Source organism: Bradyrhizobium sp. USDA3010 (assembly GCF_056429065.1).
This window is the reverse complement of sequence record NZ_JBWJZD010000040.1, coordinates 1-52019: the sequence shown is the minus strand read 5'-3', so window position 1 is coordinate 52019 and position 52019 is coordinate 1. Positions and strand designations below refer to the sequence as shown.

General features: G+C 65.0%; 53 protein-coding genes, 1 pseudogene and 2 riboswitches. Of the genes and pseudogenes, 25 read left to right on the top strand and 29 right to left on the bottom strand.

Features of this window, described 5'->3' with window-relative positions; translation table 11 throughout:
* Nucleotides 1–123: 123 nt before the first annotated feature.
* Nucleotides 124–483, bottom strand: coding sequence for a DUF427 domain-containing protein (locus AC066Y_RS36920; RefSeq protein ID WP_456722283.1), 360 nt, complete (start codon nucleotides 481–483; stop codon nucleotides 124–126).
* Between the two features lie 198 nt (nucleotides 484–681).
* On the opposite strand from AC066Y_RS36920, the gene AC066Y_RS36915 reads away from it, so the two are divergent.
* A complete protein-coding gene (locus AC066Y_RS36915; RefSeq protein WP_021077843.1) occupies nucleotides 682–918 on the top strand; it encodes a BolA family protein in 237 nt (78 codons plus the stop codon).
* 30 nt (nucleotides 919–948) lie between these two features.
* Nucleotides 949–2130: a low temperature requirement protein A gene (locus AC066Y_RS36910; protein WP_478278143.1), complete on the top strand. Its 1182-nt coding sequence runs from the start codon at nucleotides 949–951 to the stop codon at nucleotides 2128–2130.
* Between the two features lie 9 nt (nucleotides 2131–2139).
* Here the strand turns inward: AC066Y_RS36910 and AC066Y_RS36905 are convergent, their stop codons facing one another.
* The 3 genes from AC066Y_RS36905 to egtB are packed head-to-tail and all read right to left on the bottom strand — an operon-like array spanning nucleotide 2140 to nucleotide 4840.
* On the bottom strand, nucleotides 2140–2535 hold the full coding sequence (locus AC066Y_RS36905; RefSeq protein WP_478278142.1) for a DUF4345 domain-containing protein: 396 nt from the start codon (nucleotides 2533–2535) through the stop codon (nucleotides 2140–2142).
* 29 nt (nucleotides 2536–2564) lie between these two features.
* Nucleotides 2565–3533 carry an L-histidine N(alpha)-methyltransferase gene (gene egtD, locus AC066Y_RS36900; protein WP_478278141.1) on the bottom strand — a complete coding sequence of 323 codons (969 nt, stop codon included), beginning with the start codon at nucleotides 3531–3533 and terminating at the stop codon, nucleotides 2565–2567.
* Nucleotides 3534–3586: 53 nt separating this feature from the next.
* Complete coding sequence (egtB, locus tag AC066Y_RS36895) at nucleotides 3587–4840, bottom strand: ergothioneine biosynthesis protein EgtB (RefSeq protein WP_478278140.1); 1254 nt, start codon at nucleotides 4838–4840, stop codon at nucleotides 3587–3589.
* Between the two features lie 292 nt (nucleotides 4841–5132).
* Here egtB and grxD point away from each other — a divergent pair, with 292 nt between their 5' ends.
* From grxD to AC066Y_RS36875, 4 genes are read left to right on the top strand one after another with little or no spacing between them, the layout of a single operon-like run.
* Nucleotides 5133–5465: a Grx4 family monothiol glutaredoxin gene (grxD, locus tag AC066Y_RS36890; RefSeq protein ID WP_028336765.1), complete on the top strand. Its 333-nt coding sequence runs from the start codon at nucleotides 5133–5135 to the stop codon at nucleotides 5463–5465.
* Complete coding sequence (locus AC066Y_RS36885) at nucleotides 5462–6013, top strand: O-acetyl-ADP-ribose deacetylase (protein WP_478278147.1); 552 nt, start codon at nucleotides 5462–5464, stop codon at nucleotides 6011–6013. The genes grxD and AC066Y_RS36885 overlap by 4 nt, the downstream gene beginning before the upstream one ends.
* Before the next feature lie 49 nt (nucleotides 6014–6062).
* Nucleotides 6063–7349, top strand: a complete 1287-nt coding sequence (locus AC066Y_RS36880) for a serine hydrolase domain-containing protein (RefSeq protein ID WP_478278139.1) — start codon at nucleotides 6063–6065, stop codon at nucleotides 7347–7349.
* A gap of 1 nt (nucleotide 7350) precedes the next feature.
* Entirely contained in the window at nucleotides 7351–8613 is a 1263-nt protein-coding gene (locus tag AC066Y_RS36875) for a serine hydrolase domain-containing protein (RefSeq protein WP_478278138.1), read from the top strand.
* Between the two features lie 112 nt (nucleotides 8614–8725).
* On the opposite strand, the gene AC066Y_RS36870 is transcribed toward AC066Y_RS36875, so the two are convergent.
* The 8 genes and pseudogenes from AC066Y_RS36870 to murI all read right to left on the bottom strand — a co-directional run bounded on the left by AC066Y_RS36870 (nucleotide 8726) and on the right by murI (nucleotide 17208).
* On the bottom strand, nucleotides 8726–9793 hold the full coding sequence (locus tag AC066Y_RS36870) for a threonine aldolase family protein (RefSeq protein ID WP_478278137.1): 1068 nt from the start codon (nucleotides 9791–9793) through the stop codon (nucleotides 8726–8728).
* Between the two features lie 40 nt (nucleotides 9794–9833).
* Nucleotides 9834–10112 (bottom strand): type II toxin-antitoxin system RelE/ParE family toxin, encoded by a 279-nt coding sequence (locus AC066Y_RS36865; protein ID WP_478278136.1) that lies wholly within the window; start codon nucleotides 10110–10112, stop codon nucleotides 9834–9836.
* Complete coding sequence (locus AC066Y_RS36860; RefSeq protein ID WP_478278135.1) at nucleotides 10109–10336, bottom strand: hypothetical protein; 228 nt, start codon at nucleotides 10334–10336, stop codon at nucleotides 10109–10111. The genes AC066Y_RS36865 and AC066Y_RS36860 overlap by 4 nt, the downstream gene beginning before the upstream one ends.
* Before the next feature lie 133 nt (nucleotides 10337–10469).
* Nucleotides 10470–11087: a 30S ribosomal protein S4 gene (rpsD, locus tag AC066Y_RS36855; RefSeq protein ID WP_176530327.1), complete on the bottom strand. Its 618-nt coding sequence runs from the start codon at nucleotides 11085–11087 to the stop codon at nucleotides 10470–10472.
* 267 nt (nucleotides 11088–11354) lie between these two features.
* A pseudogene (locus AC066Y_RS36850) lies at nucleotides 11355–11516 on the bottom strand (acyltransferase); the annotation flags it as partial.
* 221 nt (nucleotides 11517–11737) lie between these two features.
* Entirely contained in the window at nucleotides 11738–15190 is a 3453-nt protein-coding gene (locus AC066Y_RS36845; protein ID WP_478278134.1) for an ATP-binding protein, read from the bottom strand.
* Between the two features lie 383 nt (nucleotides 15191–15573).
* Entirely contained in the window at nucleotides 15574–16350 is a 777-nt protein-coding gene (locus tag AC066Y_RS36840) for an HpcH/HpaI aldolase family protein (protein ID WP_478278133.1), read from the bottom strand.
* 60 nt (nucleotides 16351–16410) lie between these two features.
* The gene (gene murI / locus AC066Y_RS36835; protein ID WP_478278132.1) at nucleotides 16411–17208 is read right to left on the bottom strand and encodes a glutamate racemase; all 798 of its coding nucleotides are present in this window, start codon (nucleotides 17206–17208) and stop codon (nucleotides 16411–16413) included.
* A 171-nt stretch (nucleotides 17209–17379) separates the two neighbouring features.
* Here murI and AC066Y_RS36830 point away from each other — a divergent pair, with 171 nt between their 5' ends.
* Nucleotides 17380–17943: a cytochrome b gene (locus AC066Y_RS36830; RefSeq protein WP_478278146.1), complete on the top strand. Its 564-nt coding sequence runs from the start codon at nucleotides 17380–17382 to the stop codon at nucleotides 17941–17943.
* A 162-nt stretch (nucleotides 17944–18105) separates the two neighbouring features.
* On the opposite strand, the gene AC066Y_RS36825 is transcribed toward AC066Y_RS36830, so the two are convergent.
* The 3 genes from AC066Y_RS36825 to AC066Y_RS36815 form a co-directional block, all read right to left on the bottom strand.
* Nucleotides 18106–19278, bottom strand: coding sequence for a M20 aminoacylase family protein (locus AC066Y_RS36825; protein ID WP_478278131.1), 1173 nt, complete (start codon nucleotides 19276–19278; stop codon nucleotides 18106–18108).
* A 386-nt stretch (nucleotides 19279–19664) separates the two neighbouring features.
* Entirely contained in the window at nucleotides 19665–20333 is a 669-nt protein-coding gene (locus tag AC066Y_RS36820) for a response regulator (protein WP_478278130.1), read from the bottom strand.
* Between the two features lies 1 nt (nucleotide 20334).
* Nucleotides 20335–21708 carry a sensor histidine kinase gene (locus AC066Y_RS36815; RefSeq protein ID WP_478278129.1) on the bottom strand — a complete coding sequence of 458 codons (1374 nt, stop codon included), beginning with the start codon at nucleotides 21706–21708 and terminating at the stop codon, nucleotides 20335–20337.
* Nucleotides 21709–21929: 221 nt separating this feature from the next.
* Here AC066Y_RS36815 and AC066Y_RS36810 point away from each other — a divergent pair, with 221 nt between their 5' ends.
* The 7 genes from AC066Y_RS36810 to AC066Y_RS36780 all read left to right on the top strand — a co-directional run bounded on the left by AC066Y_RS36810 (nucleotide 21930) and on the right by AC066Y_RS36780 (nucleotide 27663).
* A complete protein-coding gene (locus AC066Y_RS36810; RefSeq protein ID WP_478278128.1) occupies nucleotides 21930–22706 on the top strand; it encodes a MotA/TolQ/ExbB proton channel family protein in 777 nt (258 codons plus the stop codon).
* Complete coding sequence (locus tag AC066Y_RS36805) at nucleotides 22703–23374, top strand: hypothetical protein (protein WP_478278127.1); 672 nt, start codon at nucleotides 22703–22705, stop codon at nucleotides 23372–23374. Before AC066Y_RS36810 ends, AC066Y_RS36805 begins: the two co-directional genes overlap by 4 nt.
* Nucleotides 23367–23975: a hypothetical protein gene (locus AC066Y_RS36800; protein WP_478278126.1), complete on the top strand. Its 609-nt coding sequence runs from the start codon at nucleotides 23367–23369 to the stop codon at nucleotides 23973–23975. The genes AC066Y_RS36805 and AC066Y_RS36800 overlap by 8 nt, the downstream gene beginning before the upstream one ends.
* Before the next feature lie 637 nt (nucleotides 23976–24612).
* Nucleotides 24613–24747, top strand: coding sequence for a hypothetical protein (locus AC066Y_RS36795; RefSeq protein WP_256375171.1), 135 nt, complete (start codon nucleotides 24613–24615; stop codon nucleotides 24745–24747).
* Nucleotides 24744–25337, top strand: a complete 594-nt coding sequence (locus tag AC066Y_RS36790; protein WP_478278125.1) for a TetR/AcrR family transcriptional regulator — start codon at nucleotides 24744–24746, stop codon at nucleotides 25335–25337. Before AC066Y_RS36795 ends, AC066Y_RS36790 begins: the two co-directional genes overlap by 4 nt.
* Before the next feature lie 107 nt (nucleotides 25338–25444).
* Nucleotides 25445–26185 carry a metallophosphoesterase family protein gene (locus tag AC066Y_RS36785; RefSeq protein ID WP_478278124.1) on the top strand — a complete coding sequence of 247 codons (741 nt, stop codon included), beginning with the start codon at nucleotides 25445–25447 and terminating at the stop codon, nucleotides 26183–26185.
* 5 nt (nucleotides 26186–26190) lie between these two features.
* Nucleotides 26191–27663 carry a serine/threonine protein kinase gene (locus AC066Y_RS36780; RefSeq protein WP_478278123.1) on the top strand — a complete coding sequence of 491 codons (1473 nt, stop codon included), beginning with the start codon at nucleotides 26191–26193 and terminating at the stop codon, nucleotides 27661–27663.
* Here AC066Y_RS36780 and rpe read toward each other — a convergent pair whose 3' ends face one another.
* Entirely contained in the window at nucleotides 27664–28365 is a 702-nt protein-coding gene (gene rpe, locus AC066Y_RS36775) for a ribulose-phosphate 3-epimerase (protein WP_456762169.1), read from the bottom strand.
* Between the two features lie 250 nt (nucleotides 28366–28615).
* Here rpe and AC066Y_RS36770 point away from each other — a divergent pair, with 250 nt between their 5' ends.
* The gene (locus tag AC066Y_RS36770) at nucleotides 28616–29443 is read left to right on the top strand and encodes an EF-hand domain-containing protein (protein WP_478278122.1); all 828 of its coding nucleotides are present in this window, start codon (nucleotides 28616–28618) and stop codon (nucleotides 29441–29443) included.
* A 195-nt stretch (nucleotides 29444–29638) separates the two neighbouring features.
* Here AC066Y_RS36770 and AC066Y_RS36765 read toward each other — a convergent pair whose 3' ends face one another.
* From AC066Y_RS36765 to AC066Y_RS36725, 9 genes are all read right to left on the bottom strand, one after another.
* A complete protein-coding gene (locus AC066Y_RS36765; RefSeq protein ID WP_092115277.1) occupies nucleotides 29639–30634 on the bottom strand; it encodes a P1 family peptidase in 996 nt (331 codons plus the stop codon).
* 197 nt (nucleotides 30635–30831) lie between these two features.
* Nucleotides 30832–32376 carry a GMC family oxidoreductase gene (locus AC066Y_RS36760; protein ID WP_478278145.1) on the bottom strand — a complete coding sequence of 515 codons (1545 nt, stop codon included), beginning with the start codon at nucleotides 32374–32376 and terminating at the stop codon, nucleotides 30832–30834.
* A 138-nt stretch (nucleotides 32377–32514) separates the two neighbouring features.
* Nucleotides 32515–34086, bottom strand: coding sequence for an ABC transporter substrate-binding protein (locus AC066Y_RS36755; protein WP_478278144.1), 1572 nt, complete (start codon nucleotides 34084–34086; stop codon nucleotides 32515–32517).
* A gap of 38 nt (nucleotides 34087–34124) precedes the next feature.
* On the bottom strand, nucleotides 34125–34322 hold the full coding sequence (locus AC066Y_RS36750) for a hypothetical protein (RefSeq protein ID WP_478278121.1): 198 nt from the start codon (nucleotides 34320–34322) through the stop codon (nucleotides 34125–34127).
* A gap of 65 nt (nucleotides 34323–34387) precedes the next feature.
* Nucleotides 34388–34505: riboswitch (glycine riboswitch) on the bottom strand.
* A 3-nt stretch (nucleotides 34506–34508) separates the two neighbouring features.
* A riboswitch (glycine riboswitch) is annotated at nucleotides 34509–34618 on the bottom strand.
* A gap of 271 nt (nucleotides 34619–34889) precedes the next feature.
* Nucleotides 34890–36008, bottom strand: a complete 1119-nt coding sequence (locus tag AC066Y_RS36745; protein WP_478278120.1) for a branched-chain amino acid ABC transporter substrate-binding protein — start codon at nucleotides 36006–36008, stop codon at nucleotides 34890–34892.
* Nucleotides 36009–36174: 166 nt separating this feature from the next.
* On the bottom strand, nucleotides 36175–36924 hold the full coding sequence (locus tag AC066Y_RS36740; protein ID WP_478278119.1) for an ABC transporter ATP-binding protein: 750 nt from the start codon (nucleotides 36922–36924) through the stop codon (nucleotides 36175–36177).
* Nucleotides 36921–37754, bottom strand: a complete 834-nt coding sequence (locus tag AC066Y_RS36735) for an ABC transporter ATP-binding protein (protein WP_478278118.1) — start codon at nucleotides 37752–37754, stop codon at nucleotides 36921–36923. Before AC066Y_RS36735 ends, AC066Y_RS36740 begins: the two co-directional genes overlap by 4 nt.
* On the bottom strand, nucleotides 37751–39076 hold the full coding sequence (gene livM / locus AC066Y_RS36730; RefSeq protein ID WP_478278117.1) for a high-affinity branched-chain amino acid ABC transporter permease LivM: 1326 nt from the start codon (nucleotides 39074–39076) through the stop codon (nucleotides 37751–37753). Before livM ends, AC066Y_RS36735 begins: the two co-directional genes overlap by 4 nt.
* 10 nt (nucleotides 39077–39086) lie before the next feature.
* A complete protein-coding gene (locus tag AC066Y_RS36725) occupies nucleotides 39087–40004 on the bottom strand; it encodes an ABC transporter permease subunit (protein WP_223976205.1) in 918 nt (305 codons plus the stop codon).
* Between the two features lie 278 nt (nucleotides 40005–40282).
* Here AC066Y_RS36725 and AC066Y_RS36720 point away from each other — a divergent pair, with 278 nt between their 5' ends.
* Nucleotides 40283–40423, top strand: coding sequence for a hypothetical protein (locus tag AC066Y_RS36720; RefSeq protein ID WP_478278116.1), 141 nt, complete (start codon nucleotides 40283–40285; stop codon nucleotides 40421–40423).
* 104 nt (nucleotides 40424–40527) lie between these two features.
* Here the strand turns inward: AC066Y_RS36720 and AC066Y_RS36715 are convergent, their stop codons facing one another.
* The gene (locus AC066Y_RS36715; protein ID WP_212309944.1) at nucleotides 40528–41286 is read right to left on the bottom strand and encodes a hypothetical protein; all 759 of its coding nucleotides are present in this window, start codon (nucleotides 41284–41286) and stop codon (nucleotides 40528–40530) included.
* Nucleotides 41287–41468: 182 nt separating this feature from the next.
* Here AC066Y_RS36715 and AC066Y_RS36710 point away from each other — a divergent pair, with 182 nt between their 5' ends.
* The gene (locus AC066Y_RS36710; RefSeq protein WP_092115270.1) at nucleotides 41469–41996 is read left to right on the top strand and encodes a hypothetical protein; all 528 of its coding nucleotides are present in this window, start codon (nucleotides 41469–41471) and stop codon (nucleotides 41994–41996) included.
* On the opposite strand, the gene AC066Y_RS36705 is transcribed toward AC066Y_RS36710, so the two are convergent.
* From AC066Y_RS36705 to AC066Y_RS36695, 3 genes are all read right to left on the bottom strand, one after another.
* Nucleotides 41976–42368 (bottom strand): carboxymuconolactone decarboxylase family protein, encoded by a 393-nt coding sequence (locus AC066Y_RS36705; RefSeq protein WP_478278115.1) that lies wholly within the window; start codon nucleotides 42366–42368, stop codon nucleotides 41976–41978. The two genes, AC066Y_RS36710 and AC066Y_RS36705, sit on opposite strands and share 21 nt — an antisense overlap.
* Nucleotides 42369–42476: 108 nt before the next feature.
* Nucleotides 42477–43259, bottom strand: coding sequence for a 3-oxoadipate enol-lactonase (pcaD, locus tag AC066Y_RS36700; protein WP_478278114.1), 783 nt, complete (start codon nucleotides 43257–43259; stop codon nucleotides 42477–42479).
* A gap of 56 nt (nucleotides 43260–43315) precedes the next feature.
* Complete coding sequence (locus AC066Y_RS36695) at nucleotides 43316–44671, bottom strand: 3-carboxy-cis,cis-muconate cycloisomerase (protein WP_478278113.1); 1356 nt, start codon at nucleotides 44669–44671, stop codon at nucleotides 43316–43318.
* Nucleotides 44672–44882: 211 nt separating this feature from the next.
* Between AC066Y_RS36695 and AC066Y_RS36690 the strand changes: the two genes are divergently transcribed.
* The 8 genes from AC066Y_RS36690 (at nucleotide 44883) to AC066Y_RS36655 (ending at nucleotide 51857) form a co-directional block, all read left to right on the top strand.
* Nucleotides 44883–45329 carry an SRPBCC family protein gene (locus tag AC066Y_RS36690; protein WP_016840413.1) on the top strand — a complete coding sequence of 149 codons (447 nt, stop codon included), beginning with the start codon at nucleotides 44883–44885 and terminating at the stop codon, nucleotides 45327–45329.
* A 168-nt stretch (nucleotides 45330–45497) separates the two neighbouring features.
* Complete coding sequence (locus AC066Y_RS36685) at nucleotides 45498–45983, top strand: (2Fe-2S)-binding protein (protein WP_021077804.1); 486 nt, start codon at nucleotides 45498–45500, stop codon at nucleotides 45981–45983.
* 37 nt (nucleotides 45984–46020) lie between these two features.
* Entirely contained in the window at nucleotides 46021–46827 is an 807-nt protein-coding gene (locus tag AC066Y_RS36680; protein ID WP_478278112.1) for an FAD binding domain-containing protein, read from the top strand.
* A gap of 113 nt (nucleotides 46828–46940) precedes the next feature.
* Complete coding sequence (locus AC066Y_RS36675) at nucleotides 46941–47849, top strand: AAA family ATPase (protein ID WP_478278111.1); 909 nt, start codon at nucleotides 46941–46943, stop codon at nucleotides 47847–47849.
* A gap of 147 nt (nucleotides 47850–47996) precedes the next feature.
* Nucleotides 47997–49199: a vWA domain-containing protein gene (locus AC066Y_RS36670; RefSeq protein WP_478278110.1), complete on the top strand. Its 1203-nt coding sequence runs from the start codon at nucleotides 47997–47999 to the stop codon at nucleotides 49197–49199.
* Nucleotides 49200–49228: 29 nt separating this feature from the next.
* The gene (locus tag AC066Y_RS36665; RefSeq protein WP_021077800.1) at nucleotides 49229–49552 is read left to right on the top strand and encodes an XdhC family protein; all 324 of its coding nucleotides are present in this window, start codon (nucleotides 49229–49231) and stop codon (nucleotides 49550–49552) included.
* A 2-nt stretch (nucleotides 49553–49554) separates the two neighbouring features.
* Entirely contained in the window at nucleotides 49555–50256 is a 702-nt protein-coding gene (locus AC066Y_RS36660; protein WP_173637428.1) for an XdhC family protein, read from the top strand.
* The gene (locus AC066Y_RS36655; RefSeq protein ID WP_478278109.1) at nucleotides 50253–51857 is read left to right on the top strand and encodes an NTP transferase domain-containing protein; all 1605 of its coding nucleotides are present in this window, start codon (nucleotides 50253–50255) and stop codon (nucleotides 51855–51857) included. The genes AC066Y_RS36660 and AC066Y_RS36655 overlap by 4 nt, the downstream gene beginning before the upstream one ends.
* Nucleotides 51858–52019: the final 162 nt, after the last annotated feature.

Genomic DNA, 52019 nt, shown 5'->3' with positions numbered 1-52019 from the left:
TCATGGCGAGTGTGGCGGCCCGGATGCGCGGAGGGTGGGTGTCAGCAACCGAATCCTACGCCACCTCAGCGGCTTACGCCACGCTCGCCAGCCTCTCAACAAGCCGCTGATGAATAAGACGGGCTAGGCGACTTCCTCGATCTTCACCTTGTCCGGATAGAAGGCGAGGTGGCCGGCGATCTCGGTCATGGCCGGAAAGGGCGCCTCATAGGTCCAGATCGCATTGTCCAGCGTCTTGCCGTTGGCCTTGATGCTGAAGTAGTTCGCATCCCCCTTATAGGGGCAATGCGTGGTCCGCTCGGTGCGGGTCAACAGCTCCATGTTGGCGTCCTGCCGGGGGACGTATTGCACGGCCGGATAGCTCGCTTCCTTCAAGGTCAGCGCATGGGTGGTCTCGGCGATGACGACGCCGTCGGCGGTGATGCGGACGCGCCTGGCATTGGGCGTGATCGTGATCGGATGGTCGGGGCCGGGGAGCTTCATGATTCTGCGCCTCTTCTGGTCATTTCGGCGTGATGGCTTGTGACCGATTGATGCAGGTTTAAATCGCTGGGAATGGGAATATAGTGTGCCCCGGAATGACCTAGAAGACCTCAAGCGCCGGGTTTTGTCTTGGGTTTTGTCTTGGTTTTCCTGGCCGAATCGGCCCTGATTCGAATGACCTGACGGAGGTGGACTGGGATGCCGATGGACGCCCGTGATATCGAATCGATGATCAAGGCAGCGATCCCTGATGCCGAGGTGACGATCCGTGATCTGGCCGGCGACGGCGACCATTACGCGGCCACTGTCGTTTCCGAGTCATTCCGCGGCAAGTCCCGCGTTCAGCAGCACCAGATCGTCTACCAGTCGCTGAAGGGCCAGATGGGCGGCGTGCTGCACGCGCTGGCCCTGCAGACCGGCGTGCCGGAAGGCTAGTCCCCGGCAACCGGGCGGGGGCCCCAAGCGATGGCAGATAATCCGCGCGGCGCGATGTTTCGCGTCATCGTGCCGAACCAACACAGCCGCGTCACCAATGCCGAGCTGTTCTTCGACCTCGTCTTCGTCTTCGCCGTCACGCAGCTGTCGCACACGCTGCTGCACCACTTCACCCCGCTGGGCGCGGTGCAGGTCACGGTGCTGTTCCTCGCGGTGTGGTGGGTGTGGGTCTACACCACCTGGGTCACCAACTGGCTCAATCCCGACCTGACGCCGGTCCGCCTGCTGTTGTTCGTGCTGATGCTGGGCGGGCTGCTGCTGTCGACCTCGATACCGTCCGCCTTCGAGGGCCGCGGGCTGTGGTTTGCGGGGACCTATGCTGCGATGCAGGTCGGCCGCACCGCGTTCTGGCTGCTGGCGACGCCGCGGCACCGGACCGCGGTGCGCCACAACGCAATCCGTATCCTGACCTGGCTGTCCTGCTCGGCCGTGCTCTGGGTTCTCGGCGGCTTTGCCGAGCACGAGACGCGGATGTGGTTCTGGATCGCGGCGCTGGCCATCGAGTACGTCGCGCCGGCTCTGCGGTTCTGGACCCCTGGGCTCGGCTTCTCCTCGATGGAGGCCTGGTCGGTCGAGGGCGGCCACATGGCCGAGCGTTGCGCCGGGTTCATCATCATTGCGCTCGGCGAGGCGATCGTGGTCGACGGCGCGACCTTTGCCGAGCTGACCTGGACGCCGGAGAATGTCGCCGCGTTCATCTCGGCGCTGGTCGGCAGCATCGCGATGTGGTGGATCTATTTCCACAAGGGCGCCGAGGCCGGCGCGGACATGATCTCCAAGTCGGAGGAATCCGGCCGCGTGGCGCGGATCGCCTACACCTATCTGCACATGCCGATCGTCGGCGGCATCATCCTCACCGCAGTCGCCGACGAACTGGTGCTGAAGCACCCGTCCGGCCATTCCGACCTGAAGACGATCGTGAGCTCGGTCGGCGGCCCCGCGCTGTTTTTGGTTGGGACCATCCTGTTCAAATACGTGATCCGCAACTTCCTGCAGCTCTCGCATGGCGTCGGCATCGTGGCACTTGCGATCACGGCCTATTTCGCCCGCGAGATGTCGCCGCTGGTGCTCTCGATCGTCACCACCGCGATCATGATCGTGGTTGCGGCGTGGGAATCGATCTCGCTGCGGTCGAGCGGGGAGGAAGAATAGCGCGGGTCGCTACCTGCGACCGGCCGTGGCCACGCGGTGCTGCCAGTAGACGAACAGCGGGGCGCCGATCACTTCGAGCGCGGTAAAGCCCACGAAGGGCAGCGGCGGCAGGCCAACCATCACCATCGACAGCAGCCGGCCGATGCCGCCGAGGAAGATGCCGCCCCAGACCACGCGGAACAGCACGCTCTCGCTTTCGATCCGCGGCACCAGCCAGAGCAAAGCGAGGCCGAGACCGAGCCAGACCCCGCCAAAGAAGCGCAGATTGCCGTCGAGCACCGGCAGCGCCGGAACACCCGACGAGGCGTAGAGCGGATCGCTCACGCCGAGCATGGTGATGATGCCGGTCAGGATAGGGACGAGGGCGAGCAGGGCCGTCGCGATCTGCAGCGCACGCCGGCCCATGATCGTTGCCCCATCCCGCGGTTTTGGTTCTAGTCCGCGACCAACGCGTGCACCGAGAACATCGTGTTGGCGTCGGTCCAGCTATCGCGCACCGTCCAGCCCGCGCTGCGGGCGAGCGCGGCGAAACGCTCGAGCGAGTATTTGTAGCTGTTCTCGGTGTGAATGCTCTCGCCCGGACGGAACGCAAAGGTGTTGCCGAGGATGCGCACGGTCTGCGCCTTACGGCTGATCAGGTGCATTTCGATGCGGTGGCGGTCGCGGTTGTAGATCGAGCGGTGGGTGAAGCCCGACAGGTCGAAATTGCCGCCGAGCTCGCGGTTGATCCGAACCAGCACATTGAGGTTGAAGCGCGCGGTGACGCCGGCCGCGTCGTTATAGGCGTCGTACAGCACGCGTTCGTCCTTCTCGAGATCGACGCCGATGATCATCTGCGCGCCGTGACCGAGGATCCTGCGCGCGCTGCGCAGGAAGGCCAAGGCCTCGCTTGGCTCGAAATTGCCGAGCGTCGAGCCCGGGAAGAAGCCGACCTTCGGCATGGCGGCGACGGCTTCGGGCAGCGCGAACGGCGTGGTGAAGTCGGCCGCGACCGGATAGATGTCAAGATCCGGGAAATCCCGGCGCAGGCCATCGGCCTGGGCCTTGAGGAAATCGCCGGAAATATCGACCGGCACATAAGCGGCGAATTCGCAGTGCTCGAGCAAGAGGCGCACCTTGGTGGTCGCGCCGGCGCCGAACTCGACCAGCGCCGCGCCGTCGGGGATGATCGCAGCGATCTCGTTGCCGCGGTCGCGCAGGATGCCAAGCTCGGTGCGCGTCGGATAATATTCCGGCTGCACCGTGATCTGCTCGAACAGCTCCGAGCCGGTGGCGTCGTAGAAATATTTCGGCGACAGCCGTTTCGGGTGACGGGCGAGATCGCCGATCACATCGCCGGCGAACGCCGAGGTCGCTTCGTCGAACGGATACGCTTTGGCCAAAGCGGCGGCATGCACATTCATGATACTCTCCCGAACGCGCTTACCGACGCGTCATCGATGTCGACAGGACTCAATCAGGCATAGTCGGCGAGGCGTAACCCCGTGAATTGCCAGCGATGGTGCGGATAGAAGAAGTTGCGGTAGGTGACACGGCTGTGACCGGCCGGCGTCGCCAGCGACGAGCCGCGCAGCACAAGCTGGTTGACCATGAACTTGCCGTTGTACTCGCCGAGCGCGCCTTCGATCGCGCGGTAGCCCGGGTAGGGCGAATAGGCGCTGCGGGTCCATTGCCAGACGATGCCGTAGGCGTCGTTGAGCAGGCCGGCGCGGGCTGCGACCTCCCATTCCATCTCGGTCGGCAGATGCTTGCCGGCCCAGCGGGCGAAGGCGTCGGCTTCGTAGTAGCTGACGTGGCAAACCGGAGCCTGTGGATCGATCGGCTGCAGACCGCCGAGCGTCATGATCTTCCATTCACCGTCGATCTCGCGCCAGTGGCCCGGCGCCTGCCAGCCTTCGTTGGTCACAGTGCCGAAGCCGTCCATCAGCCATAGCGTGGCGGTGGAATAGCCGCCGTCCTTGATGAAGGCGAGCCAGTCGGCATTGGTGACGAGGTTTTTCGCGAGCTTGACCGGGCCGACCAGCGCGCGATGCGCGGGCTTCTCATTGTCGAAATGGAAGCTGTCGTCGCCGTGGCCGACGGTGTGGATGCCCTCGTTGAGCGCCACCCATTCCTCGGGCCCGTGCTGCGATGCCGGGAAGCGCCACGCCGGATCGTAGGCCGGCGGGATCGGGTTCTGTGCGAAGGCATGCAGGATGTCGGTGTACATCAGCTCCTGATGCTGCTGCTCGTGATTGAGGCCGACCTCGACCAGCGGCACCAGCGCGTCGAGCCTGTCCGTGGTGGCGGTCTGGAAGAATTTCACCACCTCGGCGTCGACATGGCGGCGGTAGGCGGTGACTTCGTCGGCGGTCGGACGGGTCAGATGGCCGCGCTGGTGGCGGGCATGACGGGGGCCGGCGCTGACGTAATAGGAATTGAACAGATAGGCATAGTCCGGATGGAACGGCGTATAGCCCTTGACGTGCTCGCCGAGCAGAAACTGCTCGAAGAACCAGGTCGTGTGGGCGCGGTGCCACTTTGCGGGGCTCGCATCCGGCATCGACTGGATCAGCTGGTCTTCCGCCGACAGCGGCGCGGCTCGGCGCTCGGTCTCGTCGCGGACCGCGCGATAGGCGTCCACCAGCCGCTGCGCGAGCGATCCGGATTCGGAGGACAATGACGGGGGAGTGCCGGGAACGGCGGCCGCGGCAGAGGCTGGTTTCGTCAACGATAGTCTCCGATTCAAGGGGAGAACGTTGCTTCGGTAAACTGGTTCCAGACGGACAGTTCGTCCTAGATAGGGGCTCCGTTACGGGAAAAAAGCCTCCCCCATGATGATATTGGGGCCGTCAGATAATCCCGGCCCTTTTTGCGGTGCCGTCCGGCCCAGGCCGCATGCCAGATTTCCGCCATTTTGCTTTGGATGCACAATGGTTTGAGCTACATATATAGCCAGTCACGGGTTAGAAGGGTGGGCCGGCCCACAAGGCTTGAGAGCGCCGCCCCCGAAGGAAGCGAAAATGAGCATCGAGCAATTTATCGACAACGAAGTGAAGTCGAACGACGTCGTGCTGTTCATGAAGGGCACGCCGCAATTCCCGCAGTGCGGGTTTTCCGGTCAGGTCGTGCAGATCCTCGACCACATCGGTGTCGGCTACAAGGGCCTCAACGTTCTGGAATCGGCCGAACTTCGCGACGGCATCAAGGTCTATTCGAACTGGCCAACGATTCCGCAGCTCTATGTGAAGGGCGAGTTCGTCGGCGGTTGCGACATCATCCGCGAGATGTTCCAGGCCGGTGAATTGCAGCAGCTGTTTGCCGACAAGGGCATCCCGGTCGACGTGGCTGCCTGACCTTGACGGCGCGCCAGATCGGCAAGGCGCGGCTCGAAGTCATCGTTACCGACATCACGACCCTGCGCGTTGACGCTATCGTCAACGCGGCCAATTCGTCGCTGCTTGGGGGCGGCGGCGTCGACGGCGCGATCCACCGCGCGGCGGGGCCGGATCTGGTCGCCGAATGCCGTATGCTTCACGGCTGCAAGACTGGCCAGGCCAAGATCACCAAAGGGTATCGGCTGCCTGCCAGGCACGTCATCCATACGGTCGGCCCGGTGTGGAATGGCGGCAAGCTCGACGAGGACAGTCTGCTTGCATCCTGCTATCGCCGCTCAATGGAGCTCTGTGAAAAGCACGCGCTTGAGTCTGTCGCTTTCCCTGCGATCTCCACCGGCATCTACCGCTTCCCCGCGGATCGCGCCGCCGGCATTGCGGTCAAGGCCGTGGTCGACGCGCTGGCGGCCGCGCCCGGCGTCACACAGGTGATCTTCTGCTGCTTCTCGGCCCAGAGCGGCGAGCTGCATCAGGAGGCCCTGGACGCCTTCGGTAGCCCTTGTGCCTGATGATACCGCCGCTACACTTCCCCGTGATTTCCGGGGAGGGATCGATCAAATGCATTCACTTCGTTTGACGTGCGCCGCCGCAGCCGGCGCAGTGTTGCTGGCGGCATCGTTGGCGTACGCGCACACCGAGGGCACCTACGAGATTCCGGCGGGCGCGCATTTCAACCCCGACAAGCTCGCCAAGATCGGCGAGTTCTTCAAGAACGAGGTCGCGACCGGAAAGATTCCCGGCGCCATCGTCCTGATCCAGCAGCACGGCAAGCCGGTGTATCACGAGGCCTTCGGCGTGCAGGACGTGGTCAGCAAGGCGCCGATCACCGACAAGACCATCTTCCGCCTGGCTTCGATGTCCAAGTCGATCACCGCCGTGGTGTCGATGCAGTTGCTGGAGGAGGGCAAATACAAGCTCGATGATCCCGTCTCGAAATACATTCCTTCCTTTGCCGACGTGAAGGTCGGCGTCGAGAAGAAGGCCGAGGACGGCACCAAGACGCTCGAGCTGGTGCCACTGAGGCGGCCGATGACGATCCTCGATTTGATGACGCATACGTCGGGCATCACCTACGGCTTCTATGGCGACAGCCTGGTCCGCAAGGCCTACAAGGAAGCCAACATCTACGGCGGAGATTTCGACCTCGCCGAATTCGCCGAGCGGATCGCCAAGCTGCCGCTGCACAACCAGCCCGGCGAGCTTTGGCAATACGGCCATTCCACCGACATCCTGGCACGCGTGATGGAGCTGACCACCGGCGAGAAGCTCTCGACGATCGAGCGCGAAAGGCTGCTCGACCCGCTCGGGATGAAGGACACCGGCTTCTTCGTCACCGATCCCGAGAAGCAGAAGCTGATGGCGGAGCCGATGCCGAACGACAGCGACTTCCGGGTCGGCCGGATCAACGATCCGACCAAGGTCAAGAAATGGGAATCCGCCAGCGGCGGCATGGTCTCGACCATGGCGGATTATTCGCGCTTCGCCCAGATGCTGCTCAACGGCGGCACCCTTGATGGCAAGACCATCATGAAGCCCGAAACGTTCAAGGAATTGACGACGGATCGCGTCGGCCCGGCCTCCGGCGTCGCGCGCGACTTTTTCTACTTCCCTGGCGATGGCTTTGGCTTCGGGCTCGGGATTGCGGTGCGTACCGATCCGGGCACGGCGAAGCCGCCGCCGCCCGGCGATCTCGGCGAGCTCAAATGGGATGGCGCGAGCGGCTGCTATTATGTCATCGACCGCAAGCAGGACTTCTTCTTCGTGCTGCTGGAGCAGACGCCGACCGAGCGTCAGCGCATCCAGCGGACGCTGAAGCAGCTCGTCTATGAAGCCATGGAGAATTGACATGCGTGGGTGCCGCGCAGTCGTCGCGGCACTTGTGCTCGCGTTGGTCGCAACGGGTGCGCAGGCCGGCGCCGCGGGGCCGGCCGCGCACAGATTCTCTCCGGAGGGCCTCGCCAAGGTCTCCGACTATGTCAGGAACGAGGTCGCGACCGGGAAGATCCCCGGCGCGATCCTGCTGCTGCAGCAGCACGGCAAACCGGTCTACTACGAGAATTTCGGCGTTCGCGACGTCGCAACTGAATTCTCGATGAGCGCGGAGACCATCTTCCGCCTCTATTCGATGTCGAAGCCGATCACGTCAGTCATCGCGATGATGCTGGTGGAGGAGGGCAAGCTCGCGCTCAGCGATCCGGTGTCGAAATACATCCCGGCCTTTGCCGACATGAAGGTCGGCGTCGAAAAGCGCGGCGATGAGGGCAAGGCGACGATGACGCTGGAGCCGCTCAAGCGTCCGGTGACGATCGAAGACCTGATGCGCCACACGGCAGGACTGCCCTACGGCTATTATGGCGGCGGTGTCGTGAACAAGACCTACGCCGATGCCGGCCTGTTCGACAACAATCCCGACAATGCCGAATTCGTGGCGCGGCTCGCGGCGCTGCCGCTCGCCGAGCAACCCGGCACGCAATGGGACTACGGCCATTCCACCGACGTGCTTGGCCGTATCATCGAGGTGATCACAGGGAAATCCCTGTTTCAGGTCGAGAAGGAGCGGCTGCTCGGTCCGCTCGGGATGAACGAGACCGCATTCTATGTTGCCGATCGGGCGAAATGGCCGCTGATCGCCGAGCCGATGCCGAAGGATCGCATCATCAGCCCCGTCGCCGACGTCAGCGACCCGCGCCAGCCGCTGCGACGGGAATCCGGCGGCGGCGGCATGGTCGGCACCGTCGGCGACTATGCACGCTTCTCGCAGATGCTGTTGAACGGCGGCAGCTATGGGGGGAAGCGCTATCTGAAACCGGAAACCATCGCGCTGATGGCGTCAGATCACATCGGTCCCGAAACCGGTGTCGTGCGCGACAAGAACTATTATCCGGGGCCGAACTCCGGCTTCGGCCTCGGTTTCGCGGTCCGAACCTCGGTGCCGCCGAACACGTCCTGGCCGCTCGGCGAATATCGCTGGGACGGCGTCGGAGGCACGTTCTTCTTCATCGATCCCGCCGACGATCTGTTCGGGATCTTCATGGTGCAGACGCCGTCACAGCGCGGCCGGATTCAGCAGGAGCTGAAGACGCTGATCTACCAGGCGATGGGGCGGTAACCGGCTTCGTAGCCCGGATGCAGCGCAGCGCAATCCGGGGACGGTCTCGTCCGAGGCGCCAATCGCCCCGGATTACGCTTCGCTGCATCCGGGCTACAATCTGCGGCCGTAGCTACGCCCCGCGCACGATATCCCTGACGTGACCGATCGCTTCCTCGATCATCGCGGCCGTGACATCGAGATGCGTGCAGGCCCTGATCCGGCCGTCCATCATCGCGAGCGTCACCCCGCGCTTGCGCAGCTCGGCGACCATCTTGTCACCGGAGACGCCGGCGCCGTCGGGCTTGAAGAACACGAGGTTGGTCTCGGGCGCCTGCACCGCGATGCCGTTGATCTGCGACAGCCCGCGCGCCAGCGCCCGCGCATTGGCGTGGTCGTCGGCGAGGCGATCGACATGGTGATCGAGCGCGTAGATGCAGGCGGCAGCACAGATGCCGGACTGCCGCATCGAGCCGCCGAGCCGCTGCTTCCAGCGCCAGACGTCGTCGATGAAGGCGCGGGTGCCGGCGATCACGCCGCCGATCGGCGCGCCGAGGCCTTTGGAGAAATCGATCCAGGCCGAATCCCAGCCCGCCGTCATGTCGCGGGGCGAGATGCCGGAGGCGACCGTCGCGTTCAGGAGCCGCGCACCGTCCATGTGGGTCACAAGCCCATGATCCCTGGCGATGCGCACGACCTCGTCGAGCGCCGCCTTCTTCCAGATCGTGCCGCCGCCGATATTGGCGGTCTGCTCGACGCTGACCAGCACCTGCGTCGGCTGGTAGCGGGTGCGCGGATGCAGCGCGGCGCGGAAGGTCTCCGGCGTGAACTGGCCGTCATCGCCCGGCAGCTGCGTGATCTGGAAACCACCGAGCGCGGCATGCGCGCCGCCCTCGCGGGCGATGATATGCGCGGTCGCGTGCGCCAGGATCTCGTCGCCGGGGCGGCAATAGGCCAGCGTCGCCGCGACGTTGCACATCGTGCCCGACGGCATGAAGACGGCGGCTTCCTTGCCGAGCAGATCGGCGACGCGGGCATTGAGCTCATTGGTGGTCGGATCGTCGCCGACCTGCTCGTCGCCGACCTCCGCCCTCGCCATGGCCTCGCGCATCGCAGGCGTCGGCTTGGTTTGGGTGTCCGACAACAGGTTGATGCGGACGGCGGGCGCCTTGGGATCGGGCCGGGCAGGGGTGTAGTGCATGCTTTCCTCATCGCTCCGCGTTGGGTGAGCGGATTCGCTGCTAGCGTATTGGTCTCCGTGCAGCGTGACGAAACCGCATAATGATAATCTCGGTCGGCGTCACGCGATAGTCGATCAGGTAAGGATATGGCGTGGCGGGCAGCCGGCGGACGCCTGGACGGCTTGTCGCACGCCCCGCGCGGGGTTGTTCCTGCAGCAGCGCGACAAGATCCAGGATACGGTCGCGAATGTGGATTGCCCCTTGAGGCGATCGTGCCTCGACATAGGACAGCGCTTGATCGATCTGAACAAGCGCGCGTTGCGTGTAGCGGACGTTCACAGCCCGTGCTTTGTCCACATCGCACGAACTTCCTCGGCCGTTGCCAATTCGTCGCGCGCAATCTCGGCGTCGGCCTCGGCCAGATCGGCGTCCTCTTCCGGGGTCAGCTGGAGCGGCGGTTGGTCAACGCCGGCAAGCTGCAGCATGATACGCGCGAGCTCGTCCTGCTCCGTGTCAGGCAAATTTGAGACTGTGTCGAACGCCTGTTCGAGTAACCGGGTCATCGGCAAGAACCTCTGTGGGCGGCGACCTGCCAGGTCGTGCGCATGCAAGTCCTCGGCATAATAGTCGTCTCACGCTCAAACAAAAAGGCCCCGGCAAAACCGGGGCCTTTCGGATCTCGCAACGCTGCCGTGATCAGCGCGAATAGAATTCGACGATCAGATGCGGCTCCATCTGCACCGGGAACGGCACGTCGCCGAGCGCCGGGATGCGGACGAACTTCGCGGTCATCTTGCCATGATCGACTTCGAGGAAGTCGGGCAGGTCGCGCTCCGGCAGCTGGGCGGCTTCCAGCACCGGGGTGAGCTGCTTGGAGGATTCCTTGACCTCGATGGTGTCGCCGACCTTCAGCTTGTAGCTGCCGATGTTGACCTTGCGGCCGTTCACCTTGACGTGGCCGTGGTTGATGAACTGGCGCGCGGCGAACATCGTGGCGACAAACTTGGCGCGATAGACCACAGTGTCGAGACGGCGCTCGAGCAGGCCGATCAGGTTCTCGCCGGTGTCGCCCTTCAGGCGGCTAGCCTCGACATAGATGCCGTGGAACTGGCGCTCGGAAATGTTGGCGTAGTAGCCCTTGAGCTTCTGCTTGGCGCGGAGCTGCACGCCGAAGTCGGAGAGCTTGCCCTTGCGGCGCTGGCCGTGCTGGCCGGGGCCGTATTCGCGGCGGTTCACGGGGCTCTTCGGGCGGCCCCAGATATTCTGGCCCATGCGGCGATCGATCTTGTACTTCGCCTCACTGCGCTTTGTCATCGCGTCCTCTTTGATAGCCGTCGCACGAAGCGCCCGGCGTTTTGTCAGTTTCAGGTTTGAGGAGACGCGCCCTCCTGTGTACCGGCCAAAAGGCCCGTACCGACAGGTCCGCCTCGAAAGCTCGGGGAGAACCACGGGTCGCGAAACGCATCGCGGGCCGAAACCGGCCCGCGAGCAAGGTGGTCTTTAAGGAGAAAGCGCCGTCGTGTCAAACGAAACGCCGGGCATTTGGGCTCATTTCGGTGTCAAAATGGCCGTTTTGGCCCCTCAGAGGCGGTTTCCGACCGCCCGGACTGGCCTGACGTCGGTTTGCGGCCGAATCGCGCCCAGTTCAGCGGCGATTTCGTCCGCCAGCACCTGCTCGAGCCGGGTCAGGGTCCGAGCGATCAGGGCCGCGTCGCAGACCAGATGGTCCCAGCGCAGCAGCATCGGGCGCGCATTCCAGCGCCCCGTCGTTGGCTCTTCTCAGCCTCTCGAAATGACGTCGCCAAAGATCGAAATTGGTCGGCAGCATGACCACGATCGCGGATGGTCATGCCACGTGGCCCCGTCGGCAACCTTGCCTTCCAGTTCTCTCGCCATCGATCTCCGCCTTGCACGAACACCACAACAAGCGGCTTAAGGGCGCCCGGTACCTCAGACCCGCCTGGTCATTCATGATCTGCGGGCATTTCTATCCCCAGTTCATTCGCGAGCTCGAGCGCTTCCCTGACGTCAGGCGTCAGCAGACCTTCCGCGAACGTTCGCACGACAGGTCGCAGCAACTCCGCCGCTCGCGCGTGCTTGCCGGAATGTTGCCACAGCCGCGCCAGGCTGACAGCCGACCGCAATTCAAAGGACCGCGCGTTTTGCCTGCGCGCCAGCTCGATCGAGGAGAGGAATAATCGCTCGGCGGATTCGACCGACGATGATTGCCCACAATCCAGCGTCATCTCGCCCTGCAGACGATAGATCTCGGCTTCGTAGAAGTGCTCTCCCGTTCTTCTGCCGATCGCCGCTGCGCTGTCGAGCTCATGCCAGGCAGCATCCGGCAAGCCGGCGTTCGCATAGGCCTTCGCGAGCAAGCTTCTGAACCAGCAACTGGCAAGCCAGGCGTTCATGGCCTCGTAACCGTCGATGCCCGTTCGCATTTGGTGCAATCCGTGATCGACATCCCCAAGCTCTGTCATCGCCCATCCGCGCAGGATGGTTGTCTGATGCTTCCAATGCAGGAAGCCGTGTTCCGACGAGAGCATCAGCGCCCTGTTGGTGTAATCTCGGGTCCCTTCGACGTCGCGAAGATGCTGGCAAACGTAGGCGCCGAAGGTCAAGGCAAACGACAGCGTGAAGGGGTGGCGTAGACCCTCGGCCTCTGCAACGGCCTGCTGGCTGTACTGGCGCGCCGCGTCAGGACGGCCGAGAAACCACAAGAGATATCCGAGGTAGGAGAGCGAGACGACGCCGGGATGGATGCCGTGCGTTGCCGTCAAGGCACCGTGCAGCTCCGGACTGTACAGGCTCCTGAAGCGCTGAAGATGATGTTCGGCGGCCACAAATCGCCCACGGTACAGCATGGTCATCGCAATCGCCCGATGCGCCTCGATGAGATATCCGGTCTGTTGCGTCGGGGATGATCCCTGGTTCAAGGCCTCGCGCCTTGCGAACTTCAGAAGCTCCGCGCTCAGCTCGTGCGCGCGCCCGAGATCGCCGCGGATGAAGTGGCACACCCAAAGTCCGCGCGTCGCCGCAAAGACCTTCGCCCTGTCGTCAATATGCCGGCCGAGCTCGAGTGCCTGAACGTAGTTCTCCTCGACTTCCTGCACGGCATATCCCTTGGCCGCGATCAGGGCAGTACCCAGGGCGATGCGAAGCTCCAGCTCGGACTCGTTTCGTCCCTGCATGCCGGGCGAGCCTTGCAGAACCGCGAGCCCACGGCGCAAATGGCCGATCGCCTCCAGCGTGGCGCCCTTCATTGCGGCCTGCCTGCCTGCCTTGAGCCAGAAACCCGCGGCCGGCTCGCTTTGGCCCGATTCGGTCAGGTGGTAGGCGAGAAGTTCCGGCTCGCGTTCGGTCTTTTCCGGATATTTTTCGGCCAGCACACGTGCGATCCTGGCGTGCAGCGTCCGTCTTTCCCTGTGCAACAGGCTTTCATGCGCCGCGTTCTGGATCATCACATGCCTGAATGAGTATAGCGCCTCCGGCAGGACGCCGAAGCGGACCATCAAGTCGGCCGCCTCCAGATGGTTCAGGGCGGCTTCGACCTGGTCAGCCGGCGCATCGGCAACCTCGCGAAGGAGTTCATAGGTGAACTCGCGGCCGATGGTGGCGCCGATCTGCGCGATTTTCTTGAACGGCCCCATCCGATCGAGGCGGGCCATGAGGGAATCGTTCAGTGTCGCGGGAATAGCGAGCTGATGCCATGGACCGGACAAGACGTAGCGTCCATGTTGCTCGGTCAGGACGTCGGACTCGAGAACGGCTTTGGTCAGCTCTTCAAGGAAGAGCGGCACGCCATCGGTCTTGACGACGATGTCTTCAACCAGCTCCCGGGGAAGCTGCCTGTCTCCCGCCACGCGCTCGACCAATGTCGTGCGGACTTGCCGACCGAGACGTTTCAGGTTCGCAGTCACGGCATGCGTGCGTTCGTTCCAGCCCGGCTGAAACTCCGGACGACAGGTGATCACGACGAGGATCGATGTGTTGCGAATGCTTTCGACCAGCAGATCGAGCACGTCCCGCGAGGTGGGATCGATCCAATGTGCGTCCTCAAAATCGATCAGGAGAGGTCGCTCGCGCGCTTGCGCGAGCAGATGGTTGACGAGCGCAGCTACGGTCGCATCCTTCTGCTGCTGCGGCGAGAGATCCAGCGCCGCATAGCGGTCCCCGGTGGGAATTGAAAGCAGCGCGGCAAGGATCGGCACCACTGTTTCCGCTGCGCCATTTGAGGCGGCGACGTCAGCTTCAAGGCTGGCCAGGCCGAGCGCGGATGAGCTTTCGCCATCTAGGTCGAGCGCGAATTTGAGCTGCGCGATGAAGGGATGGAAGGCGGTGCTGCTGTAATAGGGAGAGCACTGGAACGAAACCTGCCCGTGCCGATCGCTTGCGATCCGCTCCCGCAGCTCCTGAACGATCCGGGACTTTCCAATTCCCGGCTCACCCGTCAGCAGCACAACTTGGCCCTCGCGGGCTTTCGCCTGCTGCCAACGCGTGAGCAGCAATGCCACCTCTTCGGTGCGGTTGACCAGCGGCGTCAATCTGGAGCCCATGGCTGCGGCAAATCGCGTTTCGGCGCGGGAGGGCCGGACCACAAGCCAGGCCTGAGCTTTCGCGGAGATTCCCTTCAGCGCGTGAAATCCGAGATCCTGGTAGTCGAACTTTCCTCTCAGCAGGGTTTGCGTCGAAGACGCGATGACGACGCCGTTTGGAGGCGCCAGGGCCTGCAGACGGGCAGCCAGATTGGGCGTCTCGCCGACCGCGGAATCGCGCTCGGCGGTGTCTTGTCCAACCAGATCTCCGACGACAACAAGGCCGGTCGCAATCCCGATGCGCACGCTGGGCCCATCACCGGTGACCCCGCCGGCGTCGGTCGTTCTCACCGCCGACAGGCTCCGTACAATTTCGAGCGCCGCGCGCACCGACCGCTCGGCATCATCCTCATGGGCATTCGGATAACCGAAATAGATCAGGATGCCGTCCCCGAGGTAGCGGGCCGCGAAGCCTTCGTACCTCTTCACTACGCTAACGCATTTTTCCCTGAAGCTCGCGATCATGTCGCGCACGTCTTCCGGATCGAACTGTTCGGACAGCGCGGTCGATCCGACCATGTCGCAGAACATCACGGTCAGTTGGCGCCGCTCGGCGGTCGCCGCCACGCCTTCGACGACGCTCGTCCCGCCCGCCGACCCCTTTACCGAACGGGCGAGGGGAGCGACCGCGCGCTGGAAGCGCTTGCGATCTCCGAGCGGAAGCCCAAGTGCGACCAGATCCTGCTCAGTGAGATCGGGCAGGATGTCCAAACCGATATGGTGCAGGACAAAGAGTTCGCTGTACTGGCCGAGCTCAACGGTTTCGAGCCAGTGCTTGAGAGCAGCCTCGGTATCCGCGCTTGGCTCTTTCTCCGGCATGGGACGTCCAGACTTAGGTCAGCTTGGCTGGGTACAGCTTGGCGTTACCGCGGCATTTCATGCAATTCCCCTTATCGGTTAGCTGCCTAGAGCGGGACCAGGAGGAGAACAACGGATGGGAACTCTGTTCACGGCCGGAGAACTACGGAAGGAACCCTGACCTTTCTAGTCCTGGAACTTACCCGCGCGAATTTGTCGGGTGCGCCTGACGGATGCCAATCGTGTCCTGCTGCATCCCGCTATAGTTCGGGCGGCTGATGAGGAACCGCGACGGCACGAGCGACGCGTCGATCGACCGATCGCCAGCTCGGCGAGCCAGCCGTTGAGGTCGCCGTCGAGGGCGTCATCACGGCGACAGTGCGTTCGCACCGTCGCTGTCACCTTCACCGCTTGATTCCCGCAAACGCCGCTGCAATGCCGCGCTGGAACAGCGACCAGTCGAACCCGAGCGCGAGCGCGAGGTAACCCCGCTCGATCATCGCATTGGCCTGCTCTGCGGTGCGCGCGACGCCGCCGATCGGCACGCCGCTCTTCATGATGCCTGCTTCGGCGCGCTGCATCAGCGCGACCACTTCGGGATCGTCAGGCAGGCCGCGCTTGTTGATCGAGGTGGCGAGATCACCGGGCCCGATCACCGCGAGGTCGATGCCGGGTGTCGCCATGATCTCGTCGATCCGGTTCACGGCATCGACATGCTCGATCGTGATCATGCAGATCATATCGTCGTCGGCGGTCGCCATGTAGTCGTTCATCGAGACGCCCCAGCGGAACGGCGCATGGAACGGCCCCCAGAGCCGGTCGCCCTTCGGCGGATAGCGCACGCTGCGCGCGGCCTTCTCGGCGTCGCCGCGGTTGCAAATCATCGGAAAGTTGATGCCGAGCGCACCGATGTCCATCGGCGCCTTGGCGAGGTGCGGCTCGTTGGCGGCGATCCGCACCATCGGCACGCATGGCGTCCCTGACGTGGCCACGATCATCGCATGCGCGGTGCCGAGATCGATCGGGCCATGCTCGAGATCGACGATGATCCAGTCCAGCGACTGCGCCATGATCTGCACGGTCTGGATGCTCGGAATGGTCGCGATCGCGCCGAAGGTCGGGCGCTTGTCGCGCCACGCCTTGCGCAGGCGGTTGAGCGGCGTCAGCGGTGCTGAGGTCAATGCAGTGCTCCCTCGATGAGGCGAGGGGAAGCTAGCAGCACATGGTGACGGCGAAAAGGATCAGGCCGGGACGCGGCCGCCGAAGAACGGCGTCAGCGCTTCTGTCAGTCTGTGCGGGCGCTTCGAGGTAAAGATCATCTCGGCGCCGGCCTCGTCGCATTCGGCGCCGGCAGGACCGAGCAAATCGGCGACGCGGCGGGCGATCGCGGGCGCCGGATCGATCCAGTCGACCGGCCATGGCGCGAGCCTGGTCAGGCGTTCCAGCAGCAGCGGATAATGCGTGCAGGCGAGCACGACGGTATCGGTGCGACCGGGGTCATTGGCGCCATCGCCGACGAAGCAGGGGGCGAGCTCGGCCGCGATGTCCTCGTCGCGCACCTTCTCGCCGCTGAGCGCGGCTTCGGCGAGCGAAGCGAGCTCGCCGGAGCCAACCAGGGTCACCTCGCAGCCCTGCGCAAAATCCGAGATCAGCTTGCGGGTATATTCGCGCTTCACGGTGCCCCTGGTGCCGAGCACCGAGACGCGCCTGGTTTTCGACGAGGCGCAGGCCGGCTTGATCGCCGGCACCGTGCCGACGAAGGGCAGGCGGTAGGCGTCGCGCAGATGCGACATCACCAGGGTGGATGCCGTGTTGCAGGCGATCACGACGAGGTCGGGCGCGTGGGTCTCGATCAGCTCGCCGACCAGCGGCACCACCCGGGCGATGATCTCGTCCTCGGTGTGGTGGCCATAGGGGAAGAAGGCGTCGTCGGCGACATAGACATAGTGCGCGTCGGGCCGGGCGTGGACGATCTCGCGCAGCACGGTGAGCCCGCCGAGGCCGGAATCGAAGACGAGGATGGTCGGGGGAGTGGACACGGTGAAAAGTCTATCCGAAGCAGGGTTACCATTCAGTTGTTTGGCTATCCGGCCTCTGCGGCCGACAAAAGGCGGTGAAGGCGGGAATTTCATATGGCCTTGACCTATCCCTGCAAGTATCACGGCAAACTATTGCTGCGACGTGCGAAATCCAAACGGGGCAACTCGACCATGATCCGCAATACGACCGCGAGCTGGGGCGCGCTCGCCCGCGCGTTCCACTGGGTGCTGGGCATGGCCATCATCGGCATGCTGGCCTATGGCTGGTGGATGAACCACTTCCCGGCACGGGCGGACAAGTTCTTCTACCGGTCGATCCATGCCGATATCGGCTATCTGGTGCTGCTGCTGACCGTGCTGCGGCTGCTCTGGCGCAGCTTCAATCCGACGCCGGCGCTGCCGGCCGACATGCCCGCCTGGCAGCGGATCGCCGCCCGCGTCAACCATGGCGCGCTCTATGCCGTCACCATCCTGGTGGCGATGCTGGGCTGGGCGCATTCCGGATCCCGCGACCAGGACTATTCGAGCTTCTTCGGCCTGTTCCACGTTCCCCAGATCACCTCGCCCGACAAGGCGGCGGCGGATGCCTTTGAGCACCGCCACATCTTCTTCGCCTACGTCTTGCTCGCACTGATCGTGCTGCACCTTGCCGCGGTCGCGTTCCATCATTTCGTCAAGCGCGACCGCGTCGCCGCGCGGATGATGGGAGCGGGCGAGGCGGACGGCGCCCGTTAGGCTCACGCGTTCGGGGCGAGCAGACGATTGCCAAGTCACGGCACCGCTGCCGGCAGCGGCATTCACTACATGACGCAACAGCAGCCGCGCTCGTGAAAATGATCACGCCGGCGCGAATTGATCGCAACCGGCGTCATGTTCGTCGACGGCGTGTGGGCGGTGCTAGCCCGCCGGCATCTGCTTCTCGACCAGCCGCACCCAGTAGGACGCGCCGTGGCCGAGGATGTTGTCGTTGAACTTGTAGGCCGGGTGGTGGCACATCGGGCCGTCGCCCATGCCGAGGAAGACGAACGCGCCGGGGCGCGCTTCCAGCATGAAAGCGAAATCCTCGGCACCCATGACCGGCACCAGATTGTCGTTGACGCGGTCGGCGCCGGCCACATCGCGGGCAACCTCGGCGGCGATGCCGGCCTCGCGCGCATGGTTCAGCGTCACCGGATACATGCGCCCATAGTCCGTCTCCGCCGTGCCGCCATAGGCCTTGGCGATGTTGGAAGCAACCTCGCCGATCCGGCGCTCGACCAGATCCCGCACGCCGGGATCCAGCGTACGCACGGTGCCGCCCAGCGTGACGGTCTCCGGGATCACGTTGAACGCGGCGCCGGCCTCGAACATGGTAATCGAGATGACCGCCGATTTCAGCGGATCGACATTGCGCGACACGATCGATTGCAAAGCATTGATGATCTGGGCGCCGATCAGCACGCTGTCGACCGCCTCGTGCGGGGCGGCGCCGGCGTGGCCGCCCTTGCCGTGGACGACGATCTTCAAGGTGTCCGACGAGGCCAGCATCGGGCCGGGCGTGGTCGCGAAATAGCCCTCGGGCAGGCCGGGCATGTTGTGCAGGCCATAGACCTCCTGGATGCCCCAGCGGGTCATCAGCCCGTCGTCGACCATCGCCTTGCCGCCGGCGCCGCCTTCCTCGGCGGGCTGGAAGATCACGACCGCGGTGCCGTCGAAATTGCGGGTCTCGGTGAGGTATTTCGCGGCGCCGAGCAGCATCGCGGTGTGGCCGTCATGGCCGCAGGCGTGCATCTTGCCGGGGATCTTGGAGGCGTAGGCGACGCCCGAGGCCTCGGCGATCGGAAGCGCGTCCATGTCCGCGCGCAGCCCGATGGTCTTGCCCGAACCGGACTTGCGGCCGCGGATCACGCCGACCACGCCGGTGCGTCCGATCCCCGTCACCACCTCGTCGCAGCCGAACTCGCGCAGCTTGTCGGCAACGATGCCCGCGGTGCGGTGGACTTCGTAAAGCAGTTCAGGATTTTCATGGAAGTCATGGCGCCAGGCGGCCATTTCGTCCGAGAGGGCGGCAACGCGATTGACGATGGGCATGGGGAGTCCGTTTCTTGTGATTGCCTAGGGCGGGTCGGCAGCCTAGCGCAACCCGCCGTCTTGTCACGCGAAAGCAACCGTCATTCCGGGGGGCCCGAAGGGAAAAACTCAGATGCGCAATGCGCGGAAGAGTGCGGGATGTCGCGCTGATGCCAGAGCACGACGTTCCCGGGCGATGCGGCGTCTGCGCGATTTCTGAATATTGGAAATGTATCCCTGAGTTGCCCGACGTGTCAAGCTACCCTGTCGAACGCCGGCCGCTGCCAGCTCCTTTGCATGGGGTTGTTTTCGATATTTTGGCCGCGCGGACCTGCGAGGAGTTCCTCCACCGTCGCCCCGCGCAAGCCGAGAGGCGAACGCGAATCCGCGGACCGACTGATCGTCCCCTACAAATTGGCCAGTCCGCATTCGACGGCGAGGCGGACCAGCTGGGCGTCGGTCCGCATGCCGGTCTTGGCCTTGATCAGATAGTGGTAGTTCTGCACGGTCTTGGTGCTGAGGTTGAGATTGGCCGCGATCTGCTCCTTGGTGTGGCCGGCCGCGAACTGCCGGAGGATCTCGATCTCCCGCTCGCCGAGCTGGTCGAGCGCCGATTTGGCCGGCACCAGGCTCTCCAGCGCGAGCACCCGGGCGATGTCGTCGCTCATCGCATGCTCGCCGCGCGCCACTGAGCGGATCGCCGCGATCAGCTCGGCCGGCTCGCTGCCCTTGGTGACGAAGCCGCTGGCGCCGGCGCCGAACGCCGCCTTCACCTGGGCGGCCTCGCTGTGCATGCTGAAGACCAGGATGCGGGCGTCGGCATCGCGCGCGCGGATGTTGCGGATCGCTTCCAGTCCGCTCGCGCCGGGCATCGAGATGTCCATCACCACCACATCGGGCTGGTGCGACTTGAACGCGCGATAGGCATTGGCGGCGTTGTCGGCCTCGGCGACCACGCGGAAATCGTCTTGATGTTCGAGCACGCGCCGGTAGCCCTGACGGACGACGGGATGATCGTCGACCAGCAGGATCGAGATGCCCCGAGTCTTTACAGTTGTCGTCGACACGGTCGTCATCTCAGGCGGCGAGCGGGATCGTGGCAGCGACGGAGAGGCCGCGGCTGGCACGCGCGATCGACAGCGAGCCGCCGAGCGCTGCGACGCGCTCGCTCACGCCGGTGAGGCCGAAGCCTGCCGACTGCGCCACCTTGACGGCATCGCCGCCGCCATCGTCCTCGACCCGCACCAAGAGCGCGTTCTCGGCTCCGGTCCGCCGCTCGATCCGCAGCACGATCTCGCGCGCGGCGCTGTGGCGCAGCGCATTGGTCAGGCACTCCTGCGCGATGCGATAGGCGGTCGCTGCGACCGTGCCGCTGATGTCGGCCAGATCGCCCTGCAGATCGAGCTGGATCATCGGCTGCGTCGTGCGCGATCGCCAGCTGTCGACCAGATCGACCAGGCTTGCCTCCAGCCCGAGCTCCTCGGCCGGCGGATGGCGCAGGCGGTTCAACGTATCGCGCAGGCAGGCGATGATGCGGCGCGTGGCCTGGGAGATCATCCGCGCGTCCTGCGCAATTTCGGTGCCGGCGGCATATTTGTCTCCGGCGCTTGCCTCGATCGTGGTGGCGAAGGCGAGGATCGCGGTGAGATTCTGGCCGAACTCGTCGTGCAGCTCGCGGGCCAGCGCGCGGCGTTCGTCGCTGCGGATTTCGAGCAGCCGCCGCGTCAGCATCGTGCGCTCCTCCTCGGCCTGCGCGAGGCGGTCGCCGAGATCGCCGACGGCGCGTCCGATCATCGCGAGATCCATCGAGCGGACGCGCGGCAGCGGCGTGCGGTACTCGCCGTCGGCCATGCGCCGCAGCGCTGAGACGATCGAGTGCGCCGGTGCCAGCGTATGCGCGATCGCGAGCGAGGCGAGCAGCGCGATGGCGAGCGCCATCAGGAGCGCGACATGGATGTTGTCCAGGATGTGCTGCCAGGCGAGCGCGATCGCTGCGTCCGGATCGGAGACGGCGCGGACGGTTCCGGCGGTGGCGGTGGTGCGGGCGCTGATCGGCCGCTCGACGGTGGTATGTTCGCCGAGCACGGTCTGCACGGTTGCCGTGAACCAGCGCGGCGGCGCCTTGCCGATCCCCTTGCTCTGGCCACATAGCGGCTTCTCGAAGGCGTCGGCCGGTTCGAACTGCACGCAGATCCCCGGTGCGATCAGTCCCATGGTTTCGATGGTGCGCCAGTCCGGCGCCGGCAGCAGTTGTTCGCGCATCCGGTTGCTGCGCAGCAGCAATTCGCGCCAGTACAATGCTTCAAGCGCCTGCGAGACCCGCTCGGCGGACGCCGCCGTGGCGCGATCGACGCTGCGATAGGCATCGATCGTGGCCCAGACGGTGGCCGCGCCGAGGCACAGCGCGACGATGACGAGCAGGCGGGCGACCAGTTGAAGCACGAGGCGCATGCGATCACTCCACAGCCGGAGCATGATCCAGAAAGAGGGGCGAAGCGTAACAGCAACCCCGTTCCCGGCAAGTGCAAGCATGCCCAGCCATGCAGGTCGGGAAATTTGCCCGACGAAACTTGGGCAGATGTCTTTGGACGGCGCCCACCGGCTCTGCTCTAACGGGAGGCGAGGCCGTCGCTGAGCCTCATGGAACAGTCGCCGCAGGGAGATCACGCAGCATGAATGCCAAGGTCGGCGCCGCCGCATCGGCCGGCACGGATGCGGCGGAGCGCAGCGTCCTGCTGCTCTGGATGATCTTCACCGGTCTTTCGGTGTTCGCCGCCTTCCTGCTGTGGCGCTACGGGCTGATCCGCCTCATGGTCCGTTCCGATCGCACCTACATCTCCAGCGTCATCGCCGTGCTCTACATCGTCACCTGCATCCATTGCTTCTGGCGGACACGGGCGATTGCGCGGGAAGGGGAGGTCGCGCGCGGCTGCCGCGCCATCCTCGCCGCGCCCGATGGCGCCGAGGTTTTGGCATCGGATGCGCGCGGCCTGCCCGGTGGCCTCGTCACCGATCACATCAAGAGCCTGGTGCAGAAGGCCGATGCGCAAGCCAAGGGCCGCATCGACCAGACGTTGCTGTTGCGGACGCTGGCGGATCGCCTGCGCGGGTCGAACGGGTTTGGCGCCTTCGTCTCCGACACGCTGATGAAGCTCGGCCTGCTCGGCACCATCATCGGCTTCATCATCATGCTGGCGCCGATCGCCTCCCTCGATGCCGCCGACAAGGTCGCGATGAAATCGTCGATGGGCCTGATGAGCGACGGCATGGCGGTCGCGATGTACACGACGCTGGCCGGGCTGATCGGATCGATCCTGGTCCGGATCCAGTACTACATGCTGGATTCCGCGACCCAGCGGGTGTTCTCCGATGCGGTCGTGCTGACCGAGACGCACGTCACCCCGGCGCTGGAGCGTCGGTTTGGTACGCCCCTTGGAACGCCGCCATGATGGACGAGTTCGGGCTCTATCCGCGCGAGGAAGCATTCGATCCCCTCGGTGTCATGCTGTTCAAGGCGCTGCAGGTGATCGCCTTCCTGTTCTTCCTCGCGCTGCTCGCGGTGTCGCCAGATTCCAAGGAAGGCAAGATCGACTCCAAGGCGGAGTTCATCATCACGATGGACTGGCCGGACAACCATCCTGACGATCTCGACCTGTTCGTGCAGGACCCGGCCGGCAACATCGCCTGGTACCGGCATCGCGAGGCCGGCTTCCTGACGCTCGATCGCGACGATCGCGGCGGCGCCAACGACTTCATCGTGGTCAACGGCAAGAAGATCGCATCGCCGATCCGCGAGGAGATCGTCACCCTGCGCGGCATCGTCGCCGGCGAATACACCGTCAACGTTTCGCATTTCCAGGCGACGACCGGTGAGCCGGTGCAGGCCAATGTGAAGGTGCAGAAGCTCAATCCGACGGCGCAGGTGATCTTCGACGACAAGCTGACCGTCACTCACACCGGCGACGAGAAGACCGCGGTCAGGTTTCGCATCGACGCTGAGGGCAAGGTGATCAACGTGGATCAGCGGCCGAAATCGCTGCTGGAGACGTTTCGTAACGTCCACGCCAACGGCGCCGATCTAGACCCGAAGACCGGGGTGAGGATGCGTCGTGATTAGTCTGCAGTCGGTCATTCTTACGCTTGCGGTCGCCTACGCGGCGGTCGGTGCGTTGCTTCTGATCGTGCTGGTCTATGCGCGGCTGCACTGGTCGCTGAAGGCTGTCGTCATCGTCGTGACCAGCGCGTTCTATTTCGTCAGCTTCGGCGGCATGCGCGGCCTGCTCGGCTGGGCCTCCGCGGAAAGGCTGCCGGCGAACTTCAAGCTGCTGTCGACGCGGATCGTGGAGCCGCATTCGCTGCAGGGCGATCCGGGCTCGATTTATCTCTGGGTCGAGGAGCTTGATGAAGACAACCGGCCGAGCGCGGTGCCCCGCGCCTTCCGGATTCCCTACAGCGACGCGTTGGCCGAGCAGATCCACACCGCCGACAACGAGATCAAGGCCGGGCATCCGCAGGGCGGACGGGCAGCGGATTTCGGCGGCGGCGATGGGACCATCATGGATTTCGTCAGGGAGTACATCACGCCGAAGACGATCCTGGAGACATCAGGCGGCGATTCCACGACCGGGACCTTCGTGCCGCCGCCGGCGGGTGCGCAAGGATCGGTCTTTACGCCGCTGCCACCGCCGCGGATGCCGCCCAAGGACGAGCGGCAATAGCCGGATGCGACCAACACGAGGATGGCATAAAAATAGGGATCGCCAATAATCGGTCAGCCGGGCGGACAGTAGTCATCCGGAATTACTCAATTCCCTGAACCGTGTAGTCTGTGGATAACCGGGGCTAGATTTCATCCCCAAGCCATTTTCCCGGCAAAGGGGCCGCTGCGTGAAGCGGCCCCTTTCGATTCCGGAGTCAATTTCCAACACTTGAGGTTCCGGTGCTGTGAGGTGGCCTCAGAGCACCGTCAGGAATGCGATCGCGAGAACCATCAGCCACCCGACGATGACGAGCGAGACCACCGCGCCCGCGGTGATCTTGACGATCTCCTTGAAGGTCGTTGGACGATCCATACGGGCCTCTCCCGGGGGTGCCGTAGCGAGACATAGGCACCGACCCGGCTGATCGCGCCGCTTCTCACGGAACGGTGTAGCGCGCCATACGGCCGGGCCGCAGGGGCCCGGTGGGCCCTTCCGCATAGCTGTCATCTCGCAAAGTTTGTCTGACAGATATTGAAATCTGTCAGCGGGATGGCGTATATACTCAACAGCCCAAGGGAGGAGGGCGCCCAGTGGCTGTTCCGGCGTTTGGCCGGGGGAGCCGTACTTAATTTGACTACCTCGAAGGACTACCTCCATGACGATAGAAATCTTTCAATTGACCGCCCAGATTCAACAGTGGCTCAATCTTCGCGTCGCCCGCCATCTGGCAGCCCAGGCTGCCAAGTTCAGCCGCGGGCAGGACAGCGATAACCAGACGGTAAACGCATGAACGAGGCGGTGGTATTGACACCCGAGCGGATCCTCGAAGCAACCGAGGATGTTTTGAGGCGCTTCGGGCTCGCCAAGGCCACCGTTGTCGACGTTGCCCGTGCGCTGGATGTCAGCCACGGCAGCGTGTACCGCCATTTCCCCAGCAAAGCCTCGCTCCGCGATGCGGTCGCCAAACGCTGGCTCGACCGCGCCAACGAGCCGCTGTGCAAGCTCGCGGCAAGCGATGGCCCTGCGCCGGAACGGCTGGAGAAATGGCTGCGCACCGCCTTCACGATCAAGCAGAAGAAGGTCTGCGACGATCCCGAGATGTTCGCGACCTACCTCGCACTCGCGCAGGACGCGCGCGAAGTGGTGGAAGCCTACAAGGACAAGCAGGTCGATCTGATCGCGAAAATCCTGGCTGACGGTGTCGCGCAGGGCGTGTTCGAGGTCGACAATGTGAAGGCGACCGCGCGGGCCGTGTTCGACGCCACCGTCCGCTACCACCACCCGGCGCATGCCGAGGAATGGGCCAAGCCCGAATGTCCGTCGCGGATCGACGCCCTCATCGCCCTGCTGCTGCGGGGCGTGCGGGTGTGCAAGCACTAACCGACCGTTCTTCCGACATACCCTGATCATCTGATGCCTTTGGCCCGATTGCGAGCCGGGGGCCGCGTGTGCTTGATATCGGGCACGGATCAGCAGCACGGACCACGATGCGGCTTGCGCTCTTTGCCGATATTCACGCTAACCGGCAGGCCTTCGCGGCCTGTCTCGATGCTGCGCGTGCGCGCGGCGCCGAACGGCTGATCTGCCTCGGCGATATCGTCGGCTACGGCGCCGATCCCGAATGGGCCGTCGACACCGTGATGGACCTCGTCGCAAAGGGCGCGATCGCGGTGCGCGGCAATCATGACAATGCGATCGGCGTGCCGAGCGACAGCATGAATGCCGATGCGCAGGCCGCGATCGACTGGACCCGCGGCCGGCTCAGCGCCGGGCAGAAGGAGTTCCTCGCCGAGCTTCCAATGTGGCGGGAAGAGAATAACCGGCTCTACGTGCATTCGGAGGCGTCCGACCCCGTGAAGTGGCGCTACGTCCGTGACACCTCCGACGCCGCGCGCAGCATGATGGCGACCGAATTGCAGATCACCTTCTGCGGCCACATCCATCGTCCGGGCCTCTACTCGATGTCCTCGACTGCGAAGATGACGAGCTTCGTTCCGACCGCGGGCGTCGCGGTGCAATTATTGACGGGGCGGCGCTGGCTCGCCGTGCTCGGCTCGGTCGGCCAGCCGCGCGACGGCGATCCCGCGGCATCGTTTGCGATGTTCGACACCGCAAGCCGCGAGATCACCTATCACCGCGTGCCCTACGACGTCGCGACCGCTGCGGCGCGGATCAAGGCCAACGGCCTGCCGCTCTGGCTCGCCGATCGTCTTTCGATCGGCAGGTGAGCGACATGGCGGCGCTGACGATGCAGGCGGGCGCCGAGATCGATGGCTTCACCATCGGCGAGCGGGTGCATCGCGGCGGCATGGCGACGTTGTGGACCGTCACCCATCCCGGCATCACCGTGCCGCTTTTGATGAAGGTGCCGCTGACCTCGGAGGGCGAGGATCCGGCAGCGATCGTCAGCTTCGAGATGGAGCAGATGATCCTGCCGCGGCTGTCGGGGCCGCACGTGCCGGCCTGTTTCGGCACCGGCGATTTCGAGCGCCAGGCCTATGTGGTGATGGAGCGCATCCCCGGCCAGACGCTCTACAAGCGGCTCGACGCGCTGCCGTTGCCGTATGAGGAGGTAAGGGTGATCGGCGGCAAGGTCGCGACCGCGCTCGCCAGCCTGCACCGACAGAACGTCATCCATCACGACATCAAGCCGAGCAGCATCATGTTCCGCGAGCGCGGCGAGGCGGTGCTGATCGATTTCGGCCTCTCGCATCACCAGCATCTGCCCGACCTGTTGCAGGAGGAGTTTCGCCTGCCTTACGGCACCGCGCCCTACATGGCGCCGGAGCGCCTGCTCGGCGTGCGCGACGATCCGCGCAGCGACCTGTTTTCGCTCGGCGTGCTGCTCTATTTCTTCACCACCGGGGTCCGTCCGTTCGGCGAGACCGAAACGCTGCGCGGCATGCGCCGGCGGCTGTGGCGCGACCCCTATCCGCCGCGCAAGCTGAAGCCCGACTATCCGCCTTGGTTGCAGGAGATCGTGCTGCGCTGTCTGGAGATCGATCCGGCGGCGCGCTATCCGACCGCGGCGCAGCTCGCCTTCGATCTCGGCCATCCCGAGCAGGTGAAGCTGACCGCGCGGGCGCAGCGGGTCGATCGCGATCCGGTCGGCACTGTCTGGCGCCGCCGCTTCAATCTCGGCGCGGCGCCGCCGCAGCCGAGGTCCGATGTCGCGGCGCAGCTCGCCTCGAGCCCGATCGTCGCCGTCGCGCTCGATCTCGGCGAGGGGACCGAGGCGCTGAACGAGACCATCCGCGTCACTGCCGAGCAGGTGCTGTCGACGTCGCCGTCGGCGCGGCTCGCCTGCGTCAACGTGCTGAAGCTCAATCGCCTGGCGATCGACCGCACCCATGACGATCAGGGCCAGAACAAGCATGTCGACCGCCTGGTGGCGCTCCAGCATTGGGCGCGGCCGTTCAGGCTCGCGGAGGGGCGGCTGACCGTGCATGTGCTGGAGGCGATCGATCCCGCCGCCGCGATCCTGGAATTCGCCGCGGTCAATCTGGTCGACCACATCATCATCGGCGCGCGGCAGAACTCGGTGCGGCGTGCGCTGCTCGGCAGCGTGTCCGCCAAGGTCGCCGGGGAAGCGCCGTGCACCGTGACCGTGGTGCGGCCGTCGCGGCTGACGCCGGCGACGGACGCTGAAGACGGCGCGGCGGACCCGACGGCCAGTGCCGCGGTCACGCCGCCCGCGCTGTTTTGATCAGATCGCTTCGCCGCGCGCCTCGGCGGCCGCATGGCGGATCGCGGCGATGTTGGTCTTGTACGCCTCGGCGGTGCCGCCCTTGAAGACGGCGGATCCCGCGACAAAGGCATTGGCGCCGGCTGCGGCGAGCTGGCCCGCGACATCGGGCGCGACGCCGCCATCGACCTCGATGTCGATCGGGCGGCCCGCTGTCATCGCCCTGACGTCAGAGATCTTGCCGATCGCCGAGCGGATGAAGGCCTGGCCGCCGAAGCCGGGATTGACCGACATCACGAGCACCAGGTCGATCAGGTCGAGCACATATTCGATCGCGCTCACAGGCGTTGCCGGATTGAGCGAGACGCCGGCCTTCTTGCCGAGCGCGCGGATCGCCTGCAGCGAGCGATGCAAATGCGGGCCGGCCTCGGCATGCACCGTGATGTGGTCGCAGCCCGCTTTGGCGAACGCCTCGAGATAGGGATCGCAGGGCGAGATCATCAGATGGGCGTCGAAGATCTTCTTGGTGTGCGGCCGCATCGCCTTGATGACATCCGGGCCGTAGGAAATGTTCGGCACAAAATGTCCGTCCATCACGTCGAGATGGATCCAGTCGGCGCCGGCCTGGTCGACGGCGCGGACCTCCTCGCCGAGCTTTGAGAAATCCGACGCCAGGATCGACGGAGCGATGACGAGGGGACGCGGGGTGAATGACTGAGTCATAGCGCAGTTCCGAAAGGCTTCAGGGGGCGACGGGTGATCCCGCCTAACACGCGGACGCGTGGCGGGCAATGCGAGCGGACGGCACCTCGGAGCCGGAAAATTCTGCCGCCGGCGGCAGCTCTTGCCGGGTGCGCGGAACCTGCATGATGCGCCAAGGCCTGGTTTTATTGCGTTTTTGCCATGGCATGCCGCTTGCTGCGCCTTTGGCAAGCGTTTGAGCCGCCATGCGCGGCCTTGTTGGAGTATTGCCATGTTATTTGCCATTGGCGCTGCGTCATCCGCCATCGATCTTTTGAGCTCGCTGATGTCGTCGAAGTCGACGACACAGACCGGCAGCTCCACGCAGGGAAATCAGTCGGCCGGGCTGTTCTCGGCCTCGACCGATAGCTCGACATCGACCAGCAGCCGCACGGGCACCGGCTCGGGCAGCAGCAGCTCCACGCAGATTTCGCCGCTGACCATGAGCGCGCTGCTCGACGCGCAGAGCCAGTCGCAGACCACGGCTTCGACCAGCACGGCACCGACCAGCCGGTCCGATGCGCTGAAGGACCTGTTCTCGCAGATCGACGCCGACGGCAACGGCCAGATCACCAAAGCGGAATTCGAGAAGGCGCTCGGTGCCGGCGGTACCAACACCGCGCAGGCCGACGACGTGTTCTCCAAGCTCGATACCAATGGCGACGGCAGCGTCAGCCTCGACGAGATGTCGCAGGCGTTGCAGGGCCACAAGGGCGGCGGCCATCACCATCACCACGCGGCCGGCGGCGCGACCGACGGGTCCGGCGCCAGCAGCGGCTCGGGCGGATCGAGCTCCGATCCGCTGATGCAGGCGCTGAACGGTGCGACCTCGACGTCGGTGACCAACAGCGACGGCTCGACTACGACAACGACGACCTATGCCGACGGCTCCAAGGTGTCGATGACGTCGGCGGCCACGTCGTCGACCACCGGCAGCGCGAACTCGTCCTCCGCCGGCAGCAATGCGACCTCGTCCTACAATTTCATCGAGCAGCTGATCCAGCGCCAGTCGCAGGCGATCTCGGCCCAGGCCTCGTCGTCACTGTCGGTCAGCGCTTAACACATCACATTGTCAGAGGCGGCATAGCCGCAAACTCCGCCTCGCCCCGCGCGGGCCGGAACGCATCGTGAGATGCGTTCCGGGTGAAGGGGAGCCTCCGCGAGTCCGTCAATCACTGATGATGCGGAAGCAGCCCCTCACCCCAACCCTCTCCCCGTAAGAACGGGGCGAGGGAGCACCACCGTATTCGCGGCCCTAACCGAACCGGTCCTGCCAGCTCGGCAGCGCGCCGGGGAAGGGCAGGGCGGTGGCTGAATGGACGCCGCGTGCGATGGCGCGCGCCACCGTGTTGGCGGCGATCGCGCCGAGCTTGGTCAGCCCAAACAGCGGATCGACCGGCTTTGCGCCGGTGGCGGCGGCAAACACCACATCGCCATCGAGCGGGGCGTGCACCGGATAGATCGCGCGCGCCATGCCGGTCTGCGCGATCATCGCAAGGCGCTTCGCCTGCGGCTTGGTCAGCTGCGCATCGGTCACGACAACGACGAGCGTGGTGTTCTCGGCGGCGGTGGCGTCCGCGCCGCCCTTCAGCCGCAGCTTCAGCATGTCCGGCGTGAACGCGGGCGGCAGGCCGCGACCGCCGAATTCGCCATCGACCTCGAACGGCGCCGCCCAGAACCACGCGCCGCTGCCGACCGTGACGCTGCCGACTGCGTTAACCACCGCGAGCGCCGCCACCTTGACGCCGTCGTCGGTCACGGCGGACGCCGAGCCGAGGCCGCCCTTGAGGGTGGCGGTGGTCGCGCCCATGCCGGCGCCGACGCTGCCGAGCTCGAAATTGCCGGAGGCGGCATTCGCCGCCGCATAGCCGAGATCGCGATAGGGCGGAAAGCGTCCCCACGCCTTGTTGCCGCCGTTGAGCAGATCGAAGCAGATCGCGCCCGGCACGATCGGGATCACCGCATCGCGGATGCGAAAGCCGCGGCCGCGCTCGGCAAGCCAGGCCTGCACGCCGCCGGCCGCATCTAACCCGAGCGCGGAGCCGCCGGACAGCGTGATGGCGTCGATCGCCTCGACGACGTTGTGCGGGGACAGCAACGCGTCCTCGCGGGTGCCCGGACCGCCGCCGCGGACGTCGATCGAGGCCACCGCCGGCCGCTCGAACAGGATGGCGGTGACGCCGGAAGCGATCACGGCATCGTCGGCGTGGCCGACGCTGACGCCGGCAATATCGGTGAGAAGGTTCTTCACGATCGAGTCCGTCCGCGCCTTGTCCGAGCTTTGGCTGCTCCAACCGGTATAGCAGCCGCGGCGGGCTCGGCCAGAGCGTTTTCGAGCGAAGTGGACACCGGTTCGTGTGAAGAAAACGCTTCAAGACAAGAATCTAGAGCTTCGGTTCTGATTCAATCAGAACCGAAAATGCTCTAGAGGCGCGTTGACGGCCTGGTTTATGACCTCATCATCCGGGCAATGGCTTCGCCAATGACAACCGTTGTGAAGTGCGTATTGGCCCGGCAATCGGACGGCATGATCGATGCGTCGGCGACCCGCAGGCCGCGGATGCCCTTCACCGTACCGTCGGGATTGACCACGCCCGCGGGATCGTTGACGCCGGCCATCCGGCAGCTGCCGGCTGCATGCTGGATATCGCCGGTCTCCCGTCGCAACACCGCCTCGAGCTCGGCTGTTGGCAGGGCTGCGGCGGCTGGCAGGGTCAGCTCGGTATCTCCGAGACGGATCCAGTCCGATATGCCGGCCAGTGCCGGCTGCATGGCCAGGACGGTGAACCGCTTCACCGCATCGGTCATGCGCAGCATGTCGCGTTGATCGGCCAGCATGTTCTCCTCGACGATCGGATCGATCATCGGATCGGGCGAAGCCAGTTTCAGCTGACCACGCGAATAGGCATTGAACAATCCCGCGCCGATCGCTCCGGGATTTCCGATGCCGCGATGGTTGAAACCGATCATGATCATATCGCGCTTGCCGCCGTCGGCGAGACCGGACGAATATGTCACGCAGCAATTGGTATGACGCGTGTCCGGATCGGTGGGCCGCAGCTCCTCACGCAGCTGGATCGTCATGCGAAATAGCGGATGGTCGAAGAAATTGCGGCCGACCGGCAGATCACGCTCGACCGCGATCCCCATGGCTCGCAGCTCCTCCGCCGGGCCAATGCCCGATCGCAGCAGGATCGCGGGGCTGTGGATGGCGCCGCCGCACAGCACGATCTCGCGTGCGTCGATCTCGCTGGTGCCCTTGCCGTCGATATGGACCCGGACCCCGGTCGCCCTGCCGTCGCGGATCAGGACCCGGTCGACCAGCGCCTTGCCACGGATCTCCAGATTGGCGCGGCCACGCGCCGGCTCGAGATAGCCTTCGTTGGTTGTGATGCGACGGCCGTTGCGGCTGTTGATCGGATAGCAGGCAACGCCTTCGCCATCCGGGCCGTTGACATCGGCGCACCACGGATAGCCACTGGCGAGCGCCGCATCGCGCAGGGCGTGATCAATCGGGCCCCACGTCTCTAGCGGCGCGCGATAGACCGGCAGCGGACCGCCGCGTCCATGTCCCTTGGTGTCGCCGAATTCCTCGTCGTCCTCGATGTCAGAGAAAAGCGGCATGATCTCGCGCGCGGACCAGCCGGTGCAGCCGAGCGCGGTCCATTCGTCGAAAGCATCCGCGACGCCGCGAATGGCGATCTGGCCGTTCATCATCGAGCTGCCGCCCAGCCCCTTGCCGCGCCAATAGAAGCGCGGCTCCTGCCCCGCGATGCGGCGGGTCAGGAGGTCGGGCCACTGCCACTTCTCCTGGAATTCCCGCTGGTGAATGATGGGAATCGGATTGGGCGTCCTGATCTCCCAGGGCGCTTCATCGGCACGCCAGTCGAGGCCCGCTTCCAGCAGCAGCACCCGCCGGTTTCGATCCTCGGACAACCGGGCGGCAATGGCAGCGCCGGCAGAGCCGCCGCCGACGACGATCACATCGTACATGGTATCACGTGACATGGCATCAAACCTTGCTGTGTCGGAAAGTCCAAACAAGGGACATCAGATGACATCCCGACATCTCTGATGTTTCTCGTTTCATCACGCGGCGGCCCGCGTTGATCAGAATCATGCGGGTTGAGACTACTCGGGTTTATCGATGTTCCAGAACAGCGGCGTGGCCGGACCATCGAGCATGCCTGTCAGCTCCTTGTGCCACACGCTCGGCGCAAAATACTGGCCCAGGGGAACGTAAGTCACCTCGTCGAGCGCGCGCGCTTGAATCTCCGCCGCGATCTTCTTCTGGGCCACGGGCGAGCCGGCGCGGGCGAAGGCATCGCGAAGGCTCTCCATTTGCGGGTCGTCCGGCCAGCCGACCCATCCGCCCTTGCGACCCCTGCTGTTCAGGGGAGCGCTGACGACGGGATTCATGATGTCGGCAATGCCCCAGTTGGTGAAGAACATGTTCCAACCGCCTTCCTTCGGCGGCTTCTGGCTTGCGAAGACCATGTTCGCTGTCTGCCAGTCCATGGACTGGACCGTCACCTGGAAGCCAGCCTGACGCAGCAGCTGCGCGGCGACGATGGGCTGCGTCTTGAGGGTCACCACATCGGTCGGTGCCAGCATCACGACCGGCGTGCCGTCGTAACCGGATTCGGCCAGCAGCTTCTTGGCCTCGACCATGCCGCCGCCCTTGACGAGAGAGTCCGATCCGAGATCGGAGGCGAGCGGTGTGTCGCAGCCGAAAACGGCGCCGCAAATCTTATAGAGCTTCGGATCCCCGACCATGGCGTCGAGTATGTCCTTCTGGCTCAGCGCCATCATGGCAGCCCGGCGCACCTTGAGGTTGTCGAATGGCGGATAAAGAAAGTTCATCCGCCCGATCGTCTGGAATCCGAGGCCGCTCAAAGGGAGCGACGTCAAATCCTTGTCGGCTTGCAGGATCGGCAGCATGTCGAATGACGGCCGCTCCAGGAAATCGATGTCGCCGGACTGAAGCGCGCTGGTTGCAGTCTGAACGTCGGGCATCGTGATCCATTCGACGCGATCGACCTTCACCACCTTGCCGCCTGAGGTCCAGCTTGGCGGCTCGGCGCGCGGCACATAGTCCTTGTTCTTCTCGTAGACGGCCTTCACGCCGGGCTGGAATTCCGTCGCGACGAACTTGAAAGGTCCCGAGCCGATCTGCTCGGGGATCGGCCGATCCGACGGTGTGTCGGCAAGGCGCTTCGGCATCATGAAAGGTACAAGCGTGGATGGCTTACCGAGCGACTCCAGCACCAGGCCGTAGGGTTCCTTGAGTTTCAGCACGATCGTCCTGGTGTCGGGGGCCTCAAGGCCGGCGGTGAAGTCCATCAGCTTCTGGCCCATGCCGTCGACGGCAGCCCAGCGCTTCAATGACGCGATGCAGTCGTCCGCAGTCACCGGCGTTCCGTCATGCCACTTCAGGCCGTCGCGCAGCGTGAACGTGTAAGTCAGCTTGTCGTCGGACACCTTCCAATCCGCCATTTGAGGCCGGATCGTGAAGCTGGAGTCCATCGCCACCAGCGTGTCGTAGACCATATAGCCGTGGTCACGCGTGATGTAGGCTGACGAAACGATCGGATCGAGCGCCCGCAGGTCCGAATGCATCACTGCCCTGATCGTCTTGGCGTGAGACAGGCCGGGCCATACGAGAGCGGTGGCGACCAGCAGCCCGCGTAACGCGGTTTTCATTGACATCGAGGTGTTTCTGGCTCGCGTGGTGGCTGACATCATTTTCCTCGGATGAACGCTGAACGGACTTCGATCGGCGCGTTGAAGAGCGCATTGGTTGAATGGAAGCCGCCCGCCGGTTCGGGATGGCCTTTGTCATGGCGTCGAGACATCCGTCGAAGGCAATCGCGCGTCCGCGTCGCACGGATGGTCGTTGCACCGGCGAGGCCGGCGCAGACGGCTGCAATGATGGGCATGTTTAGAACAGGCTCCCGGACGCTAGAGTCGCCCCGACGCCGGCCTAAACCGGTGGAGGCGCCCCATCTGTCTCGGTACCTGAGAGCTTCATCCGCTGGAGCCCTTTGCTCGACGCAATGGCTCGATGACGGATATCCCCTTCGGTGGACACCGCATCAAGGATACGGTGTCTCTCTCCAGATCGTCCTGACGACACGGTCCTTGTGCCTGAGAGTTTCCGGGGCGGTTGCTCCGTCGGCGCCGAACACGAAAGCGAAGTGCTCGCTTTCGTTTCGATCTCTCCCGCATCGTCGCGTTGGACGCTCAAAACGTTATTGTGCGCTGCCAAACCAGGCAAGACTAAACTTCAATCGGGACTTGCCCAGATCATGTGCGATCGATCTCGCGGGGCTCATCGCTCCGTCGACTGCGTGCTCGAGCAGTTCGGGAAGGGATCTGCTGAAACAGAAGCGGTATTCTGTCTACGCGGCGTCATGCGACAAGCCGGGCGTGCCGATCCTGCCCAAAACAAAAACGCCCCGGCGAACCGGGGCGTTGTTCTCGGATTCAGATCAGGCGCGAGAGGCTCAGGAGCCCTTCGGATTGATCTCGGTGTAGTTGCCCTTGGCGTCCCACTTGTAGACGACGTAGTCGATCGCCTTGATGTCGCCCTTGGCGTCGAAGCCCATCTTGCCGAGCACGGTGTCCCAGTCGCCGGCCTTGATGGTGTCCATCACCTTCTTGGCGTCGGTGGTGCCGGCCTTGGCGACGGCCTGCGTCCACACCTGCATCGCGGCGTAGGTGTAGAGCGTGTAGCCTTCGGGATCGATGTTCTTGGCCTTGAACTTCTCGACGATCGCCTTCGCGGTCGGCTTGTTGCGCGGATCGGGGCCGAAGGTGAACAGCGTGCCTTCGGCGGCGGGGCCGGTGATCGAGGCGAACTCCTTGTCGTTCATGGCGTCGCCCGCCATCAGCACGGTCTGCAGGCCCTGGTCGCGCATCTGGCGCAGGATCAGGCCGGCTTCCTGATGATAGCCGCCGACATAGACCAGATCGATATTGTCGCGCTTCAGGCGCGAGACGATCGAGTTGAAGTCCTTGTCGCCCTTGTTGTAGGACTCGAACATCTTCTCCTGGAAGCCGGCCTTGTTCAGCGCCTTCTTGGTCTCGTCGGCGAGGCCTTTGCCGTAGGTGGTCTTGTCGTTCAGGATCGCGACGTTCTTGCCCTTGTAGTTCTTCATGATGTAGTCGGCGGCGACCAGGCCCTGCTGGTCGTCACGGCCGCAGACGCGCGCCACGTTCCAGAGCTTGCGCTCGGTGAACAGCGGGTTGGTCGAGGCCGGGGTGATCTGCAGCACGTTGGCGTCGGCATAGGCCTCGGAGGCCGGGATCGAGGACGACGAGCAGAAGTGGCCGGCCACGAACGGGATCTTCGCGGAGCCGATCTTTTCCGCGATCGAGCGCGCCTGCTTCGGATCGCAGGCATCGTCGTCGGCTTCCAGCGCGAGCTTCTTGCCGAGCACGCCACCGGCGGCGTTGATGTCGGCGACTGCCTGCTCGGCGCCGTTCTTCATCTGCCGGCCAAAAGCGGATTCGGAGCCCGTCATCGGGCCCGCGACTGCGATGGTGATGTCTTGCGCGAACGCGTTCGCCGATAATGCGAACGACGCGCACAGTGCCAGGCCGATCAGCTTCAGTGATTTCATGAGACGTCCCTCGTGGTCGTTGCCTCTTGCGGAAGGGCCCGGCACGCCGGGTCCCAAAACCGCCGGCATTCTCGGCTGATTTCGCGGCGAAGTCACCGGCAATTTTCAGGCAATTCGACGCTGCATCAGCCGCATCCTGCTGCAAGGGGCGGCGCTCGAGGGCACGCTAGCCGCGGCGGCCGCCTTCCAGATAGGCGGCGCGGATTTCCGGGCGCTGCAGCAATTCGGCGCCGGTTCCGGCCAGCGTGATCAGGCCGTTGACCATGACGTAGCCCCGATGGGCGAGCTTCAGCGCATGGTTGGCGTTCTGCTCGACGATCAGCACGGTGAGGCCATCCTGCCGGTTCAGCGTGCGGATGGCGTCGAAGATCTGGCGCGCGATCAGCGGCGCGAGGCCGAGCGAGGGCTCGTCCAGCATCAACAGGCGCGGCCGGCTCATCAGGGCGCGGCCGATCGCGAGCATCTGCTGCTCGCCGCCCGACAGCGTGCCGCCGCGTTGTGCGACGCGCTCCTTCAGCCGCGGAAACAGCGCGAACACGCGCTCCAGCCCGGCCTCGCGTTCGGCCTCGCTGCATTCGGTGGCATCGGCGCCCATCTGCAGGTTTTCTGCGACGCTCATGCGCGGAAAGATCCGCCGGCCCTCGGGCGATTGCGCGATGCGCAGCCGCGCGATCTCGTGGGTCGGCACGCCGGTGATATCATGGCCGTCGAATTCGACGGTGCCGGCGCGGGCGCGCGGCCGGCCGAAGATCGTCATCATCAGCGTCGACTTGCCGGCGCCATTGGCGCCGATCAGGGCGACGATCTCCCCTCGATTGATCTCGATGTCGACGCCCTTCAGCGCCTCGATCTTGCCATACGCCGCACGCACGCCGCGCACCGCAAGCAGGGGTGTGGTTGCCGCTGCCGCGCTCACGTGCCGCTCTCCATCACGGCGATCGCCTCTTCCTCGTCGGCGCCGAGATAGGCGGCGATCACCTTGGGGTCGTCGCGCACCGCTTGCGGCGTGCCTTCGGCGATCTTGACGCCGTAGTCCATGACCACGATGTGATCGGAAATCTCCATCACCACAGACATGTCATGCTCGATCAAGAGGATCGAGGTGCCCTGTTCGTTGCGGATCGACAGCAAGAGCTCGTTGAGCCCGCCGCTCTCGCGTGCATTCAGTCCGGCCGCGGGCTCGTCGAGACAGAGCAGTGCAGGTTCAGTGCACATCGCGCGCGCGATCTCGAGCCTGCGCTGGTCGCCATAGGGCAGATTGCCGGCGGCATCGTCGGCGCGATCGAGCAGGCCGACGCGGTTGAGCCAGCTCCGCGCCAGCTCGATGGCGCGCGCTTCGGCCTCGCGCCAGGACGGCAGGCCGAGCAGGCCGAGCAGGGTCAGGCCCGAGGCGCGCATCAGCGCGTTGTGCTGGGCGACCATCAGGTTTTCCAGCGCGGTCATGCCGGGAAACAGCCGGATGTTCTGGAAGGTGCGCGCCACCTTGGCCTGCTTGGAGATGCGGAAATCGTTCAGCCGCTCGAGCTGGATGGTGCGGCCGTCGTCGTGGGCGAGGCGGATCGCGCCGCCGCTCGGCCGGTAGAAGCCGGTGATGCAGTTGAAGACGGTGGTCTTGCCGGCGCCGTTCGGCCCGATCAGCGCAGTGATCTTGCGCCGCTCGGCCGCAAAGGAGAGTTCGTTGACCGCGACGATGCCGCCGAAGCGCATCATCAGGCGGTCGACGGTGAGGATGTGGTCGCCGCTCATCCGTGGCCCTCCTTGACGAGGTCGGAGGAGATCGCCTGGTTGCGCTCCAGGAACACGGTCGGCGCGCGATGGCCGATCAGCCCGCGCGGCCGCCAGATCATCAACAGCACCATGGCGATGCCGAACACCAGCATGCGGTATTGATCGAGGCCACGGAACAGCTCGAAGCCGCCGATCATGGCGAGCGCGGCAAGCGCGACGCCGAGCTGCGAGCCCATGCCGCCGAGCACGACGATCGCCAGCACCAGCGCCGATTCCTGGAAGGTGAAGGATTCCGGGCTGATGAAGCCCTGCCGCGTGGCGAAGAACGCGCCGGCGAGGCCGCCGAACATCGCACCGGTCGCGAACGCCGTCAGCTTGGTGGTCGTGGTGTTGATGCCGAGCGCGCGGCAGGCGACCTCGTCCTCGCGCAGCGCCTCCCAGGCGCGGCCGATCGGCAGCCGCCGCAGCCGGATCGTCACCCAGTTGGTGAGCAGTGCCATCGCCAGGATCAGATAGAACAGGAAGACGAGGCGGTGGGTCGGCGAGAACTCGATGCCGAGCTTGGCGGCGAGCCCGTCATCGCCCGGCGTCAGCGGAATGCCGAACATGGTCGGGCGTGGAATCCCCGAGACGCCGTTGGGGCCGCCGGTCAGGCTCTGCCAGTTGATGATGACGAGGCGTATGATCTCGCCGAAGGCGAGCGTCACGATTGCCAGATAATCACCGCGCAGCCGCAGCACCGGGAAGCCGAGCAGCACGCCCCAGAACGCCGCCAGGATGCCGGCGAGCGGCAGGCAGACCCAGAACGACAATCCGAAATTGGTCGCAAGCAGCGCGTAGGAATAGGCGCCGACCGCATAGAACGCGACGTAGCCGAGGTCGAGCAGGCCGGCGAGCCCGACCACGACGTTCAAGCCCCATCCCAGCATCACATAGGTCAGGACCAGGATCGACAGATCGAGAATGTAGCGCTGGTTGTAGAAGATGACGGGCACGAGGAAGGTGAACACCAGGAGCGCAGGCGCCAGCCAGCGGCCGGCGAACGATATCGCCGATTGCACCGGCTTCGGCACGACGCTGTCCTTGTCGACCGGGCCCCACCATTGCCGCAGCAGTTCGACGATGATGCTGCCGCCGAACACCGTGCCGACCATGGCGGCGAGGTCGCCGAACCGCGTCCAGTAGATCAGGCCGCCTTGCGGTCCCGCCTCGGTGCGCACGCCGATCATCAGCGAGAACAGCACCAGCGCGACCAATGCGCTGATCAGGGCTTTCTTGAGAATGAAGGCGCTGCCCGAGGGCTGCGCGGCGGGCGATGGGCGGGCTGAGGTCGCGCTCACGAAGTGCCTGTCAGACTTTTTCGACTTCGGGACGGCCAAGCAGGCCGGTCGGCATGAAGATCAGCACCACGATCAGGATCGAGAACGCGGCGACGTCCTTGTATTCCACCGAGAAATAGGCAGACCAGAACGTCTCGATCAGGCCGATCGCAAGCCCGCCGAGCATCGCGCCCGGCAGCGAGCCGATGCCGCCGAGCACGGCGGCGGTGAACGCCTTGATGCCGGCGACGAAGCCCATGAAGAAATCGACCAGGCCGTAATACAGCAGGTACATCATGCCGGCGACGGCGGCGAGCGCGGCGCCGATCACGAAGGTCATCGAGATGGTGCGGTCGACATCCACCCCAAGAAGTGCGGCCATGGTCTGGTCCTGCTCGCAGGCGCGCATGTCGCGCCCGAGCCGGGTGCGCGACACCAGCCAGGTGAACAGCGCCAGCACCACGATGGTGGCGAGCACGACCATGATCTGGATGTTGGAGAGCTGCACGGCGAAGCCTTGCGCGCCCTCATGCAGCGTGTAGCCGCCGGTGATGATCGGCGGCACCGGCTTGACGCGCGCGCCCTGCGACACCTGCGAGAAGTTGGTCAGCACGAAAGACATGCCGATCGCCGACAGCATCGGCGCCAGGCGGAACGAATGCCGCAAGGGCCGGTAGGCGATGCGCTCGATGGTCCAGCCATAGAGCGCGGTGATCGCCATCGAGACCAGCAGCACGATCAGGAGGATCAGCGGGATCGCGGTGAGGCCGAGCGACACCAGCACCAAAAACGAGATCAGCGCGATGAAGCCGCCGATCATGAAGATGTCGCCATGGGCGAAGTTGATCATGCCGACGATGCCGTAGACCATCGTGTAGCCGATGGCGATCAGGCCGTAGATCGAACCGAGCACGAGGCCGTTGATCAGTTGCTGGGCGAAATAATCCATGCGCTGCCGTAACTCGAGGGGTGACGCGCCGAGGGCCCCCGGCAGCCTGATCCGTCGCGTCGTGGTATTTTCTAACAGTGGAACCCCGGCGGCGGCAACAGCGTGGCAGCAACAGACGAGGGCTTGTACATAACTACTTCGGCGGGTGCGGTTCCGATGTCACAGGGTCGACACCTCGTTGCCTTGCAATGATCGCGCCGGAACCCGTGTTCCCCGAGCAACCGCGGTCCTGACGGTGCGTTGTCCCGAGCTTGATGAAAGCAAAGGGAGTTAAGCGAATGGGCAATCAGAACCAGAACCCCGGCCAGCAGAACCAGAACCCGAGTCAGAAGCCCAGTCAGCAGCAGGGCGGCGGCCAGAAGCCTGGCCAGCAGCAGGATCCCGGCCGGCAGGGCCAGAAGCCCAATCCGGAGCGCTAGTTCGGCGCAATTGAGCCGATTCAACCCAAGGGCCTCGCCGAACGGCGAGGCCTTTTTGTTCGGGACTTCTATTTCGTTGGGTCTTCCGCTTCTGCCTGTGTTGATCAGGCCAATTGATCGGCGAAGCGGCCGCGGAAGGCATATGAGCCGAAATGCGTGAGCTCGCTTCGAAGGTCGAGCCAGATCTCGCCGCCGAGGTCGATCCAGCGCCGGCAGAAGGCGTAATCTTCGGACAAATACTCGCCGGTCGTCTTGTCGATCATGCATTCGAACAGCGAGACGCGGTCGAGGTCGGCGCGGACCAGGTCCCCGGTGTTCAAGTCGTTGCTCTTGTGGTTCGCCCGATATTTGAGCTCGGGATGGGCGTCGCACAGCCTGACGAGGGCGGATCGCTTCATCATCAGGAAGCCGGTTCCGGCATATCGGACCTTGGCGAAGCCATCGCCGCGAGCCGTGAGCTGGTCGCCCTCCCATGTGACGACGTAGTCCAGCGAGGAAGACGCGAGGTTCTTGCGCTTGGCTTCCGCAGCCCGCTGCACTTTTGCCCAATCGATGTGCTTGAGCGGGTAGGCCGCGGCCGCAACATCGGTGCCGCAATCCAGCAGCCGGAACACGGCCTCGGGTTCGAACCCGATATCGGCATCGATGAACAGCAGATGGCTGGCGCCGGATACGAGGAACTGGTGGGCCAGTTCGTTCCGGGCGCGCACGATCAGCGATTCGTTTCCTATCAGGTGGAACTGGATGTCGATGCCCCGGGCAGTGGCTGCAGCCTGAAGCTTCAGGGCGGACAGCACATAGGCCATCTTCAGGTCGCCGCCGAAACAGGGCGTCGCGACGAAAACGCGGGTTCTTTCGGTCATTTTACCCCCTCTATCTCGGCCGGCGCAGGTGCCGGCCTGGCCCGATCGCATCGATCCAGAACCATCGCACCGCGCTTAACCTTAACAAAGGGTTTAAATTGCTGCCGGCAATCGATCGGCGTTACCTCGCAGGCTGAACCGTCGCCGATCCAAAAGGCGCCGGAGAGAAGCGGGAAGCGGCAATGTCGAGCAACTGGCGGATCAGCTCCTTCAACGGCGCGCTGCTTGCGGCCTATTTCATTCCGGTCTGGACCATCATCGCCTTCAGCATCATGGTGTCGCCGATCCACGGCCTCTATGAGCGGCCGAGCGTGTCGATTGCGCTCTATGCCAGCGACCACCTGCACCTCGCCAAGATGGCGACGGTGCGGCTCGCGTGGCTGCTGGCGCTGGCGCGGATCACGGTCGTGGCGTTCTTCGCGGTCTTCCTCGCGATGGCCGCCTTCTCGCCGTTGCGCAAGAGCAGCAGCGGCGCCGACGAGGCGCTGGCGGTCGCGCTCTGCCTCGGCAGCGTGCTGAGCTTCGCCAGCATGATGATGGCGTCCAAGGTCGGTGAGATCGAAGCGTTGCGCATGCATGCGGCCGAGCTTCTGATGCTGCTCGGCACCGCGATCGTGATGCTGTTCGAGACCTCGCCGAAGCCCGTCACCAAGGCGCCGGCCGCCGAGGCGAGCGCACCGGCAAGCGAGCTATCCCTTCAGCAGCCCTAGTTCCGCAATGATCGCGCCGGCTTCCTTGACGGCGTGATTGGCCGCGGGCACGCCGCAATAGATCGCCTGCTGCAGCAGGATCTCCTTGATGTCCTCGGGCGTGAAGCCGCCTTCGCTGAGCGCTGCGCGCACATGCAGGCGGAATTCGTCCCACTGGCCGAGCGCGACCATGGTGCCGATCACCAGCACGCGCCGCGTGCGGTGATCGAAATGCGGCCGGGTCCAGATGTCGCCCCACGCATAGCGCGTGATCAGGTCCTGGAAGTCGGTGTTGAACGCGTTGCGGTTCTTGATCGACTTGTCGACCCATTCATTGCCCAGCACCTTGCGGCGCTGCGCCATGCCGTCGTCGCGGCGCTGATTGTCGTCCATTGGTGTCTCCTCCCGTCATTGCGAGCGAAGCGAAGCAATCCATTTCACCGCTTGCGGAGGCATGGATTGCTTCGTCGCTTTGCTCCTCGCAATGACGTTTGTTGCGGATTAGCGTTGCGTCAGGAAGCCGACCACGGCTTCGGTGAAGGCGTGCGACTGCTCGACATTGGAGATGTGCGCGGCATCGAGCAGTGTCATGCTGGCGCCGGGAATGCCGCTGCGGATCATCTCACCCGCCGACACCGGCGTCGCCATGTCCTGCTTTCCCGCGATCACCAGGGTCGGGCTCTTGATCCTGGGCAGCAGCGCGCGCTGGTCGAGCGTCGACAGCGCTTCGCAGCAGGCGAGATAGCCCTCGACCGGAGAGGCCAGCAGCATCGCCTTCATGCGTGCCGCGGTCTCCGGCTCGCGCTCGCGGAAGTCGGCGGTCAGCCAGCCCGCGATCACGGCATCGGCGACGGCCGCGATGCCGCCTTGCTTCACCGCCTTGATGCGGTTCAGCCAGTTGGTCGGATCGGGATAGTAGCAGGCGGTGTTGGCGAGGATGATCTTGCCGAATCTTTCAGGGGCGTTGGCGCCGAGCCATTGTCCGACCATGCCGCCCATCGACAGGCCGCACCAGTGCACCTTCTCGATGTTGAGATCGTCGAGGATCGCCAGCACGTCGCGGCCGAACCGCTCCATGGAGTAGGGGCCGGCCGGCACGCCGGACTTGCCGTGACCGCGGCGGTCGTAGCGGATGACGCGGAACATCTGCGTCAGCGCCCGCATCTGCGGCTCCCACATCTGTAATGTGCAGCCGAGCGAGTTCGACAGCATCAAGGTCGGTCCGCCGTCGCGGCCATCCACCTGGACGTTGAGCAGGCATCCGTCGGCGTTGATCATCGGCATCGTCTTGTCCCTCTCGTCGTGCGCTTGCCGGGTCAGGCCCGGCAATGACACCTTCGCTATTTCTCGTTCAGTGAAGCAAGCAGGCGGTCGATCAGCGCTTGCGAGGCGCCCTGATAGGCCATCGGCTCGAACAGGTCCGCGATGCGCTTGGCATCGAGATGCGCGGTGACCTTGGCGTCCGCCGACAGCACGTCGCGCAAATGCTTCCTCTCCGCGACCGCTTTCTTGCTGGCGGCCTCGATCAGATGATGGGCGTCGCTCTTGCCGATCTTTTCGGCCAGCGCAAAGGTGACGGCTTCCGCCATGATCAACCCATGGGTCGCATCGAGATTGACGCGCATCCGCGCCGCATCGACCTCGAGCCCTTCGGCGAGATCGACCATGGCGGCGAGCGCGCCCGAGGTCACCAGCATCAGGCCCGGCAATGTCGGCCATTCCGCATGCCAAGGGCCGGCGCTACGCTCATGGTCCTGCACCTGCGCGGCGAGGATCGTGGCAGTGAGGTTCGGCGCCATGGTCGCAGCCCCCAGCGCGCTCGCGGCGGCGACCGGATTGCGCTTGTGCGGCATGGTGGAGGAGCCGCCGCGGCCGGCGCCCGCGGGTTCGAAGGCTTCGCCGACATCGGTCTGCATCATCAGCGAGACGTCGCGCGCGATCTTGCCGCAGCAGCCGGCGAGGATCGCGAACACCGAAGCGGCCTCCGCGATGCGGTCGCGGTGGGTGTGCCAGGGCGCATCGGGCAGGGGCAGGTCCAGCTCTTTCGCAAGGCAGGCTGCGACCGAAAGGCCCTTGTCGCCGAGCGCGGCGAGCGTGCCGGCGGCGCCGCCGAATTGCACGGCCAGCGTCTCGCGGCGCAGGCGCAGCAAGCGCTTGCGGGAGCGGTGCAGGGCCGCGGCATATTCTGCGAGCTTCAGGCCGAACGGCATCGGCAGCGCATGCTGCAGCCAGGTCCGCGCCACCACCGCGGTGTTGCGATGGGCAAGGGCAAGCCCGGCAAAACCCGCAACGGCGCGGTCGAGATCGGTGAGCAGCGCATCGATGCCGGCGCGCAGCGACAGCATGGTCGCGGTGTCGATGACGTCCTGGCTGGTCGCGCCCCAATGCACATAGCGCGCCGCCTCGGCATCCGCCTTGGCGACATTGGCGGTCAGGGCCTTGACCAGCGGGATCGCCAGATTGCCGGATCGCGTCGCGGCATCGGCCAGCGCGGCGAGGTCGAATGATTCGGCCTTGCAGGCCGCGGCGATCGGTCCCGCGCTGGCTGCGGGAATCACGCCGCAGGTCACTTCGGCGCGGGCCAGCGCGGCCTCGAAATTCAACATGTTCTGCAAAGTGGTGGCGTCGTCGCACACCGCGCGCATCGCGGCGCTCGACAGCATCGGCGCAAGCAGGGGAGAGAGGGCTGTGCTCATGGCGCGCGACCTAACCACTGTCGCGCGCTCCTGCCAATGCCCTGCCGCAGCCGCTGATTTCGACAGCGCCGATCGCGCGATTTTGTGAACGGCTGACGCGGCTTGCTGCGGTGCGAATATGCATCGCTCATCCTCCGAAGGTGCCCTTTCCTTTGCGCCCCGGCTGCTTTACTTGGGGGCAAAGGTTTCTTGTGATCGAGGAGGTCCCCCCATGGCCATGACGATGACCGGCGAAGTCCAGCTTGCAGCGCCGCGCCAGGCTGTGTGGGACAAGCTCAACGATCCCGAAGTGCTGAAGGCCTGCATTCCCGGCTGCGAAGAGCTGGAGAAGACCGACGAGGGCGGCTTCCGCGCCACCGCGAAGATGAAGGTCGGCCCGGTCTCCGCCCGCTTCAAGGGCAAGGTCACCTTGAGCGATCTCGATCCGCCGAACGGCTACAAGATCTCAGGCGAAGGCGAGGGCGGGGTTGCCGGCTTCGCCAAGGGCGGCGCCACCGTCGGCCTCGCCGACAAGGATGGCGGCACGCTGCTCAGCTACAACGTAGAGGCGCAAATCGGCGGCAAGCTCGCCCAGCTCGGCCAGCGCCTGATCAACGGCGCCGCCAAGAAGCTGGCGGACGAATTCTTTGCAAATTTCGCCAAGGCGGTACAAGGTTAGCCCCGCAGGCGGGCCGGCTTATTCAGGCCCCGCCGTGCCTTGCCGTTATGTCCTGGGTGGGTGGCTCGAAAGGTTGCCCATCGCGGGGCGCGCCCATATTATGCCGTCTGGAATGATTTTAAACCGCCTGCTTCGCCGATATGCGGTGGCGCAGATAAGAGAGTGCTGATGGCCAAGATTTCAATGATCGTGAACGGCAATCCCGTTAACGCGAATGTCGACCCCCGTACCCTTCTGGTCCAGTTTCTGCGCGAAAACCTGCGGCTGACAGGCACCCATGTCGGCTGCGACACCTCGCAGTGCGGCGCCTGCGTCGTGCACCTGGACGGCAAGGCGGTGAAGTCCTGCACGACGCTTGCGGTGATGGCCGACGGTCATGAGGTCAAGACCATCGAGGGGCTGGCGGCCGATGGTGCGCCGCTGCATCCGATGCAGGAGGCCTTCCGCGAGCATCACGGCCTGCAGTGCGGCTTCTGTACGCCGGGCATGATCATGACCGCGGTCGACCTGGTCCATCGCAAGGGCCACGACCTTTCCGACGAGGTGATCCGCGAAGAGCTGGAAGGCAATCTGTGCCGCTGCACCGGCTACCAGAACATCGTTGCTTCGATCGCCGCCGGCGCCAAGGCGATGGCCAAATCGGACCTCGCCTAATCAGCAATTCGTCGCGACAAGCGATCAGGACATTCCAATGTACGAATTCAAATATCATCGTCCCGGGACCGTGCGGCAGGCCGCCAACCTCCTGGTGAAGAACGAGGACGCCAAGCTGATCGCCGGCGGTCACACGCTGGTGCCGGTCATGAAGCAGCGGCTCGCGAGCCCGCCGCATCTGGTCGACCTCTCCCATATCGAAGGTCTCGACACGATCGAGATGAAGGGCCGCTCGCTGGTGATCGGCGCCACCGCCAAGCACGCCGAGGTCGCGAACTCCGCGGTCGTGGGCGAGGCGATCCCGGCGCTGGCCGAGCTTGCCGGCATGATCGGCGATCCCGCCGTGCGCCATCGCGGCACCATCGGCGGCTCGCTCGCCAACAACGACCCGACCGCCGACTATCCGGCCGCGGTGCTGGCGCTGGGCGCCACCATCGTCACCAACAAGCGCCGCCTGAAGGCTGAGGAATACTTCCAGGGCCTGTTCTCGACTGCGCTGGAGGCCGACGAGATCATCACCAAGGTGATGTTCCCGCTGCCGAAGAAGGCGGCCTATGTGAAGTTCCGCAACCAGGCCTCGCGTTATGCGTTGGTCGGCGTGTTCGTGGCCAAGCGTCCGTCCGACGTGCGCGTTGCGGTCACCGGCGCGGGCTCCGACGGCGTGTTCCGCGTCACCGCGTTCGAGGAGGCCCTGAAGAAGCGCTTCTCGCACAAGGTGCTCGACGGCATCGTGGTTCCTCCCGATGGGCTGAACAGCGACCTGCACGGCAGTGCCGAATACCGCGCCCATCTGATCGGCGTTCTGACGCGCAGGGCGGTGGAAGCCGCCAACGCCAAGGACTAGATCCAAGGACTAGACAAGGGACTAGATCCCAAGGGCTAGATCCCAAGGTCTAGTTCCAAGAACCAAATCCACGGCGTGATTTTGCTAACCCCTGTTCGAAGACTGGCTGTTCCATGAGTGCACCGGCGTTACCCACTTCCGTCGATGCGCTCGAGGAGCTGCTGACATCGCGCGGCTATCTCGCCGAGCGGTCGCTCGCGACCGTGACCTATCTCGCGCTGCGCATGGGGCGGCCGCTGTTCCTCGAAGGTGAGGCCGGTGTCGGCAAGACCGAGATCGCAAAGGTCTTGTCGGCGGCGCTCGGGCGCAAGCTGATCCGCCTGCAATGCTATGAAGGCCTCGACGTCGCTTCCGCCGTCTACGAGTGGAGCAGCGCGGCGCAGATGATCGCGATCCGGCTCGCGGAAGCCTCCGGTGATACCGATCGCGACCAGCTCGCCAGCGACATATTCGCCGAGCGCTTCCTGATCAAGCGACCGTTGTTGCAGGCGCTCGAACCCGACGTCGCTGGCCCCCCGGTGCTGCTGATCGACGAACTCGACCGCGCCGACGAGGCATTCGAGGCGTATCTGCTGGAAATCCTCAGCGACTTCCAGGTCACCATCCCCGAGCTCGGCACCGTGAAGGCGCCGGCGCCGCCGATAGTGATCATCACCTCGAACCGCACCCGCGAGATCCACGACGCGCTGAAGCGCCGCTGCCTCTATCACTGGGTGGATTATCCCACAGCGGAGCGCGAGCTTGCGATCGTCAAATCGCGGGTACCGAACATTTCCGCGAAGCTGTCGCAGCAGGTGGTCCGTTTCGTGCAGGCGCTGCGCAACCAGGATTTCTACAAGTCGCCGGGTGTCGCCGAGACCATCGACTGGGCCACCGCGCTGTCCGAGCTCGACGCGCGCTCGCTGACGCCGCAGGTGGTCGGCGACACGCTGGGCGCACTCTTGAAGTACCAGGACGACATCGCGCGCATGCAGGGCGATGGGTTGCAGAAGACATTGAAGGAAGCGACGAGCGAGACGTAAGTCCGCGTGTTGCATTTTGCGCCCCGTCATTCCGGGGCGCGCGGAGCGCGAGCCCGGAATCCATAACCACGATCGTGAGTATGGATTCCGGGCCTGCGCCTGCCGGCGCATCCCGGAATGACGAGGCTGATGGATCGAGCAAACAAGATGGCCATCAACCACCTCGCGCCTCCGACGGGCCACATGGCCGACAACGTGATCGGCTTTGCCCGCGCGCTGCGGGCGGCCGGGCTTCCCGTCGGGCCGGGCTCGGTGATCGATGCGCTCGATGCGCTGCAGCTGATCGAGGTCGGGCATCGCTCCGACTTCTACGCCACGCTGGAGGCGATCTTCGTCAAGCGCCATGAGCATGCGCTGATCTTCCGCCAGGCCTTCGAGCTGTTCTTCCGCGCCGCCGAGGAGTGGAAGAGCATGCTGGATTCCGTCCCGCTGCCCGACCACGCCAGGAAGAAGCCGCCGCCGGCCTCGCGCCGCGTCCAGGAGGCGATGGCGCAGCCGGCGAAGAGCGAGGAGCGGCCGCAGGCCCAGGAGCAGGAGCTGAAGCTCTCGGTCTCCGACAAGGAGGTGCTGCAGAAGAAGGATTTTGCGCAGATGACCGCGGCGGAGATCGCCGAGGTGACGCGCGAGATCGCCAAGATGCGGCTGCCGCAGGCCGAGCTGGTGACCCGCCGCTACCAGCCGGATGCGCGGGGCTTGCGGCTCGACATGCGCCGCACCGTGCGCAACTCGCTGCGCACCGGCGGCGAGATCATCGATATCAGGAAGCTCGGCCGGATCGAGAAGCCGGCGCCGATCGTGGCGCTGCTCGATATTTCCGGTTCGATGAGCGAATACACCCGCCTGTTCCTGCACTTCCTGCATGCCATCACCGACTACCGCAAGCGGGTCTCGGTGTTCCTGTTCGGCACCCGCCTGACCAATGTGACGCGCCCGTTACGGGCGCGTGACCCCGACGAGGCGCTGGCGAGCTGCACGTCCTCGGTCGAGGACTGGGCCGGCGGCACGCGGATCGCGACCTCGCTGCATACCTTCAACCAGCTCTGGGCGCGCCGGGTGCTCGGGCAGGGCGCCATCGTTCTCCTTATATCCGATGGACTAGAACGCGAGGCCGATGCCAAACTGGCCTTCGAGATGGACCGATTGCACCGCTCCTGCCGCCGCCTGATCTGGCTCAACCCGCTGCTGCGCTATTCCGGCTTCGAGGCCAAGGCCCAGGGCATCAAAATGATGCTGCCCCACGTTGACGAATTTCGCCCGGTGCATAACTTGACGTCCATCAAGGGCTTGATCGGGGCGCTGTCATCCCCGCCGCCGGCGCACCACCGCAGCCTGATCCGTTCTGTAGCCTAAGAAGCCTGACCCGATAGCAGGAGGCCACCATGCTGAACCGCGACGAAGACATCCTTCAGGCCGCCGAGACCTGGCAGAAACAGGGCCATGGCGTGGCGCTCGCCACCGTGGTCGAGACCTGGGGCTCGGCGCCGCGCCCGGCCGGCTCGAGCCTCGTCATCAATGACGACGGCACGTTCTTGGGCAGCGTTTCCGGCGGCTGCGTCGAGGGCGCGGTGGTGACGGAGGCGCTCGACGTGATCGCGAGCGGCCAGCCAAAAATGCTCGAATTCGGCGTCGCCGACGAGACGGCCTGGAATGTCGGCCTGTCCTGCGGCGGCACCATCCGCGTCTTCGTCGAGAAGGTCGGGTAGCCGTGAAACTCGAGATCCTCAAAGAGCTCAACGCCGAGCGCGCCGCGCGCCGCCCGGTCATCATCGTCACCGACACCGCCAATGGCGAGCAGCGCTTGGTGAAGGCTGCGGACATCGCCGCCGACCCGCTGCGCGTCGAGCTTGCCAAGCAGCTCAGGATGGGCAAGAGCGGCAATGTCGAGGCCGGCGGAAGAAAGCTGTTCCTCAACGTCTACGCGCCGACCGCAAAGCTCGTGATCATCGGCGCGGTCCATATCAGCCAGGCCTTAGCGCCGCTGGCGCGCTCGCTCGACTATGACGTCACGGTGGTCGATCCGCGCACCGCGTTTGCGAGCCCCGAGCGTTTCCCCGACGTGCCGCTGGTCGCCGAATGGCCCGATGTCGCGCTGCCGCCGCTCAACGTCGATCACTACACCGCGTTCGTCGCGGTGACGCATGATCCCAAGATCGACGACCCGGCGCTGCTGCACGCCTTCGACCGCGACTGCTTCTACATCGGCGCCCTCGGCTCGCGGAAGACCCACGCCAAGCGCGCCGAGCGGCTGCGCGCGCTAGGCGCGCGGGACAGCGACATCGCGCGCATCCACGCGCCGATCGGCCTCGACATCGGCGCGGTGTCGCCGTCGGAGATCGCGGTCGCGATCATGGCCGAGATCACCGCGCAGCTGCGTTTGCCTCCCAAAGAAAAAGAAGAAGCGGCATGAAGTTCGGTCCCGCCAGTCCGGCCGACGCGATTGGCGGCGTCACCGTGCATACGCTCCGCCAGGGTACGCTGGTGCTCAAGAAGGGCACCACGATCGGCCCGGATGAGGTCGAGGCGCTGACCAAAGCCGGCGTCAAGGACGTCGTCGTGGTGCGGCTGGAGGAGGGCGACGTCTCCGAGGACGTCGCGGCCGCCAGCATCGCACAGGCGGTGGCGGGCGAGGGCGTCAATGTCGAGCGCGCCTTCACCGGCCGCGCCAATCTGTTCGCGGCGCGCCCCGGCGTGCTGGTGGTCGATCGCGCCGCGGTTGATCGCATCAACGGCGTCGACGAGGCCATCACCTTTGCAACGCTCTCAGCGTTCAAGCCGGTGGTCGAAGGCGAGATGATCGCGACCGTCAAGCTGATCCCGTTCGGCGTCGAGGGCCGGCTGCGCGATGCGGCCGTCGCCGTCGCTGGCAAGGGTACGCTGCGGATCGCGCCCTACGTGATCCGGAAGGTCGGCGTGGTCTCGACGCTGCTGCCGGGCCTCGCGTCGAAAGTGATCGACAAGACGCTGCGGGTCACCGCCGAGCGGCTGGCGCCGGCCGGCGCCACCATCATCGCCGAGCGCCGGGTGCCGCATGACGAGACCGTGCTCGCGGCCTCGATCAAGGAATTGCTCGGCCTCGGAGCCGAGCTCGTCATCGTGTTCGGCGCGTCAGCGATCGCCGACCGCCGCGACGTGATCCCGGCCGCGATCACCGAGATCGGCGGCGCCATCGAGCATTTCGGCATGCCGGTCGATCCCGGCAATCTGCTCTTGATCGGCAGCGCCGGCGGCGTGCCGGTGCTGGGCGCGCCGGGTTGTGCGCGCTCGCCGGTCGAAAACGGTTTTGACTGGGTGCTGATGCGGCTGCTCGCCGGCATCAAGGTGACGCGGTCGGATCTCACCGGCATGGGCGTCGGCGGTCTTCTGATGGAGATCGTGACGCGGCCGCAGCCGCGCACCGTCCCGGACACCGAAGGCAACCGCAACGTCGCGGCGATCGTGCTCGCGGCGGGACGCTCGACCCGGATGGGCGGCCCGAACAAGCTGCTCGCCGAGCTCGACGGCAAGAAGCTCGCGCGCATCGTCGCCGAGCAGGCGCTGGCCTCGAAGGCTTCGGAGGTGATCGTCGTCACCGGGCACCAGGCCGATCTGGTCGAGCAGGCGCTTGATGGACTCAAGGTCAAGTTCGTCCGCAACCCGGATTTCGCCGGCGGCCTCGCCAGCTCGGTGAAGGCCGGCATCTCGGCGGTCTCCGACAGCGCCGATGGCGCGGTCGTCTGCCTCGGCGACATGCCGCTGATCGATGCGAAGCTGATCGATCGCTTGATCGAGGCCTTCGAGCCCGATCGCGGCCACCTGATCGCAGTGCCCGTCAGCGAGGGCCGCCGCGGCAATCCGGTCTTGTGGTCGCGGCGTTTCTTCAAGGAATTGATGACGCTCGACGGCGACATCGGCGCGCGTCATCTGATAGCCAAGCATTCCGAGGTGGTCGCCGAGGTCCCGGTCGAAGGCAACAGCGCCTTCCTCGACATCGACACGCCGCAGGCGCTGGAAGCAGCAAGGCGCGGCTAGCTCCATCCACCGTCGTCCCGGCCAAGCGAAGCGCGAGCCGGGACCCATATGTGGACGGCCCCCGTGGCACAAGAGCTTTGTGAGGTTTGATCGGATCGCTTGCATCCATATGTCCGGCCTATTGATGCGGCTTGTCGGACCGCTGGCCAAGATGGTTTTTCG

Coding starts and splice junctions, on each gene's coding strand:
- AC066Y_RS36920 (WP_456722283.1), bottom strand. CDS start 483: ATGAAGCTCCCCGGCCCCGACCATCCGATCACGATCACGCCCAATGCC.
- AC066Y_RS36915 (WP_021077843.1), top strand. CDS start 682: ATGCCGATGGACGCCCGTGATATCGAATCGATGATCAAGGCAGCGATC.
- AC066Y_RS36910 (WP_478278143.1), top strand. CDS start 949: ATGGCAGATAATCCGCGCGGCGCGATGTTTCGCGTCATCGTGCCGAAC.
- AC066Y_RS36905 (WP_478278142.1), bottom strand. CDS start 2,535: ATGGGCCGGCGTGCGCTGCAGATCGCGACGGCCCTGCTCGCCCTCGTC.
- egtD (WP_478278141.1), bottom strand. CDS start 3,533: ATGAATGTGCATGCCGCCGCTTTGGCCAAAGCGTATCCGTTCGACGAA.
- grxD (WP_028336765.1), top strand. CDS start 5,133: ATGAGCATCGAGCAATTTATCGACAACGAAGTGAAGTCGAACGACGTC.
- AC066Y_RS36880 (WP_478278139.1), top strand. CDS start 6,063: ATGCATTCACTTCGTTTGACGTGCGCCGCCGCAGCCGGCGCAGTGTTG.
- AC066Y_RS36875 (WP_478278138.1), top strand. CDS start 7,351: ATGCGTGGGTGCCGCGCAGTCGTCGCGGCACTTGTGCTCGCGTTGGTC.
- AC066Y_RS36870 (WP_478278137.1), bottom strand. CDS start 9,793: ATGCACTACACCCCTGCCCGGCCCGATCCCAAGGCGCCCGCCGTCCGC.
- AC066Y_RS36860 (WP_478278135.1), bottom strand. CDS start 10,336: ATGACCCGGTTACTCGAACAGGCGTTCGACACAGTCTCAAATTTGCCT.
- rpsD (WP_176530327.1), bottom strand. CDS start 11,087: ATGACAAAGCGCAGTGAGGCGAAGTACAAGATCGATCGCCGCATGGGC.
- AC066Y_RS36845 (WP_478278134.1), bottom strand. CDS start 15,190: ATGCCGGAGAAAGAGCCAAGCGCGGATACCGAGGCTGCTCTCAAGCAC.
- AC066Y_RS36830 (WP_478278146.1), top strand. CDS start 17,380: ATGATCCGCAATACGACCGCGAGCTGGGGCGCGCTCGCCCGCGCGTTC.
- AC066Y_RS36825 (WP_478278131.1), bottom strand. CDS start 19,278: ATGCCCATCGTCAATCGCGTTGCCGCCCTCTCGGACGAAATGGCCGCC.
- AC066Y_RS36820 (WP_478278130.1), bottom strand. CDS start 20,333: ATGACGACCGTGTCGACGACAACTGTAAAGACTCGGGGCATCTCGATC.
- AC066Y_RS36815 (WP_478278129.1), bottom strand. CDS start 21,708: ATGCGCCTCGTGCTTCAACTGGTCGCCCGCCTGCTCGTCATCGTCGCG.
- AC066Y_RS36810 (WP_478278128.1), top strand. CDS start 21,930: ATGAATGCCAAGGTCGGCGCCGCCGCATCGGCCGGCACGGATGCGGCG.
- AC066Y_RS36805 (WP_478278127.1), top strand. CDS start 22,703: ATGATGGACGAGTTCGGGCTCTATCCGCGCGAGGAAGCATTCGATCCC.
- AC066Y_RS36795 (WP_256375171.1), top strand. CDS start 24,613: ATGACGATAGAAATCTTTCAATTGACCGCCCAGATTCAACAGTGGCTC.
- AC066Y_RS36790 (WP_478278125.1), top strand. CDS start 24,744: ATGAACGAGGCGGTGGTATTGACACCCGAGCGGATCCTCGAAGCAACC.
- AC066Y_RS36785 (WP_478278124.1), top strand. CDS start 25,445: ATGCGGCTTGCGCTCTTTGCCGATATTCACGCTAACCGGCAGGCCTTC.
- AC066Y_RS36780 (WP_478278123.1), top strand. CDS start 26,191: ATGGCGGCGCTGACGATGCAGGCGGGCGCCGAGATCGATGGCTTCACC.
- rpe (WP_456762169.1), bottom strand. CDS start 28,365: ATGACTCAGTCATTCACCCCGCGTCCCCTCGTCATCGCTCCGTCGATC.
- AC066Y_RS36770 (WP_478278122.1), top strand. CDS start 28,616: ATGTTATTTGCCATTGGCGCTGCGTCATCCGCCATCGATCTTTTGAGC.
- AC066Y_RS36760 (WP_478278145.1), bottom strand. CDS start 32,376: ATGTACGATGTGATCGTCGTCGGCGGCGGCTCTGCCGGCGCTGCCATT.
- AC066Y_RS36755 (WP_478278144.1), bottom strand. CDS start 34,086: ATGAAAACCGCGTTACGCGGGCTGCTGGTCGCCACCGCTCTCGTATGG.
- AC066Y_RS36750 (WP_478278121.1), bottom strand. CDS start 34,322: ATGCCCATCATTGCAGCCGTCTGCGCCGGCCTCGCCGGTGCAACGACC.
- AC066Y_RS36745 (WP_478278120.1), bottom strand. CDS start 36,008: ATGAAATCACTGAAGCTGATCGGCCTGGCACTGTGCGCGTCGTTCGCA.
- AC066Y_RS36735 (WP_478278118.1), bottom strand. CDS start 37,754: ATGAGCGGCGACCACATCCTCACCGTCGACCGCCTGATGATGCGCTTC.
- AC066Y_RS36725 (WP_223976205.1), bottom strand. CDS start 40,004: ATGGATTATTTCGCCCAGCAACTGATCAACGGCCTCGTGCTCGGTTCG.
- AC066Y_RS36720 (WP_478278116.1), top strand. CDS start 40,283: ATGGGCAATCAGAACCAGAACCCCGGCCAGCAGAACCAGAACCCGAGT.
- AC066Y_RS36715 (WP_212309944.1), bottom strand. CDS start 41,286: ATGACCGAAAGAACCCGCGTTTTCGTCGCGACGCCCTGTTTCGGCGGC.
- AC066Y_RS36710 (WP_092115270.1), top strand. CDS start 41,469: ATGTCGAGCAACTGGCGGATCAGCTCCTTCAACGGCGCGCTGCTTGCG.
- AC066Y_RS36705 (WP_478278115.1), bottom strand. CDS start 42,368: ATGGACGACAATCAGCGCCGCGACGACGGCATGGCGCAGCGCCGCAAG.
- pcaD (WP_478278114.1), bottom strand. CDS start 43,259: ATGCCGATGATCAACGCCGACGGATGCCTGCTCAACGTCCAGGTGGAT.
- AC066Y_RS36695 (WP_478278113.1), bottom strand. CDS start 44,671: ATGAGCACAGCCCTCTCTCCCCTGCTTGCGCCGATGCTGTCGAGCGCC.
- AC066Y_RS36690 (WP_016840413.1), top strand. CDS start 44,883: ATGGCCATGACGATGACCGGCGAAGTCCAGCTTGCAGCGCCGCGCCAG.
- AC066Y_RS36685 (WP_021077804.1), top strand. CDS start 45,498: ATGGCCAAGATTTCAATGATCGTGAACGGCAATCCCGTTAACGCGAAT.
- AC066Y_RS36680 (WP_478278112.1), top strand. CDS start 46,021: ATGTACGAATTCAAATATCATCGTCCCGGGACCGTGCGGCAGGCCGCC.
- AC066Y_RS36675 (WP_478278111.1), top strand. CDS start 46,941: ATGAGTGCACCGGCGTTACCCACTTCCGTCGATGCGCTCGAGGAGCTG.
- AC066Y_RS36670 (WP_478278110.1), top strand. CDS start 47,997: ATGGCCATCAACCACCTCGCGCCTCCGACGGGCCACATGGCCGACAAC.
- AC066Y_RS36665 (WP_021077800.1), top strand. CDS start 49,229: ATGCTGAACCGCGACGAAGACATCCTTCAGGCCGCCGAGACCTGGCAG.
- AC066Y_RS36655 (WP_478278109.1), top strand. CDS start 50,253: ATGAAGTTCGGTCCCGCCAGTCCGGCCGACGCGATTGGCGGCGTCACC.